Annotated in this window: 44 protein-coding genes, 3 pseudogenes and 1 riboswitch (1 of these 48 only partly in view); of the genes and pseudogenes, 21 read left to right on the forward strand and 26 right to left on the reverse strand. The window is 40.7% G+C overall.

What is annotated here, in order from left to right; all coding sequences use genetic code 11:
• Positions 1-179: pseudogene (locus tag HHO47_RS05910) on the forward strand (IS66 family transposase) (its annotated part extends 529 nt beyond the left edge of the window); the annotation flags it as partial.
• Between the two features lie 746 nt (positions 180-925).
• Here HHO47_RS05910 and speD read toward each other — a convergent pair.
• The 9 genes from speD to HHO47_RS05955 all read right to left on the reverse strand — a co-directional run bounded on the left by speD (position 926) and on the right by HHO47_RS05955 (position 9,784).
• A complete protein-coding gene (gene speD, locus HHO47_RS05915) occupies positions 926-1,738 on the reverse strand; it encodes an adenosylmethionine decarboxylase (RefSeq protein ID WP_169019453.1) in 813 nt (270 codons plus the stop codon).
• 87 nt (positions 1,739-1,825) lie between these two features.
• Complete coding sequence (locus HHO47_RS05920; protein ID WP_064668210.1) at positions 1,826-2,239, reverse strand: OsmC family protein; 414 nt, start codon at positions 2,237-2,239, stop codon at positions 1,826-1,828.
• Positions 2,240-2,320: 81 nt separating this feature from the next.
• A complete protein-coding gene (locus HHO47_RS05925) occupies positions 2,321-2,668 on the reverse strand; it encodes a DUF3802 family protein (RefSeq protein ID WP_169019454.1) in 348 nt (115 codons plus the stop codon).
• 140 nt (positions 2,669-2,808) lie between these two features.
• Positions 2,809-4,278 carry a succinylglutamate-semialdehyde dehydrogenase gene (gene astD, locus HHO47_RS05930; RefSeq protein WP_169019455.1) on the reverse strand — a complete coding sequence of 490 codons (1,470 nt, stop codon included), beginning with the start codon at positions 4,276-4,278 and terminating at the stop codon, positions 2,809-2,811.
• A 15-nt stretch (positions 4,279-4,293) separates the two neighbouring features.
• Positions 4,294-5,310 carry an arginine N-succinyltransferase gene (gene astA, locus HHO47_RS05935; protein WP_169019456.1) on the reverse strand — a complete coding sequence of 339 codons (1,017 nt, stop codon included), beginning with the start codon at positions 5,308-5,310 and terminating at the stop codon, positions 4,294-4,296.
• 88 nt (positions 5,311-5,398) lie between these two features.
• Positions 5,399-6,604, reverse strand: a complete 1,206-nt coding sequence (locus HHO47_RS05940; protein WP_169019457.1) for an aspartate aminotransferase family protein — start codon at positions 6,602-6,604, stop codon at positions 5,399-5,401.
• A 694-nt stretch (positions 6,605-7,298) separates the two neighbouring features.
• Positions 7,299-8,459 (reverse strand): HDOD domain-containing protein, encoded by a 1,161-nt coding sequence (locus HHO47_RS05945; RefSeq protein WP_169019458.1) that lies wholly within the window; start codon positions 8,457-8,459, stop codon positions 7,299-7,301.
• A 56-nt stretch (positions 8,460-8,515) separates the two neighbouring features.
• Complete coding sequence (locus tag HHO47_RS05950) at positions 8,516-9,097, reverse strand: anthranilate synthase component II (RefSeq protein WP_169019459.1); 582 nt, start codon at positions 9,095-9,097, stop codon at positions 8,516-8,518.
• A gap of 288 nt (positions 9,098-9,385) precedes the next feature.
• Positions 9,386-9,784: an acyl-CoA thioesterase gene (locus HHO47_RS05955; protein ID WP_169019460.1), complete on the reverse strand. Its 399-nt coding sequence runs from the start codon at positions 9,782-9,784 to the stop codon at positions 9,386-9,388.
• Positions 9,785-9,815: 31 nt separating this feature from the next.
• Between HHO47_RS05955 and HHO47_RS05960 the strand changes: the two genes are divergently transcribed.
• The 4 genes from HHO47_RS05960 to HHO47_RS05975 all read left to right on the forward strand — a co-directional run bounded on the left by HHO47_RS05960 (position 9,816) and on the right by HHO47_RS05975 (position 12,707).
• Positions 9,816-10,520 (forward strand): 2OG-Fe(II) oxygenase, encoded by a 705-nt coding sequence (locus HHO47_RS05960; protein ID WP_169019461.1) that lies wholly within the window; start codon positions 9,816-9,818, stop codon positions 10,518-10,520.
• Between the two features lie 164 nt (positions 10,521-10,684).
• Positions 10,685-11,194, forward strand: coding sequence for a uracil phosphoribosyltransferase (locus tag HHO47_RS05965; protein WP_248290933.1), 510 nt, complete (start codon positions 10,685-10,687; stop codon positions 11,192-11,194).
• Positions 11,161-12,141: an efflux RND transporter periplasmic adaptor subunit gene (locus HHO47_RS05970; RefSeq protein ID WP_211183625.1), complete on the forward strand. Its 981-nt coding sequence runs from the start codon at positions 11,161-11,163 to the stop codon at positions 12,139-12,141. The genes HHO47_RS05965 and HHO47_RS05970 overlap by 34 nt, the downstream gene beginning before the upstream one ends.
• Positions 12,138-12,707 carry an efflux RND transporter permease subunit gene (locus HHO47_RS05975; RefSeq protein ID WP_248290934.1) on the forward strand — a complete coding sequence of 190 codons (570 nt, stop codon included), beginning with the start codon at positions 12,138-12,140 and terminating at the stop codon, positions 12,705-12,707. Before HHO47_RS05970 ends, HHO47_RS05975 begins: the two co-directional genes overlap by 4 nt.
• Positions 12,708-12,795: 88 nt before the next feature.
• Here the strand turns inward: HHO47_RS05975 and HHO47_RS05980 are convergent.
• The 5 genes and pseudogenes from HHO47_RS05980 to HHO47_RS06000 form a co-directional block, all read right to left on the reverse strand.
• A pseudogene (locus HHO47_RS05980) lies at positions 12,796-12,945 on the reverse strand (cysteine desulfurase-like protein); the annotation flags it as partial.
• Positions 12,946-13,229: 284 nt separating this feature from the next.
• On the reverse strand, positions 13,230-15,827 hold the full coding sequence (gene acnB / locus HHO47_RS05985; RefSeq protein WP_169019462.1) for a bifunctional aconitate hydratase 2/2-methylisocitrate dehydratase: 2,598 nt from the start codon (positions 15,825-15,827) through the stop codon (positions 13,230-13,232).
• A 276-nt stretch (positions 15,828-16,103) separates the two neighbouring features.
• A complete protein-coding gene (locus HHO47_RS05990; protein WP_169019463.1) occupies positions 16,104-17,162 on the reverse strand; it encodes an OmpA family protein in 1,059 nt (352 codons plus the stop codon).
• A gap of 465 nt (positions 17,163-17,627) precedes the next feature.
• Complete coding sequence (locus HHO47_RS05995; RefSeq protein WP_169019464.1) at positions 17,628-19,043, reverse strand: protein adenylyltransferase SelO; 1,416 nt, start codon at positions 19,041-19,043, stop codon at positions 17,628-17,630.
• A gap of 8 nt (positions 19,044-19,051) precedes the next feature.
• Complete coding sequence (locus HHO47_RS06000) at positions 19,052-19,753, reverse strand: DNA-3-methyladenine glycosylase I (RefSeq protein WP_169019465.1); 702 nt, start codon at positions 19,751-19,753, stop codon at positions 19,052-19,054.
• Positions 19,754-19,943: 190 nt separating this feature from the next.
• A riboswitch (Lysine riboswitch) is annotated at positions 19,944-20,138 on the forward strand.
• Between the two features lie 132 nt (positions 20,139-20,270).
• Here HHO47_RS06000 and dapA point away from each other — a divergent pair.
• From dapA to HHO47_RS06025, 5 genes are all read left to right on the forward strand, one after another.
• Positions 20,271-21,155, forward strand: a complete 885-nt coding sequence (gene dapA / locus HHO47_RS06005; protein WP_169019466.1) for a 4-hydroxy-tetrahydrodipicolinate synthase — start codon at positions 20,271-20,273, stop codon at positions 21,153-21,155.
• Positions 21,156-21,170: 15 nt separating this feature from the next.
• Positions 21,171-21,911 (forward strand): 2,3,4,5-tetrahydropyridine-2,6-dicarboxylate N-succinyltransferase, encoded by a 741-nt coding sequence (locus HHO47_RS06010; RefSeq protein ID WP_169019467.1) that lies wholly within the window; start codon positions 21,171-21,173, stop codon positions 21,909-21,911.
• Positions 21,911-23,116 carry a PLP-dependent decarboxylase gene (locus HHO47_RS06015; protein WP_169019468.1) on the forward strand — a complete coding sequence of 402 codons (1,206 nt, stop codon included), beginning with the start codon at positions 21,911-21,913 and terminating at the stop codon, positions 23,114-23,116. The genes HHO47_RS06010 and HHO47_RS06015 overlap by 1 nt, the downstream gene beginning before the upstream one ends.
• Before the next feature lie 5 nt (positions 23,117-23,121).
• Positions 23,122-24,243, forward strand: coding sequence for a succinylglutamate desuccinylase/aspartoacylase family protein (locus HHO47_RS06020; protein ID WP_169019469.1), 1,122 nt, complete (start codon positions 23,122-23,124; stop codon positions 24,241-24,243).
• 272 nt (positions 24,244-24,515) lie between these two features.
• Positions 24,516-25,556 (forward strand): phospholipase A, encoded by a 1,041-nt coding sequence (locus HHO47_RS06025; protein ID WP_169019470.1) that lies wholly within the window; start codon positions 24,516-24,518, stop codon positions 25,554-25,556.
• Positions 25,557-25,608: 52 nt separating this feature from the next.
• Here HHO47_RS06025 and HHO47_RS06030 read toward each other — a convergent pair whose 3' ends face one another.
• Positions 25,609-26,502 (reverse strand): bifunctional GNAT family N-acetyltransferase/hotdog fold thioesterase, encoded by an 894-nt coding sequence (locus HHO47_RS06030; RefSeq protein WP_169019471.1) that lies wholly within the window; start codon positions 26,500-26,502, stop codon positions 25,609-25,611.
• A gap of 217 nt (positions 26,503-26,719) precedes the next feature.
• Here HHO47_RS06030 and HHO47_RS06035 point away from each other — a divergent pair, with 217 nt between their 5' ends.
• On the forward strand, positions 26,720-27,409 hold the full coding sequence (locus tag HHO47_RS06035; RefSeq protein ID WP_169019472.1) for a spermidine synthase: 690 nt from the start codon (positions 26,720-26,722) through the stop codon (positions 27,407-27,409).
• Positions 27,410-27,421: 12 nt separating this feature from the next.
• Here the strand turns inward: HHO47_RS06035 and dtd are convergent, their stop codons facing one another.
• From dtd to HHO47_RS06050, 3 genes are read right to left on the reverse strand one after another with little or no spacing between them, the layout of a single operon-like run.
• Positions 27,422-27,859, reverse strand: a complete 438-nt coding sequence (gene dtd / locus HHO47_RS06040; RefSeq protein WP_169019473.1) for a D-aminoacyl-tRNA deacylase — start codon at positions 27,857-27,859, stop codon at positions 27,422-27,424.
• Complete coding sequence (locus tag HHO47_RS06045) at positions 27,847-28,800, reverse strand: alpha/beta fold hydrolase (protein WP_169019474.1); 954 nt, start codon at positions 28,798-28,800, stop codon at positions 27,847-27,849. Before HHO47_RS06045 ends, dtd begins: the two co-directional genes overlap by 13 nt.
• Positions 28,801-28,832: 32 nt before the next feature.
• Entirely contained in the window at positions 28,833-29,726 is an 894-nt protein-coding gene (locus HHO47_RS06050; RefSeq protein ID WP_169019475.1) for a virulence factor BrkB family protein, read from the reverse strand.
• Positions 29,727-29,814: 88 nt separating this feature from the next.
• On the opposite strand from HHO47_RS06050, the gene HHO47_RS06055 reads away from it, so the two are divergent.
• Positions 29,815-30,471, forward strand: a complete 657-nt coding sequence (locus tag HHO47_RS06055) for a DUF2959 domain-containing protein (RefSeq protein WP_169019476.1) — start codon at positions 29,815-29,817, stop codon at positions 30,469-30,471.
• A gap of 289 nt (positions 30,472-30,760) precedes the next feature.
• Here HHO47_RS06055 and typA read toward each other — a convergent pair whose 3' ends face one another.
• Positions 30,761-32,584 (reverse strand): translational GTPase TypA, encoded by a 1,824-nt coding sequence (gene typA, locus HHO47_RS06060; RefSeq protein WP_169019477.1) that lies wholly within the window; start codon positions 32,582-32,584, stop codon positions 30,761-30,763.
• Between the two features lie 519 nt (positions 32,585-33,103).
• On the opposite strand from typA, the gene glnA reads away from it, so the two are divergent.
• The 5 genes and pseudogenes from glnA (at position 33,104) to HHO47_RS06085 (ending at position 38,209) form a co-directional block, all read left to right on the forward strand.
• Entirely contained in the window at positions 33,104-34,510 is a 1,407-nt protein-coding gene (gene glnA, locus HHO47_RS06065) for a glutamate--ammonia ligase (protein ID WP_169019478.1), read from the forward strand.
• Between the two features lie 131 nt (positions 34,511-34,641).
• Complete coding sequence (locus tag HHO47_RS06070) at positions 34,642-35,154, forward strand: DUF4124 domain-containing protein (protein ID WP_169019479.1); 513 nt, start codon at positions 34,642-34,644, stop codon at positions 35,152-35,154.
• Positions 35,155-35,244: 90 nt separating this feature from the next.
• Positions 35,245-36,315: a nitrogen regulation protein NR(II) gene (gene glnL / locus HHO47_RS06075; RefSeq protein WP_169019480.1), complete on the forward strand. Its 1,071-nt coding sequence runs from the start codon at positions 35,245-35,247 to the stop codon at positions 36,313-36,315.
• Positions 36,316-36,333: 18 nt separating this feature from the next.
• Entirely contained in the window at positions 36,334-37,719 is a 1,386-nt protein-coding gene (gene ntrC / locus HHO47_RS06080) for a nitrogen regulation protein NR(I) (RefSeq protein WP_169019481.1), read from the forward strand.
• Positions 37,720-37,784: 65 nt separating this feature from the next.
• Positions 37,785-38,209, forward strand: a pseudogene (locus HHO47_RS06085) (cyclic nucleotide-binding domain-containing protein).
• On the opposite strand, the gene HHO47_RS06090 reads toward HHO47_RS06085, so the two are convergent.
• Positions 38,145-38,654: a hypothetical protein gene (locus HHO47_RS06090; protein ID WP_211183626.1), complete on the reverse strand. Its 510-nt coding sequence runs from the start codon at positions 38,652-38,654 to the stop codon at positions 38,145-38,147. The pseudogene HHO47_RS06085 and the gene HHO47_RS06090 sit on opposite strands and share 65 nt — an antisense overlap.
• A 56-nt stretch (positions 38,655-38,710) precedes the next feature.
• The gene (locus HHO47_RS06095; protein WP_169019482.1) at positions 38,711-38,998 is read right to left on the reverse strand and encodes a hypothetical protein; all 288 of its coding nucleotides are present in this window, start codon (positions 38,996-38,998) and stop codon (positions 38,711-38,713) included.
• Positions 38,999-39,255: 257 nt separating this feature from the next.
• On the opposite strand from HHO47_RS06095, the gene HHO47_RS06100 reads away from it, so the two are divergent.
• The 4 genes from HHO47_RS06100 to HHO47_RS06115 all read left to right on the forward strand — a co-directional run bounded on the left by HHO47_RS06100 (position 39,256) and on the right by HHO47_RS06115 (position 43,470).
• A complete protein-coding gene (locus HHO47_RS06100; RefSeq protein ID WP_169019483.1) occupies positions 39,256-39,630 on the forward strand; it encodes an RNA-binding S4 domain-containing protein in 375 nt (124 codons plus the stop codon).
• Between the two features lie 76 nt (positions 39,631-39,706).
• Positions 39,707-40,135, forward strand: coding sequence for a hypothetical protein (locus HHO47_RS06105; protein WP_169019484.1), 429 nt, complete (start codon positions 39,707-39,709; stop codon positions 40,133-40,135).
• Positions 40,136-40,344: 209 nt separating this feature from the next.
• Positions 40,345-43,092, forward strand: a complete 2,748-nt coding sequence (gene acnA, locus HHO47_RS06110) for an aconitate hydratase AcnA (protein WP_169019485.1) — start codon at positions 40,345-40,347, stop codon at positions 43,090-43,092.
• Between the two features lie 129 nt (positions 43,093-43,221).
• On the forward strand, positions 43,222-43,470 hold the full coding sequence (locus tag HHO47_RS06115) for a hypothetical protein (protein WP_169019486.1): 249 nt from the start codon (positions 43,222-43,224) through the stop codon (positions 43,468-43,470).
• On the opposite strand, the gene HHO47_RS06120 is transcribed toward HHO47_RS06115, so the two are convergent.
• From HHO47_RS06120 to HHO47_RS06140, 5 genes are all read right to left on the reverse strand, one after another.
• Positions 43,471-43,995, reverse strand: coding sequence for a DUF4124 domain-containing protein (locus tag HHO47_RS06120; protein WP_169019487.1), 525 nt, complete (start codon positions 43,993-43,995; stop codon positions 43,471-43,473).
• Positions 43,996-44,029: 34 nt separating this feature from the next.
• Positions 44,030-44,767, reverse strand: coding sequence for a substrate-binding periplasmic protein (locus HHO47_RS06125; protein WP_169019488.1), 738 nt, complete (start codon positions 44,765-44,767; stop codon positions 44,030-44,032).
• A gap of 104 nt (positions 44,768-44,871) precedes the next feature.
• Positions 44,872-45,612 (reverse strand): phosphoadenylyl-sulfate reductase, encoded by a 741-nt coding sequence (locus HHO47_RS06130; protein ID WP_169019489.1) that lies wholly within the window; start codon positions 45,610-45,612, stop codon positions 44,872-44,874.
• Between the two features lie 42 nt (positions 45,613-45,654).
• Positions 45,655-47,352, reverse strand: a complete 1,698-nt coding sequence (gene cysI, locus HHO47_RS06135) for an assimilatory sulfite reductase (NADPH) hemoprotein subunit (RefSeq protein ID WP_169019490.1) — start codon at positions 47,350-47,352, stop codon at positions 45,655-45,657.
• Between the two features lie 54 nt (positions 47,353-47,406).
• Positions 47,407-49,215 carry an assimilatory sulfite reductase (NADPH) flavoprotein subunit gene (locus HHO47_RS06140; protein WP_169019491.1) on the reverse strand — a complete coding sequence of 603 codons (1,809 nt, stop codon included), beginning with the start codon at positions 49,213-49,215 and terminating at the stop codon, positions 47,407-47,409.
• Positions 49,216-49,654: the final 439 nt, after the last annotated feature.

Genomic DNA, 49,654 nt, shown 5'->3' on the forward strand with positions numbered 1-49,654 from the left:
AAACACACAATAGGCCGATACTCGACAAACTCAAACAGTGGCTTGAAAAGCATCAACCAAATCTCGTTGGCAACAGCAAACTCATTGATGCGATTAATTACATGGCAAACCAATGGCCGAAACTCATCGAGTACATCAATGATGGACGATTAAGTATCGACAACAATCGCGCAGAGAGAGTTTATTACCGTGGCATTTTAAATGCCTAGGTGGTGATCACCGGACGGATACAACTGAAAATAGCTAATAAGCCCAAAAAGTAACTTTAGTGATCATACAAGTTATTAAAGTACAAATAAATTTACACTTGGTTATGCTTCTTTATTGAATGCTTTTGAATTACAGTCTAATACCACGTCATAAGTCATACTTTTCCACAAGCTAAAGCTGGTTGATTTAACCTTGCCGTATTCTTTAGTTTCTAAATTGACTATGACTTAACCTGTTGAGTGCGCAGGAGCGAGCTTAGATACTTAACTCTGCTGCAGTTTTTTGATCTTCAGCACTTCTTTACTATTTATTGCTGATGTTTAAGCCCGCTTTAACTCGTTAAAGACAAGCGCTCTATGATTCAATTAATATCCGTACTGACTTTTTTAAAACTTTCGTAATACGAGCTAGCACGGCTAGCGCATTTTAATCCCATATACAACAGCGCTGACAGCTAAGAATATGATATAAAAAGTTTATGGACAACTTTACCCTGCTGGCGAGGGTCGTCAATGGATTCGAAATATTTAAATAACTGAATGTCAGGCATGGGTATACTCCTTAAAAAAGGAATATGAGGTCATACTTTTAAGTTAAGGTAAAGTTCGTGATCTTGCCCTGCAATACGCCCTAATCTACATAACCTGAACTCTGGTTGATTAACGCATTAAAAATGGCGCTCACTGAGCGCCATTTTTAATTTAATTCGCTGCTATTATTCTGTATCTGGTAAGTTACGACCGTAGAAGATTTCTTGCATCTCACGGGTTAACTTAGAACGAATGGCTTCTTCTTCGTCATCAGATAAGTCATCAGTAGACACGCCAAATAAATACGTATTTAAATCTGTTTCTTTTAGCATCATCTTAGTGTGGAACAAGTTTTCTTGATACACGTTCACGTCCATCATTTGGTACGCTTCTTTGGTATCTTCGGTCATGTAGTTTTGAATTGAGTTGATCGCGTGATCGATATAGTGTTTCACACCATCTACGTCACGGGTAAAACCACGTACACGGTAGTCAATTGTTACTACATCTGACTCTAAGCTATGAATTAGGAAGTTTAACGCTTTTAATGGCGAAATAATGCCACAGGTTGATACTTCTATATCAGCACGGAAAGTACAAATACCATCATCAGGATGTGCTTCCGGATAGGTATGAACGCAGATGTGGCTTTTATCTAAATGGGCAACCACTGTTTCAGGTAATGGTCCTGGCGCTTCATCAATTTCATAAGTTTGCTGCTGCTCAATTGGCTCTTCTGCGATCAGGATTGTTACACTAGCACCTTGAGGATCGTAATCTTGGCGCGAAACATTTAAAATATTCGCACCGATAATGTCTACTACTTCACCTAAAATATCGGTTAGTCGATCAGCACTGTACTGTTCGTCGATATATTCAATATATTCTTTACGTTGTTGCTCAGTCTTTGCATAGCAAATATCGTAAATACTAAAGCTTAAACTTTTGGTTAAGTTATTAAAGCCATGAAGTTTAATTTTATCGAAGGGTTTGTTCATGATAAACCAACCTATAAACAAGTGAATCTGCCACAGCAGAATGAAAAGTTCGCGGATTTTATACGAATTTCATCGCAGGAAAAAGCGTTATTTTCCCTGTTCTTGTATAACTTCATGTGTGTGGGTAATTTCTACTGTTTTATCAAGCATTAATGCTACTGAACAATACTTCTCTGCAGATAGTTGAACGGCACGCGCAAGGTGCTTTTCTGAAACGTTATCGCCAGTCACAACAAAGTGTAAGTTAATCTTAGTAAATACTCGTGGGGCAGATTCAGCACGTTCAGCGCTTAATTGGACTTGAACATCAGAAAAGTTTTGTTTAGCTTTTTTTAAAATACTCACTACATCAACCGATGAGCAGCAGCCAACAGACATTAATACCATTTCCATTGGGCTTGGTGCGGCGCTATCACTACCTGCATCAAACACAACATTGTGACCAGAATTAGAACGTCCTAAAAAAGTATCGCCTTCAACCCATTTCACATTCGCTTGCATTTTATGACTCTCAAAGAAGTTATTTCCTTGATTGTAAAGAAGTCACACGCAGTTGCAAAGTAAAAACGATAATTGGAATGATTAGGCACTTTCGACAACAGCGCTATCAAAGAGGTTTTTTACCAAGGCCGAGAACTCATCAATAAAGGCATGTTGCTCTATGGTGACTTGATTACTGGTGACGCTGCTGAGCACTTCTTGTAAATCGTATACAATGCCATCTACTTCACGTACTATTTGACTACGTTGTTCGGTGGTAAGTTCGGTATGCTGCTGACATAACAACATGACATTTTCAGCAATATCATCTTCTATTAGCTCCATAATAGTAGGAGCGCCTGGTTTTATTTCGCCGGACTTCTCAAATAATGCTAAATTTTGAGTAAGATACATGATCAGGTCATCATATCCTTGCCTATCTAAAACCATAATTATCCACACCTAATTAAAACGACTGTATTGATTTAAGCAGAAAGCGCTTTTAATTGCTACCTTTGAGTATTAACCAATACAAAAAAAGCAGCATAGGCCGCTTTTTTAGTTATTTATTACTATTTTACCAAAATCGATTAATCGATTTTTAAGCCAGGGCTTAATGTTGCTGGCATTGCTACTTTTTCAAGTTCAACAGAGGCAACTGGGTATGCGCAATAATCAGCTGCATAGTAAGCACTTGCACGATGATTACCTGATGCACCAATGCCACCAAACGGTGCGGCACTTGATGCGCCGGTGATTGGGCGATTCCAGTTAACAATACCAGCACGGATACGACGTAAAAAATGGTCGTAATCTGCCGCATTATCACTGAGTAAACCCGCAGACAAGCCAAAGCTGGTATCGTTGGCTTTATCAATTGCTTGATCAAAGTCAGTAAAGCGAAATACTTTTAACAGTGGCCCAAAATGCTCTTCATCTGGGAAGTTAGCAACATCAGTACATTCAATAATGCCTGGAGTAACAAAACCCGTATTGGCAGTGTGAGTAAGCTCAACTAACATCTTTGCACCAAGTTCAACTAACTGCTGTTGTGCTGTAACCATACCTGCGGCTGCCACTGATGAGATCATCGAGCCCATAAACGGTTGCTCTGCATCATCGTAGTTGCCCACCTTGATAGCTTGAGTCGCACTAATTAAACCGGCTAAAATTGCATCGCCTTGTTCACCTACTGGTAAAAACAGCTTGCGTGCACAGGTACAACGTTGACCACTTGAGATAAATGCTGATTGAATAACATCGTGAATAACGGCTTTCGTATCAGCAACATCAGTAATAATAAGTGGATTGTTACCACCCATTTCTAATGCTAAGATTTTACCTGGTTGGCCGGCAAACTGCTCATGCAGAATATGGCCAGTGCGTGATGAACCGGTAAAGAATAAGCCATCAATCCCTTTATGAGCAGCAAGAGCCTTACCTGTGGCTACTTCACCTTGCACTAGGTTAATAACCCCAGCTGGTAAACCTGCTTTTTCCCATAATTTAAGCGTTAGCTCAGCAACAGCTGGAGTCAGCTCCGATGGTTTAAACACCACAGTATTGCCCGCTAAAAGTGCTGGCACAATATGGCCATTAGGTAAATGACCAGGGAAGTTATAAGGGCCAAATACCGCCACTACACCATGTGGTTTATGGCGGATCATGGCACGACCTTGCGGCATTGGGTTTTCTACGTCGCCAGTGCGCTCTAAAAATGCTTTTTCAGAAATCGCTATTTTACCGACCATAGCACCAGCTTCAGTGCGAGTTTCCCATAACGGCTTACCCGTTTCTTGGGCTATTACAACCGCAAGCTCTTCGCTGTGCTCTTTTAGCGTTGCTGCAAATGCTTTTACAATGGCTAAACGTTCTGCGAATGATTTATCGGCCCAGCTATAAAATGCTGTACGTGCTGAGTTAACAGCGGTGTCTACTTGCTCACTGGTGGCTGAGTTTGCTTGCCAAATAATTTCGTTATTGGCTGGGTTTACTGAATTAAATGTATCGCCTAAGCCTTGCGACCATTGACCATTAATAAATTGTGCAGGATGAGTCATATACTTTCTCCTAAATTATATACGTGTTGCGGTAACTATATCGCCAGCTTGTAAGTGCAGTGCATCGGCTATTGCCTGTGGCAAAGTCAACTCTGAGCTTGTTTCATCAAGGTTTAGTTGTGCGACGGTTGCTCTAAAGTCATTGAGTTTGTCATTCGCTAGCATGATTGCTGTCTCGTCGCTGTTTTCACCTATTGTTACGGTAAAGTTTTTGGCATTACGAATAGTTGCAATATTATCTACTTTCGCTTCAACGGTTGGACCTGCGTCAAAAATATCAACGTAGCCATTAAAAGTGAAGCCTTCTCTTTTTAACAACTCAATCGCTGGGCGCGTATTATTGTGCACCTTGCCGATCACGGCTTGCGCTTCTTCACTTAACAAGTTGACATAAATTGGGTACTTTGGCATAAGCTCAGCGATAAATACCTTTTGGCCAATCCCAGTTAAATAGTCAGCAGTTGGGAAGTCCATTGAGAAAAAGTGTTCTTCAAGCCATTGCCAAAATGGGCTACTGCCCTGTTCATTCGAAACACCGCGCATTTCTGCGATCACAGTTTCAGCAAAACGCTCTTGATGCTGCTTGATAAACATAAAACGTGCTTTTGAAAGCAGCTTGCCATTGCTATTCTTGCGGTAACCATCTTTTAAAAACAGCGTACAAAGCTCTGTTGCCCCAGTGTAATCATTACACAAGGTTAAAATATCAACTGCTTTATATACATTCAATGTACGAGATGAATGAATAGCTTTACTTAAATGGTAATGATAAAACGCATCATCTAAACCTACCGCAGCCTCTATAGCTGAAGTACCAACTACCTCACCAGTTTCGCTATCTTCAAGAACAAACAAGTAACCTTCATCACCTGGATGAGATGCACTTTTTGCGAATGAGCTTATAGAATGGCCTATCTTTTTTTGTAATAACGCTTCGTTATTAGGTAAAGACGTAAAACCATGCCCTGATTCGTGGGCAATTTTCAATAAAGCAGGGTAATCACATTGCTGGATTGGGCGAAGGATCATCATGAGTCCGCTTGCTCCCTTATAAATAACGGTAAAATTAGAATACTAGGGCAAGCTTGCTACTTGCCCTTATTATGATTAGAGGTGTTGATTAACCGTTCACAACGTTGGCTACGGCTTTTTCAAAGCGTGCCATCCCTTCACGGATATCTGCTTCAGGGATCACTAGAGATGGCGTAAAGCGCACCACATCGGCACCCGCTACTAACGACATCACTCCCTCAGCAGTTCCTGCTACTAAAAACTCTTTAGCTCGGCCTTTAAACTGCTCATTAACCACAGCACCAATTAATAAACCTTGGCCACGAATTTCCGAGAAAACGTTGTACTTATCGTTAATTGCAGTTAGTAATTCATTAAACAATGCTGACTTTGCTTTTACACCTGCGAGTACTTCTGGTGTATTCACAGTATCAAAGGCTGCTTCACCAACGGCGCATGCTAACGGGTTGCCACCATAAGTAGAACCATGAGTACCCACTTTAAGGTGCTTAGCAACCTCTGTCGTGGTGATCATTGCACCAATTGGGAAACCGCCGCCAAGTGCTTTTGCAGTAGTTAAAATATCAGGTACTACATTTAACCCTTGGTATGCGTAAAGATCGCCAGTACGGCCAATACCAGTTTGTACTTCATCAAAAATAAGCAATGCATTATGTTTAGTACACAACTGGCGTACACCTTGGGCAAACTCGTCTGTAGCAGAGATAATACCGCCTTCACCTTGCAATGGCTCCATCATTACTGCACAGGTGTTATCTGAGATCAGTGCTTCAAAGGCCGCTAGATCGTTAAAATCACAATGTACGATATCTCCCGGCTTAGGACCAAAACCATCAGAATAAGCAGCTTGACCGCCCACAGTTACAGTAAAGAATGTACGACCATGGAAACCTTTATTGAAAGCGATGATCTGCGATTTTTGCTCACCAAAGTTTTCAAGCGCTAAACGACGTGCAAGTTTAAGGGCTGCTTCATTTGCTTCTGCGCCTGAGTTAGCAAAATATACTTTTTCAGCAAATGTCGCATCTACCAATTTCTTTGCTAAACGAAGTGCTGGTTCATTTGTCATTACATTTGATAAGTGCCAGATTTTTTCGCCTTGCTCTTTTAATGCTTTAACCAATGCTGGATGACAGTGACCTAGACAGTTAACAGCGATACCACCAGCAAAATCGATATATTCACGACCTTGCTGATCCCATACACGTGAGCCTTCACCACGAACAGGAATAACACTTGAAGGTGCGTAGTTAGGAACCATTACTTGATCAAATAATTCGCGATTGACTGTCATTTTATATCCTCTTAATTGTGATCCTACAGAAAGTTTAAAAAATAGCCTTGATGATGCACTGTTGTACCATCTTCTTTGGCGTCAATCAGCATAGCTCACATCACCAAAAAATACTCTCTGGTTCAATTTTCAGATTATCATTATTTCAGAGTTTTTCGTTATTGTCTCTTATAAAACTTTCATGTAGCCCTTGTTATTAAAGGCTTTGAGATATAATTTCAGAGATAGTGAATAACTATCTGAATAACGAATTATAGGGTTATTTATTCGATATGGCTGCCCCACCCCTTCAAGCAGAGCTTTGCAAGATAAAATATGAGTGAGAGTAGCCATTAATGATGAATGAATAGTCGTAAAAAAATTAACAAAAAATTTATGAAATAAGGGCGTATTGACCTTTCAGGATTAAAATTTGTTCAAATTAGGGGCGATTTAATCGCGGCGCGAGATTTGTAACCTAGTGGGCTAAGTAAAAATCGAGCAAAGCTTCCGCGTCCTGCTCACGCCCCTTACCTACATCCATGTAGGCAACAAAGAGTTAATCGCCCCTAGGAAGAACCCAAAGGGCAGCGCGTGTTTGGCATTAATGCTGCGTTATCGCCTATTTATGGGGGACAACCACACTACATAGGCTCTGCCTTGCCTAAATACCAAACACACTGCTGCAAATTTAACCTCGAAAGATAAACACGCCCTAGTCAATTTTTATATGGAAATGCTGCAAATTGGTTTTTTCAAGCTGTTCTAGTTCCTGTTTTGATAACCCAACGTAATCAAACCAGAGTGATTTTTCATCACTTTCCACCAGCTGATGTTCGCTCAAACTAACACACTGGCTATAACAACGCGCCTTTTGCATTAACATCGCTAATGGCAATAGAGACCCTTTTTTAGGCGCACCATTAATCAGCTGCAATAACACAGCATTAAAAGGTAAATATCGAAACGCCATTTTATCAATCACCGCCGCCGTGACTTTTAACGCATGCTGATTAAGTAACGTACTTAAAAATAACGGATCAGGTTTTAGCTCTAACAGTGCGGTGTGAAGATCTTTATGTTGATCTTCTCGGGCAAGGGTTACTTTGCGCTGCCATATTCGTTCGAATGTTCGTAAATAGAGTCGAATCAAAGCTATCTTACCAACATCAAGCAACATGCCTAAAGTAAATGCATGCACTTCATTAATCCCATTGAACTTTGCCAACTCTTGTGCCGCAATCGCACAAGCCATGGAGTTATCGCGCAGGCGACGTTTTAATAATGGGAATGGTTCGGTGCTATGTGGCATCCAATGTCGTACCGCAAAAGTAGGCACTACAAACTGCAAGTTATCTAAACCAATATAACGCAGAGCTAAAGAAGGATTATCAACTTTTACCGAAGTATGTTTATTACGCTGCGCACGATAATAAGGCAAATTCACAAAGGTAACTAGATCACGTCCTAGCCAAGTTAAATCTTTAACTAATGGCTCAAGGCGTCCTACCGATGCTGATTTTACCGCAAGTATGTCTAAAATCGCGGGGACATTATCTTCAATACCAATAGTTTCATATAGTACTGTATCAATATCGGCTAACTGCTTGTTCATGGCAGTATCAATTACTTGGTGTAGCTGCTGACTGGCTTGAGCGCGGTATTTATGATGAGCAGTGCTAGATAACTTGCGTATTTTTTCTGCTGCGACTTCAACCTCAAGTAAAGTGCGCTGCTTTATTGCCTCACCATGATTTATATCTAAAGTATGAATATAGCCAATTTGACGTTGCGCAAAGCTATGCCCAAGCAACAAATCATGGGCTCGTTGTTCTAATGCCTGAGCTGTCCTTTGTTGGCGTATTTCATCTGTCATTAATGGTTATCTTTTATAAAAAATGAAAGGAAGCAATTACGTTTATTAGTATAAGCCTAGAACCGAGTTAAAAAGTTAGCAAGTAATTCAAGCCCTCGCTGGGTTAAAATTGCCTCTGGGTGAAATTGTACTCCCTCTAACGCTAAGCTATTATGAACTAAGCCCATTATTTCATCTAACTGGCCACTTTCAGTTTCGGTCCAAGCGGTGATCTGCAACTCATCAGGAATGCTATCTTGTTCAACAACCAACGAATGATAACGGCACACAGTTAGTGGATTTGGCAAGCCGACAAATGCACCTTGATTGGTATGATAAATTGGCGAGGTTTTACCATGCATCACTTGCTTTGCTCTAACAATATTCGCACCTAGCGCTTGTGCTATTGCTTGATGACCTAAACAAATACCTAAAATTGGAAACTGACCTTTTAATTGCTCAACAAGTTCTAAAGATATACCCGCCTCATTTGGCGAACATGGCCCAGGTGATATTACGATATGTTGAGGGTTTAACTGGGCAATTTGACTAACCGAGATCTCATCATTACGCTTTACTAGCACCTGTTGATCTAAACGTTGAAAATACTGTACCAAATTGTAGGTAAACGAGTCGTAATTATCGATCATTAAAAGCATGTAATAAAGCACTCAAAATAGTAATTGTTTGCAGACAACTGCCCGCATTCATATTCTAACTTAAGCTTGCACGAGTGTCAGTGTTTTGTATTCAGGCAAAAAAAATTACTTTAATAACAGCTTGATGTTGATTTATTTTAAATCAGCCCAAGTTATATTGCTAAGCTAAACACTGATAATGAAAAGGTCACGGCAAGGGCAAAGCAATACCATGTCATTGATAAAAAAATCCGTGTTCTGGAGTTACAAGATGCCCCCATTGATGACGAAGTAATGCATCCAATTAAATTAAGAAGCTGTAATAAAATGCTCATTTAAGGCTGCTTTTTCAGCACTAGATAAAGCTTGCTTAGTTTTAGCGGCAAAGTCGTAACGTACCAGCACTGTTTTACCGATTGCGCAGCATTTATCTTGTTGCCACGCCTCTTGGCGAAGCACAAATGAGCTACTGCCAATATACTCTACCGATGTTTTAATACTTACTTCATGCGAGTAAAACAACTCACCTACAAACGACACCTCAATTTTAGCAATAATAAGCTTCCAATCGTGAGGATTTAAATCGGGGGTAAAAAATTTAAAAATAGGCGCACGTGCGGCTTCAAACCAAACAGGGAGTACGGTATTGTTGATGTGTCCGAGTGCATCCGTTTCGCTAAAGCGCGGCATCACTTTTTCAGTAAACATAATAATCCAATAATAATTAAACAGGTAACTCATGACGGACTTTATCTGCGTGTATGACAACGCGCTCAGTAATGACTTTTGCGATAATTTTATCACTACCTTTTCGCAAAGCCCGCATATAAAACAAGGGGTGACATCAGGGGGCATAGATCTTAATAAAAAAGATAGCCGCGATTTACACTTAAACAATCACCCTGAATACGCTGAGCAATTAAAACATATTCAACAAACTACTGCACAATATGTTTTTAACTACATTGAAGAACATATTTTTATGATGATTGGGGCGTTTGGTTTGAAAGTGTATCACCCAAAAACAGGGCAGCTGGTAGATTTGACTCACGCTAACTATGACGAAGTAGGTAAACCGCAATTACCTTTATTGGTACAGCAAATTTTTCGACTCGGTAATATTCAAGCGCAAAAATATGGAGTAAATAAAGGCGGCTACCCGTATTGGCACAGTGAAGTGTACCCACAGTTACAGCATAACGAAGCGCTGCATCGGGTATTGTTATTTATGTTTTATTTAAACGATGTTGAAGAAGGCGGTGAAACCGAGTTTTATTATCAAAATCGTAAGATAACCCCGAAAAAAGGCACTATGGTCGTAGCCCCTGGCTACTTCACCCACACACATCGTGGTAATAAACCCATCTCAAATGATAAGTATATTTTAACCTCATGGGTCATGTTTAACCGCGCAGAGCAAATATATGGACAACCACAGTCCTAAAATAAATCATAATTTGTAGGCAACTTTTTATAAAGTTATGTTTGGTTTTAATATAAAAAATTAAAACCAAACCACAAATTAGTAATAAATATATCTACCGCTCTAACTACCTCGTATTTATTCTTAAGGCTTTTAGCTTGGCAGGCTAAACACAGGAGAGTGACATGAACAACAGTCAAGTGATGGAAATTTTTACTGAAAACAGCCACCCAGTGCCAAATAATGTAACAGAATTACCCCAAACGAATCGACTCAAATATCTACATGCGAAAATGCGCGATAAAGTCGCTAGCAAAAGTCAGTTTATATTTTATGCTGATCAGGTTTTCCGCTTATTAATTGAAAAAAGTTTAGAATTAGTTCCATTTAAAGACATGAATGTTACTACCCCTGTTGGTGAAACATATAAAGGTAAGCAGTTTGCAGAGCAACTATGTGCTGTTTCAATCGTACGCGCTGGTGAAAGCATGGAAAATGAGCTACGACATATTGACCTAAAAATTCCAATTGGAAAAATTCTTATCCAACGCGACACTTTGACTAAATTGCCAACACTTTATTACTCCAAACTGCCAGATAATATATCTCAATGCCGTGTTCTAGTATTTGAACCAATGCTAGCGACAGGTGGATCTGCGATTTGTGCTATTCAGGTGCTTATCAAGCCCATATAGATATTAGCGGCATAATCAAGGCTTCTAAAACTTTAACCTTGATCAATGAGTCTCCAGGTAGGATTACAAAACTACATTTACAATCAGGCGGAATTACTCACAATGGTGATACTTTACTCGAAATAGAACATGAAGAAGAGAAAGCACAACTTCAAATTGCTAAATCACGCTTTGAACTACAAAATACGACTGTTGATAGATATAAGAGCCTCCATAGTTCAAGTAAGATAAGTACTCAACAATTAGATGAATCGATTGCTTTACTTGCGCAATACAAAGCAGAAATAAATTTACTCACCGCGAAAATAGCTAAAAAAATTATAACGGCACCATTTACTGCTCGTATCGGTATTCATGATTTACAAATCGGCCTGTTTTTACCTATCAATACAAGCCTTACCCAGCTAGTTGGAATCGAAGAATATATGTGGGTCGATTTTTTACTCCCACAAACCTATTCTGAGCTGGCAATAAATACGACTGTAGAGCTCACTTTACTTAATGACAAGAGCACAAAAATAACTGCAAAAGTAGTTTCTGTTGCTCCTGCAATGGCGAAGCACTCAAGACAATTAAAATATCGTGCAAAAGTAGCCATAGCAAATAATAAACTAAACTCAAATCAGCTTGTTCAAGTTAAAGTCCCTATCGGTAGTAAAAAAGCTGTAGTCGCAATCCCTTACTTATCAGTTATAAAGGATCAATTAGGTAACTATGTCTACTTATTAAATAAAGACAGTCAAGGAAAAACATACGCCAAACGCAGTAAAGTTGAGCTTGGCGAGCGCATTGGCGACCTTGTGATGATCACTGGCGGATTAAAGTCAGGTACATTAATCGCGAGTCAAGGCGCCTTTAAATTACGAGATGGATTAAGAGCTCACTTACTTAATTCTGATGATACTGTAGCAATGGAAGCAACACTTCCGACTAAGGTTTCATTATGAAAAACAATCACTTTATGGATAAATTCATAATACAACCCGTTCTTGCAATTGTTTTATCAGTCATGATTTGTATCGCAGGAATATGGTCTGTACTTCAAGTAACTGTTTTGCAGTTTCCAAAAATTGAAAGCTCATCATTAGTTATTTCAACTAACTATACAGGTGCATCTGCGCAAACAGTGAAAGGGTTCATAACCGAGCCAATCGAGAGAATTTCAGCCACAGTACCGGGTGTCGATTATGTAGAATCGGTAACCATTGCTGGAAATAGCACAGTAACCGCGTACTTAAACCTTAATGAAGATAGTACTCGTGCTTTATCACAACTTACAGCCCGTCTCAGCCAAGTAAAATATATGCTACCAGAGCAAAGTGAAGACCCCGTTGTAACAGTTAAACGCACTGACCGCCCTCACGCCCTATTCTATTTAAATATTGAGCATCAAGGAGCATCATTAACACAGTTAACCGACTTTTTATCGAGGCAAGTAACGCCGATCATTACTGATATTGAAGGTGTACAAGAAAATACACTGAAACTGAAAGGCGCATTTATGTTTCAATAAATTCGATTTACAGTGACTGTAGTAATTCGTACATATTAAGGAATAGTCTTTAGCCCCTCGGTTAATTGGGGCTAATGCTACTTTCCCCTTAAAGTAGTTCATCAAACAAATCGAATAACTGATCGAGTTCTTCGGTGGTGTTGTAGTGCATGCAACCAATACGTACAACGCCGCCAGTATCCAATACACCTAATTGCTTGCATAAACCTTGTTCGTAGAAGTTACCATCCCACACACATGTTGCTTACCTAAAAATAAGAGGATTAACTCATAAATAATGAAGGGATTTTAATGCAAATAGAGAGGGCTTTTGCGCCTTTACTTGATTAAAGTAAGGTCAATGAGGGGTTTTAAGTTATAAAACATCAATAACAAAAACTCTAAAGTTCAACTTAGTCGTAGGCTGGTAAGGTAGGTTGTAGCACCCCCATTCTTAATGTTCAAATAAATACGAATGATATTTCAGCATCCCTAATAAAAAAGCCTGCTAAGCAGGCTGTTATATACCCAAACGAGTTAAAATTAAACCGCTTGTTGGATTATCACGTTGTCTGCTTTTTTAGTGTAAGCAGGCATGCGATGGAAGTTCAAGTAGCGGTATGTATCTGATGCCGTTGCATTGATCTTAGCAGCATATTCTTGATACTCAGCAGAGGTTGGTAATCTACCTAAAATTGCAGCGATTGCAGCAAGTTCAGATGAAGCTAAAAATACATTTGCGCCATTACCTAAACGGTTGGGGAAGTTACGTGTAGAGGTAGACACAACTGTTGCTTGATCTGCAACACGTGCTTGGTTACCCATACATAGTGAACAACCTGGAGTTTCGATACGTGCGCCAACACGACCAAAAATACCGTAATAACCTTCTTCTGTAAGTTGGTCTTTATCCATTTTAGTAGGTGGAGCAACCCAAAGCTGAGTCGGTAATTGACCTTTAAAGCCATCAAGCAACTTACCTGCAGCACGGAAGTGACCAATGTTAGTCATACAAGAACCGATGAATACTTCATCAATTTTCTCGCCTGCAACATCAGAAAGAAGACGCGCATCATCTGGATCATTTGGTGCACAAAGAACTGGTTCTTTAATTTCGGCTAAATCGATATCAACTATATGAGCGTACTCAGCGTCTTTATCAGCTTCCATAAGTTCTGGGTTAGCTAACCACTCTTGCATTGCTGTAACACGACGTTCAATCGTACGTACATCGCCGTAACCTTCAGAGATCATCCACTTCAGCATAACAATGTTTGATTCTAGGTATTCAAAAATAGATTCTTTAGATAACTTAACTGTACAACCTGCCGCCGAACGCTCTGCAGATGCATCAGATAATTCAAATGCTTGCTCAACAGTTAGGTGCTCAACGCCTTCAATTTCTAGTACACGACCAGAGAATTCGTTAATTTTTCCTTTTTTCTCAACGGTTAATAAGCCTTGCTTAATACCGTAGTAAGGGATTGCATGTACTAGGTCACGTAATGTGATACCAGGCTGCATTTCGCCTTTAAAACGGACTAAAATTGATTCAGGCATATCAAGTGGCATGACACCAGTTGCTGCTGCGAATGCGACTGCACCCGACCCCGCTGGGAATGAAATACCTAATGGGAAACGTGTATGTGAATCACCACCAGTACCGACGGTATCTGGTAATAACATACGGTTTAACCATGAGTGGATAATACCGTCACCTGGACGAAGTGAAACACCGCCGCGGTTCATGATGAAATCAGGAAGCGTATGGTGAGTGTTTACATCAATAGGTTTGGGATAAGCCGATGTATGACAGAAAGACTGCATTGTTAAATCTGCAGAGAAACCTAAACAGGCTAAATCTTTAAGTTCATCACGTGTCATAGGACCTGTGGTATCTTGGGAGCCAACAGTGGTCATTTTAGGCTCACAGTATTGACCTGGGCGAATACCGGCAACGTTACATGCTTTACCCACCATTTTTTGCGCTAGTGTGAAGCCTTTATCAGAAGCTTCTGTTGCTGTTGGTACTTTAAATACGTCAGTCGCATCTAAACCTAGTGATGTACGTGCTTTATCTGTAAGGCCACGACCAATGATCAGTGGGATACGACCACCAGCACGAACTTCATCAAGAATTACGTCTGATTTAAGTGTAAACGTAGAGATCACGTCATCAGTACCGTGACGCTTAACAACACCTTCATAAGGGTAGATGTCGATTTGCTCACCCATGTTAAGCTCATCAACATTTAACTCGATTGGTAATGCGCCTGAATCTTCCATTGTGTTGAAGAAGATTGGCGCAATTTTATTGCCTAAACATACACCGCCAACACGCTTGTTTGGTACGAATGGGATATCATCGCCCATAAACCAAAGCACTGAATTAGTAGCAGACTTACGAGAAGAACCCGTACCAACAACATCACCTACATAGGCAAGTGGTAAGCCTTTTGTTTTTAATTCTTCAAGCTGAGTAATTGGGCCCACTTCACCAGGTTTATCTGGTGTAATACCGTCACGTTCAATTTTTAGCATTGCCAAAGCATGCAGAGGAATATCTGGGCGTGACCAAGCGTCTGGCGCTGGTGATAAATCATCAGTATTTGTTTCACCCGTTACTTTGAATACCGTAACTGAGATTTTTTCAGCAACAGCTGGTTTATTGGTAAACCATTCTGCAGCAGCCCAAGATTCAATAACTTGTTTAGCGTATTGATTACCCGCTTGTGCTTTTTCTTCAACATCATAAAATGCATCAAACATTAATAACGTATTTGCAAGACCTTTAACAATGATTGGGGCCAGCGCTTCTTCGTCAAGTAGTTCAATCATAGGAGCGATGTTGTAACCACCGAGCATAGTGCCTAATAGTTCAGCTGCTTTTTCTTTTGAAATTAGTGGTGAAGTTGCCTCACCTTTAGCAACTGCGGCTAAAAAACCAGCTTTGATGTAAGCTGCGTCATCTACACCTGGCGGCACGCGATTTACTAATAAGTCTAAAATAAACTCTTCTTCACCTGTAGGTGGTGTTTTAACTAGCTCGATAAGATCAGCCGTTTGCTGAGCATCCAATGCCGCTGGTACAATACCTAACGCGGCACGTTCTTCTACGTGTTTACGATAATCTTCTAGCACAATATTGCCCTCTTGGTGACGTGAAAGTATTCAGTAGTACGCGCTTTCACAAAACTTACCAAATACTTATAGAAATTTTTACAATTAATTATAGAGCTTTTAAATATAGATTAAAATCCATGCAACCAAGCAAAACTTTATACTCATTATAAATATAGTGAATAGCATTTCAGAAAAACACCATTCAAATGAATGTTAATTAACTGCGAATCATTACTATTTGTTAGGCATAAAAAAACCCAGCATATTGCTGGGCTTTTAATAAATCAAATGCTATTAACGCTTAACTTTCACGCGCTCAATTGACTTAATGTGTGCTTCTACACGACGGTTTTCCGCGTGTGCTGCAGGTGTATTGTCTGTATTTTTAAGACGCTCTTCACCCAGACCAACAGTAGTGATACGATCTTCAGCAATACCATCAGCAATTAGCTTAGCAGCAACTGCATCAGCACGCTTTTTCGATAACCACTTGTTGTACTCTGCTTTGCCAACAGCTGAAGAATGACCTTCAAGTAATACTGTTGTGTCTGTGTGCTCTTTTAAGAAGCTAGCAACGCTTTCAATACCGCTGTCATATTTACCAGCAACTTTTGAAGTATTATTAGGGAATGTTACTAACAAACTCTTAGTTACTTCACGGTCTTCATATAAAGTACAACCTGTTCCATCAACAGCATCTGTCATTGGTGTATTTGCACATTGGTCATCAGCATCAGGGATGTTATCACCATCGCTATCAACAGGAGCAACTGCTACAGGTACTACTGTAGCTGGGGCTGCTTTAACTGGCTCAGCAGCAGAACTTTGCTTGCCAAATAAATAACTCAGACCAAGTTTAGCACCTACATCTGTGTAACCACGGTCAAGACCTTGATATAGTGATGTTTCAGCATTAAATGCAAAATTATCAGTGAGATAATGTTGATAACCTGCACCCACATTAGCAAAAGTTAGGTTTTCTGTAATATCGATTTGTTTAAGACCGAAAATACCATAGAAAGGGCCGCCGTTGATGTGATACAAACCATCAATACCTAAACGATCACCGTCCATGCTTGTTGCGTTCATGGCTGGATTTGCATTTGAAATATCAAAATCCATATCAGCATATTCTATACGTGCACTCCAGTAATCGTTAAAACGATAACCAATTTCTGCACCCCAACCAGTTGAATCATCAACGTTAGTACCTGCGCTACCACGGACATTTTCCCATGAAGCATCGTAATAATCGCCAAAAGCACCGATAAAGAAGCCTTCTTTTTCAGCAGCGAAACTTGAAGCGCTAGTTGCAGCTAGTGCTAAGGCAATAGTAAGTGATTTTAATTTCATTGTTTCCTTCCCATTTTCACAATTAAAATTGTAGCTAAGAGACCCTAGCTCAATAAGTTTGACTTAGAATACCGTATCTTTAGTTAATCATTACTTAACGAAAATGTTTAAATGCATATTTTGCAATTTAAATATTTATTAAAATAAAGCGCTCTACATTATAGTTCAGATAAAAAACTTTACCTAACTTACTCATATATCGATTGTCAGCATCATAATTGCTATCTATGCAACTTCAACCACAACGCTTCTAATATCTTTGGCTGTACTAATTTAAATGCTGAAACTAATGAGTGCATTATATTGGTTAATTTTAAATCAACAAGTAGTTAGACCAGTTATTTCTTATAAATATTAAAAAATAACCTCTTATACTGAATTCGGCTAATACAAAAACCATCTCATTTCATTAGTGTTTGCTTGTTTTATGTACAATTCAAATAGCAGCAAAAATTTATTGATCCATTATGTACCACAAAATGTTTGGTAATTAGTATCCCCATCGACAGGCGGCGAGTACCAAAATGCAGGGCTTGCCAGCAATTGGTAGGGTGACTTCAAGGCCGTTAAATATTCATCTAACATACTACTTTCACCAGTACTTTCATACTCCTGTATTATGCTCTCAACGATGTGATTACGCGGGATCATGCGTGGGTTTGCCTCGCGCATTAGCTGATAGCTTTGCGTGTTTGTTCGGGCTAACCAGTTGATAGACCAATCAGTCAAGTCACTTGGAATAGCAACCTGACCAAGCAGTGATTCTGTTAAAGAATCAAAAGTATTGGTGTAATCGAGCTGATGGGTTTTCAGTAACGTTAATAACTCAGATACTAATTCAGCATCACCGTCTTGATGACCATCAAAGCCTAACTTTTTTGCCCACATCTGCGTAAAGGCTTGATGAAACTGCTCAGCAAAACCATTTATTAATGGACTTAGTAGCTCAACAGCCTGCTCTTCATCATCGCTAATTAAAGGAATCAAACTTTCAGCTAAACGGGCACAATTCCAATTAGCAATATTAGGTTGATTGCCAAAAGTATAGCGGCCTTGGCGATCAATAGAACTAAATACTGTATCAAAATCAAACTGATTCATCATTGCACATGGGCCATAATCGATAGTCTCACCACTGACGAGTGTATTATCGGTATTCATTACTCCATGAATAAAACCAACGCGCATCCAGCTAACAATAAGGGTAACTTGCTTTTCAATCACTGCACTTAAAAATGCTAAATAACGCACAGAGTCGGTAGACTTGATCTCAGGGTAATGACGCTCAATAGCTAAATCAACTAAGGCTTTTAAACCAGTAACATCACCTTGCGCAGCTAAATACTGAAACGAACCGACGCGTATATGGCTACTAGCAACGCGAGTAACAATGGCTCCTTGTTGTGGTGGTTGACGGTAAACAGTTTCCCCACTGGCAACTACTGCTAAACAACGTGTAGTAGAGATGCCAAGCCCGTGCATTGCCTCACTCATTATATATTCGCGTACCGCAGGACCGATTGCACAACGGCCATCACCCCCGCGTGAAAATGGCGTAGCACCAGAACCTTTGAGCTGAATGTCCCAAAGCTGTTGCTGCTGATCAGTTACCGCCCCTAATAAATGTGCTCGCCCATCACCTAAACGCGGTGAAAAATGCCCAAATTGATGCCCTGAGTAACCTAATGCCACAGCAGCAACATCGCTGTTATTAAGATTGCCAGAAAAAATTACCGCACGTTCTGATGTGGCAACCTCAAGATCAAGCTGCTTGGCTAACGTATCATTCCACAGCAGTAAGTTTGGAGCAATAACAGCACTTGGCTGATCAGCCACAGCAAAATCATCAGCAATCTGGGTGTAACGAGCAACTAGTTTCATAGTATTCCTTAGGCTTGGGTTGTTTGTATACCAACGCGATTGTCACCCACGCTGTATGCAACTAACAAACTGAGCTCTTGTAGGCTTAACCCGCTTTGTTGCTGCAATTCATTAAAAAAATGTTGAGCGCTGGCAAGTGACTTTTTAGTTTGTAAGCCGCCATCAATTATTTTATGAGCGCGGAGATAACTTTCCACATCTCGCGATAATAAAAAAGTGTCTTTGCCAAGTGCACGTAATGCATAAGGGCCTGTGTTGCCACCTAAACGCGCCCCGTGCTTCTTTAAATACCCCCACAAACCAATAATATCATCGCTCGGCCAATCTGCAATAAACTGACTAAAGCTGCCATGATCAGCTGCCACTTCATGGATCATATACGCATTTTCTGGGATCGTTTGCACTTTTTTAAAGTTCCGGACAATCCGCTCATCAGTGGCTTTTAGCTCAAGCATATCAGGCGGCATCATTAATAATTTAGCCACACTAAAATCCCAAAATACTTCCCGGAAACCTGACCATTTACTGTTGATCACTGACCAATAAAAACCACTTTGAAAAATTTTTCGGGTAAACTCTTCAAGCCATGCATCATCAGCTAAAGCTATTAATTGCTTTGCATTTTGAGGTGCAACAAGTAATTGCTGCAACATTGCAGCGCTACCTTTTCGCTGTGCCGCTCGTTGATATATATCTTGAAATTTTTCCATTGCTCACTACCACTGCTTGTTATTACACTTACTGTAACGCTATTTACGTTGTAAAAAAATGTCAGGAGCACATTGCAGCTAAAAATAAACTTAAAAACATCCTGCCTTGACACCTAGACGGCTAAAATGCTTTAATCACTGCCATTACCCCTATGTGAAGTGTGAGTTTTATTTTTTAAAACTGACATTTTGGGCTAGAAGAGGTGCGTTATTCAGGTAACGTATGTGAGGAGCACAACACTCCAGAGATCATACGTGAGGGGAATTAACGCCGAGAAATAACACTTTTTGTGAAGGGTTATTTCGGGCGACTGGGTTGAATCCCAGCGACTGTCACCAATAACAGTTTGGCTGTTAAAGTATTTGGTGGAGAGCTTCTGGTCTTAGTATAATAAGGCCGTAGCGCCCTATTGTATTAAGCCCATTCGCTCTTCGAATTATTGGTTCGAACGATGTTAATGCGGCTTCAATCCTAAAAGCTTATTAACTCCTCGAATAAATTATAAGTTCGTGAGAGATGATCAACAACTTCAATTTAAATAACTACCCTTTGTGGACGGCACTCGTCACGCCATTTACTGACGCTGGTGAAATCGACTATGCCACTCTTGATCAGTTAGTTGCACAGCAACAACTAGCCAACAATGGTATTTTATTACTTGGTAGCACAGGTGAAGGCTTAGCCCTTACCCTAAAAGAACAACAAGCGATTGTTGAACATGTGTGCCAATTAGCACCAATAGTACCACTGATGGTTGCAGTCGGCGGTATAAACCTAAAGCAACAAATTGCCTGGATTGAATACTGTAATCAGTTGCCCATTCATAGCTATTTACTGAGCACCCCCCTATACGCCAAACCCGGCGTGGTAGGCCAAACGCATTGGTTTGAAAGCTTGCTTAATACCAGTAAACATCCTTGCATGCTTTATAACGTACCAGGGCGCAGTGCTGTTGATATTCCACCAACTGTAATTTGCAACCTGAAAGACCATAAAAACTTGTGGGCACTCAAAGAAGCCAGTGGCGACATTACTAAATTTGAAGGTTTTAGAGAAGTCGCACCTAATTTAGCTATTTTTAGCGGTGACGATGCACTGATGCCTTACTTTGCTCAGGCTGGCGCAAAAGGTTTAGTCTCTGTGGCTGCTAATGCATGGCCTGTACAAACCCATGAATTTGTAAAACGAAGTCTCAGCGGTCAACACGCCAATTTATTTGCCGACTGGTCACAAGCTATTCAAAGCTTGTTTGCTGTCGCAAACCCTATCCCCGTCAAAGTATTGATGCATTTACAAGGGCGAATTAACAGCCCGTACTTACGTCCACCTTTGACACATCTTGAGTTAACGCAAACTGATTGTATTAACAACGCAAACAACACCATTTTATCTTGGCATTAAACACAGGTTTTTATAATGAGCTGGTTAGAACTATTAAATAATTTAGAATCGGGCGCGGTTCGCGCAGCAACACAAGACGAAAACGGCCAATGGCACGCTAATATAGAGGTAAAGCAAGGCATTTTAGAAGCGTTTAAAAACGGCACTAATATGGAGTTTGCTGGTGGCTTTGTTGATAAACATAACCTAGCGCCGCAAGGCTTTGCAGCCGATGCAGGCGTTCGCATGGTGCCAGGTGGTTCAAGTGTGCGCCGTGGTGCCCACGTTGCCAAAGGCACTATTATTATGCCACCTGCGTACGTAAATATTGGTGCGTTCATTGACGAGGGCACTATGGTCGATAGCCATGCATTAGTAGGCTCGTGTGCGCAAGTGGGTAAAAACGTACATTTAAGCGCAGCGGTACAATTAGGCGGGGTACTTGAACCAATTGGCGCAAGCCCAGTGGTAGTAGAAGACGATGCTTTTATCGGTGCAGGCTGTGTAATTGTTGAAGGCATGGTGGTTAAAAAAGGCGCGGTACTTGCCCCTGGTGTTCGCTTATCTGCAACCATCCCTGTTTATGATTGCGTTAATGAGCGCCAGCTTGATAAAGGCGAAGCTATTCCTGAATACGCGATTGTGATCCCGGGTTCTCGCCCTGCGTCAAATAATTGGGCGCGTGCTCAAGGTTTAAATATGTCGTGTGCCTTAATTGTTAAATACCGTGACGAGCAAAGTGACGCCTCATTACTTCTGGAAGAGGTTTTACGTTAATGACCTTTTTGAGCACGCCAGTTAAAAACGCCATTACTGAGTTATCAACTAAATTTGATACACCCTTTTTTGTTTACGATCTTGATACCCTAAACACACATTTAGCGCGTTTAGTGGCACAAACCGAGGTAAAACTCTGGTATGCCGTAAAAGCAAACCCATTATCTAGCGTGATCCAACGCCTAGATAACGCGGGTTTCAACTTTGATGTCGCCAGTAAAGGCGAGCTTGAACAAGTGCTTGCCCAAGGAGTTAACAGCGAGCGCGTGCTCAACACGGGGCCTGCTAAAAGCCCCAAACAAATTAAACACTTTATTGAGCGCGGAGTACGTATTTTTGTTGCCGAAAGTCTTAATCAAGTACGCTGGCTTAACGAACAAGCAAATCTACAAAACTGCCAGTTACAAGTATTGCTACGCGTGCAACTGCGTTGGCCTGATGGTGAAAAAAACCCTCTAGGCGGCGATAGCCTTACTCCATTTGGTTTGGGCTGCGATGAATGGCAAGCACTAAATACTAGCAACTACCCTGCACTTAGTTTTGATGGCCTACATATTTTTCAGTGGGGCAATATGCTCAGCAGCGACAAACTGGCACAGCTTTGGTCACAAATGGTTGCACCACTGCAACAACTTGCTAGCGATTTAGCTATTCACTTAAAAGTACTCGATTTAGGCGGCGGTTTAGGTATTCCTTACGCCCTTGATGCACCGACTTTAAGCTGGGATGCATTAATAGCAGCCCTTGCAAAAATTAAACGCGATGCAGGCGTTAAAGAGCTCTGGATGGAACTTGGTCGTTACGCGGTTGGCGAATGCGGCCATTACGCCACGCCTGTGGTTGAGCGCAAATTAAACTACAGCCAACAACAGGTGATTATGAGCGGCGGTATTAATCACTTATTGCGCCCTGCGGTTACTAATCAAGACTTTCCTGCACGTTTATTACGTGATTCAAACGCAGCAAACCAAGCAATGAGCCTATATGGGCCCTTATGTACAGCGCTGGATTGCTTAGGGGAGCACCAATTGCCGAATGATTTAAATGAACACGACTGGCTGGTGTTTAGTCAATGTGGCGCGTACGGCTTTACCGAAAGTATGCCGTACTTTTTATGCCATGAATTAGCCCGTGAATATGTTATACAAAACGGTGTATTAACCTGTGTACGTCAAGCTGAAGATGCCAGCTACTACCTAAGGTAATTGAGATGAATACTACAACTGTAATCAGCCAAGAAAACATCGTGGTTGGTGAAGTCGCAAACGGCCTGCCGCTCACAATTCCTGTGTATCGCTTAAAAGGCGATGGCACAGGGCCCAGTGTGTATGTGCAAGCTAATATGCACGGTGCTGAAGTACAAGGCAACGCAGTGATCTACCAACTGCTCGAACAATTAAAGCAACTAAAGCTTAAAGGCGATATCACCTTAGTACCTTACGCTAACCCAATTGGCTGTAATCAAAAGTCAGGGGAGTTTACCCTTGGTCGTTTTGATCCAATTACTGGCACTAATTGGAATCGCATGTATCACTGTAATAGTAAGCTCGCGAGTCAATTTGCCGAGCAATACCGTGATGCCGATGAGCAAGCCTTAAAAAGCGCTTTTAAAACTACGCTGATTGAAGAAGTAGATCAACAGCTCAACGGCCCTGCATATCGTTTAACTACCGGTAAACGTATTGCACTTAACTTACAAAAGCTCGCGCATCAGGCTGATATAGTGCTGGATTTGCACACTGGGCCGATCTCAAGCCAGCATTTATATTGTCCAGATTACGCCAAGACCAGCGCCAGCTATTTCAACATTCCCCATGTATTGTTCATTCCGAATGACTTTGATGGTGCGATGGATGAAGCCAGCTTCTGTCCATGGTGGCAACTAACCGAGGCATTAGCTCAACAAGGGCGTGAATTTAAGGTCCAGGTTGAGGCGTTCACGGTCGAGCTTGGTAGCCAAGAGAAAATAGATTTAAGCGCAGCCCTTGATGACGCACACAGTATTTTAAGCTACCTAAATCACAAGCAAGTGTTTATCGAGGCAGCGTATCAGCCAAAAATAATGAAGCGCTACGGCTGTAATTTAAATAATTATCTTGCTTACTATGCACCTATGGGCGGCATGGTTGAATATATTGCGCCACTTGGCGGCCATATTAAAGCCGGCGAGCCCATTGCAAAAGTACTGCGCATGGAGCGCTACCTTAGCGAGCAACCTTTACAAACGCTAAGTCTTGAGTGTGATGCCATCGCTATTTTGCATTTTGCCTCTGCAAGCGTAAATCAAGGAACCGAGCTATATAAATTCTTTACTAACGTATTTGAGCTTTAATTTTTATGTAAAGCTCAACCCTTCTCATTGCGTGAGAGCACGACGATCCAACTGGAAAAGTGCATTGAATAAGCGGCTTCGGCCGCTTTTTCTTTGTATTTATGATCGAAAAGCGCCACAATCACGTAAGTTCAGTAACAATTCACTGATGTTCAGTTACAATAACTGTTAGATAGAATGTATGGAATAAGTATTTTCGCTGATTTTTTGGCAGCGAAAATAGTCTATTCTCATTTACTAAAAACACAGTTAATTTTATCAAAGGAATAATAATGACTTGGCACTATGGGATCTTATTTACTGCACTATTATCAAGCACTGCATTTGCACAATCAGCACAAGCTAAAAAAACCAATGAACAAGACGATGCTCTTGAGCTAGTAAAGCAATGCATTTTAAATGAAGCTATTGCTGGTGATGGTAACCAAACGCTAGACCAACTTCGTAAAAAGTGTTCAGCACTTGATGAAAGCAGACAAGTAACCGCGCTTGATAAACGCCAAGCTCGCGAACAAGTAAGTCAGAAAAACCGCAATGTCATAACTCCTCACAAACGTAATTACATATTGCCTTTGTCATATGTATCACACCCAAATGTACGCCCGTTTGATGGCTTAAATGAATTAACCCAAGACAATGACGGCGAACCACTTGATAACCTTGAAGCAAAGTATCAACTATCAATAAAAGTTCCTTTATATAACGACTTTGATGATGAAGATCAGGCTGTATATTTTGGCTTTACATTGCAATCATTTTGGCAGCTTTATAACAAAGAAATCTCATCTCCATTTCGCGAAACAAATTACGAACCGGAGATCTTTTGGGTTAACTTCCTCGATCCTGAACATGTGCTTTGGGGTGATGAAATGGCAATTTCAATTGGCGCCGTACACCAATCAAATGGTCGAAGCCAACCCAACTCGCGATCATGGAACCGCATTTATGTTGATTTCATCTGGGAAAATGAAGGATTTGTTTTTAGCTTTAAACCTTGGTTCCGCATTTCAGAAGAAAGAAAAGAAGACCCTATGGTAGCAAAAGGTGATGACAATCCTGATATCCATAAATATATGGGGTACTTTGAATTTTCAGGTGCACATCGCTGGAACGAACACGAATTTAGTTTTATGACCCGTAATAATTTAAACTCAGATAATCGTGGCGCTATTCAATTAGATTGGTCATTCCCGTTATGGGGCAGACTAAGAGGCTATGCTCAATATTTTAATGGTTATGGCGAAAGCTTAATAGATTATAACGCTGATATAGAACGTATTGGTGTGGGTATATTGTTAACTGATTTACTTTAAAAATTAAGGCCAAGTAGTTGCTTGGCCTTTTCGTTGTTTATTTTGAGTCTAACTACTTAATAATTTTAAATGTGCCTTCAAACTCAGCGACCAGTGACTCACCATCGTAGATTGCAACGGGCACTACATAGCTCGCTTTGCCTTCTGACTCTAACTCAGCTAATTTACCTTTACAGCCACTTAAATCCACACTGCCACGCGGGTCGTTATTAAGCGGTTTTAAATATTTAATATTTGCATCGGCTAACACAATATTACCTTCAAGTCCGGCTTCTTTGAGTGCTAAATACGTTGCGCCCCAGCCAGTGAGCGTGGCTAAACTATAAATAGAACCGGCAAACATAGTGTTATGCAAGTTTAAATTCGCATTGAGATCCGCGCTGGTGGTAAATTGCCAATCAGTGTAGCTTTCCACTTTAATGCCCATAGCATCGCTGATCGGAATAGATTCGCGCCAAGTATTTTGCAATACTTGCGTCCAGTTAGGGTGGCGGAACCAGCCTGGCTCAGACGGTTTTTGTTTCACCATTTTCCAGTGTTGTACATCATCGTAGGCTAAGTGCGCCTTTTCTTTTAATTCATAACCATGGCGTTTATAAAATTCTAATGCTCGCTCACGAGCAAATAGCACCAATTCATCGGCATCTTGGGTCCAGGCTATTTTCTCGAGTTCATGCAATAAACGGCTACCAATGTGTTGATTACGGTTACCTTGTGCAACGGCCATATAACGGACTTGCGCTTGTTGTTGATTATTAAAGTGCAGTCGTGCAACACCTAACACGGCTCCTTCTTTATTCTTAATAAAGCGATGCTCAGCATCTTGCTCTAAATCATCCTGCTCAGAACCACGCGGTTCATTCCAAGGCGCACGCAATACTTGCCAACGTAATTGATAATACGCTTGCCAATCTTCGCTACTTTGTGGTGTTGTCACCTGAAACATAATCACTCCTGTTGCTACCAAGGCCGCAAACGCTTGTTAATTCAAGATGCGTTTATCTAACTAAAAATGCGGTCAGTTATTATTTGCAAACCACCATACTCCATCTGGTAAAAACTTGGAATACGACTTTGGTGAGCAACGCAAAATAACTGCTTTACCTGTAAAACTTGATAGACATATTGGCGCTTTAGGTTGACTCGTCTATGCTGATGTAACTATGGAACATTTTTTTGAAGACAACGGGGCAGTAAAGCACAGCTTTATAGAAGATTGTCACCGTATCGGGCAACTACTCTATTGGCACAAATATGGCGCCGATTGCATTCAAGTACGCCAACATAAGCAGTTACGTTGGCTACTGATCAACGAAACACTACAGTCTGTAGTCGAGAAAAGCAGCCCAAGTCATTTGCTGTTTCCACATTTACAATATTTAGCGCAATTATGGCAACCACTCCCAGCACCAAACGCGGTACTTGAGCTGGGTTTGGGTGGCGGCGCTATCCGCAATTATTTACAACACACCTACCCTGATAGTCAGCTGTTATCTGTAGAGAAAAACCCGAATATCATTCATTGTTACAAGCGCTTTTTTGGTGGGGCTCACGCATCTAATTTACGTTGTTTTGATGCTGAAGTTATACTTAATCAAGAACAAACATATGACTGGATAATTTTAGATTTATTCAGTCAATTAGACGCACCGCTATTTTTATACAAACACCGCTTTTACGAAAAACTGCGCTGTACTTTATCTAAAAATGGCTATTTGTTTATTAATTTTTTAGCCGGTCATAAATCGCAACTAAAGCAATTAGAACATTTGCTGATCACTACATTTGGGAAAATACCTAGCATCGAAAAAATTCCAGGTTATGCCAATAACATTGTGGTGATCAAAAAATAACTGTCAGTATTACTACACCGTTAAATTAAATGTCACTGGTCCATCATTACATAAACTTACCTGCATATCCGCAGCAAATTGCCCTGTTGCTACGCTTAGTCCCATAACTCTAGCTTGGCTAACAAAGTATTCGTATAACTCATTAGCCTGTGCAGGTGTCGCTGCTGATGAAAAACTCGGCCGCATGCCTTTTTTGGTATCTGCCGCCAGAGTAAATTGCGATACCACCAATAACTCACCTTGAATATCTTGCAGGCTTAAATTCATTTTGTCGTTTTCATCGCTAAATACGCGGTAATTGCTAACTTTATGTAGCAGCTTATCAGTACTTTGTAGGTCATCATGCTTTTCAACCCCAAGCAACAATAAAAGTCCTTGCTCAATTTGCCCAATTACCTGACCATCCACTTCAACTTTTGCGTGTTTTACCCGCTGAATTAATCCTTGCATTTATTCCTCGATAATTTGATACACATAAGATCGGCTGCGCGCCGTACTGCCGCTAAATATACATTATTATCAACACCATGCCCAACGCCATCTAATATAAGTAACTGCGCATTGAGTTGCTCGGCTAAATGCTGTACGGCATTAAAACGACACACTAAATCATGCCGGCCATGAATAAACCACGTAGGAATATTTCTAATTTTTTTATAGTGTTCAGCAATGAAGTTATCAGTAATAAAACATTGAGCCGTAAAATAATGCACCATCAAACGCGCCATATTTAATCCTAACTGTGGTGAACCTAATCCCCACTGATGCTGCAACTTGCCATAACTTAATACGTTTTCCCATTGGCACCATAATTGAGCAAAGTGGTTCGCATTAATTTGATTATCATCATTTAATTGCTGCTGATAGAACGTAAGAATACTGGCGACATCTGGCAAGCCTTGAGAAAACAATTGATATAATTCAGGATAAAAATGGGCAGCGGCACCTTGACTACCATATAACCACTGAATATCAGCCGATGTAGCCAAAAACGTGCCCCGTAAAATTAACCCATTTACATGTTGCGTGTGTACAACTGCATACAGCAAACATAAAGTTGCCCCCCACGAACCTCCGCTTAACACCCACTTTTCTAGCCCTAGGTAAGTGCGTAAATAATCAAGATCAGCAACCAGTTCTGTGGTTGTATTAGCACTAGTTAAATGAGGGGTTGATTGCCCGCAGCCACGTTGGCTATATAAAATAATACGATAACGAGTAGGATCAAAGAAACGGCAATTATCTGCATGCAAGCCTACGCCAGGGCCACCATGGCAAATAACTACCGGCAAGCCTGCAGGATCGCCGTACTCTTGTACATGAATTTGATGCCCACTCCCCACACTCAGATGAAAATCATGGTATGGGGTAATATTGGGATATAACTGCATAATGCCGATTCTCCTATCAGCGATGCAGTGAGTTACTTATTAGCATCGCCCTCGTCAAGGATAATATCGGGTATATCTTCGATATTTTTAGGGCTAATGCACACTGTAAACTCTGCACCGAGTAACACAACCACCCACGACAAATACACCCACACAAACAAAATAGGAATCGTTGCCACCGCGCCGTAAATCACTTCATACGATGGAAAATGACTAATATAAAGCGCAAACCCTTTTTTAGTTAACTCAAATAGTAAGGCTGCAAATAAAGCACCAGGTACTGCGGCTTTAAAAGGTACGCGAGTATTAGGTACTAAAGTATAGAGCATAATAAAGCCAGCCATGGAAATTAAATAAGGCAGCAATTTTAATAAAAAGCCACTAAAGCCTGGGATCCCCTGATCGGCAAATGATACTAACGACACAATATATGAAGTAACACCAATACTTGCCCCCAATAACAATGGCCCTAAACTCAACACCATCCAATATACTGCGAAAGAAATCATCATCGGTCGCTTGGTTTTAATCCGCCAAATTCGATTTAACGTTGCATCAACATTACGGATCAGTAGCAATGCTATAGCTGCGAGAAAACCAATGCCTACCGCAGTCATTTGATTTGCATTACCTGCAAAAGACGTTATATGCTCTTTAATTACATCTGATGAGGTAGGCACAAAGTTAGTAAATAAAAAATTTTCAATCGCAATTCGGGTATTTTCAAAACCAGGAAATGCCGAGAAAATAGCCACACCAACTGCAATTAAAGGAACCAATGAAAGTAAGGTTACATAGGCTAAATAACCAGCATTTACAGTTATTTGGTCATCAATGCAGCGATTAATATACTGCATCCACCAAGCTGGCTGCTGACGTATAAGTACTTTCAATTGCTGTTTATAATGTGCGACCTTTTCGTTCATAAAATTAACTTTCTGCTAAAATAGTTTTGATTATCATAGCAATCCACCACATAATTTACAGCACTAACGGATTTAAAAAGGGATCTCAATGAATAAATTGACTTTACTCAGCGCACCAATGTTGGCCTTATCACTGGCTTTGTCTGGCTGCCAATCTGCATATTACTCGGCTATGGAGTCGGTTGGTGTGCATAAACGTGATATTTTAGTGGACCGCGTAGAAGCAACTAAGGAGTCTCAAGAAGAGTCTCAAGAAGAATTCCAATCAGCACTTGAACGTTTAACAGCATTGATTAACTTTGATGGTGGAGATGTACAAGCAGCCTATGACCAACTCAATGATGACTACGAGTCTAGCCTTGCGGCTGCTAATGACGTTACAAATAACATCAACAAAGTTGAAGATGTAGCACAAGCATTGTTTGAAGAATGGAGCGAAGAATTAGAACAATATTCTAACGCTTCACTTAAACGTGAAAGCAATAAAAAGCTCACCGTAACCAAACGTGACTTTGATAAACTATTACGTTCAATGCGTAATGCTGAAAGTAAGATGGAGCCTGTGTTGTCGTCACTGCATGACAATGTTTTATATTTAAAGCATAACTTAAATGCACAAGCGGTCACGGCAATTCAAGGTGAATTTACTAACCTTAAACGCGATATAAAAGTGTTAATGGATGATATGAACAAGTCGATTGCTGATTCTAATAAATTTATTGAGCAAATGAATACCGCGGGCTAATTATTAAAAACCCGTTTACTAAGCCTACTAAATTGTAGGCTTTTTATTGTTACTTTTTGTTACCTTTAAGCTATTCGTTAATCCGCTGTTGTTGTTATACTTTTACAGAATAATAATTAGAACAGTAAAATGAAGTTTAAAGCTGTTTAGCAGTATCGAACCCACTGTTCTGATCTGGCAGCTGGCCGCTTATAGCTCTTCTCCTCGCTAACTAATAACCACTAAAAAGCCGCTGTATTTTGCAATACAGCGGCTTTTAAAATCACTTTATTTTTAAATAATAAGGTGATTATGCTTTAGGTGCACGACCCGCACGTTTACGCTCATTTTCAGTTAAATGACGCTTACGAATACGAATGTTCTCAGGTGTAACTTCTACTAGTTCATCATCAGCGATAAACTCAAGCGCTTGCTCAAGTGAATAGTTAAGTGCTGGTGTGAGTGTTTGTGCTTCATCTGTACCAGATGCACGAACGTTAGTAAGTTGCTTACCTTTAAGCGCGTTAACTGTAAGGTCGTTATCACGGCTATGAATACCGATAACCATACCTTCATAAACTTCAACACCGTGACCAATGAATAAACGGCCGCGCTCTTGTAAGTTAAATAATGCGTTAGTTAGTGCCTTACCAGTTGCGTTTGCAATCATAACGCCGTTCTTACGAACACCTAGCTCGCCACCTTTGTGCGGACCATAGTGATCGAACGTGTGGTAAAGTAAACCAGAACCAGATGTTAACGTCATGAACTCAGTTTGGAAACCGATTAAACCACGGCTAGGGATCATGAAGTCCAAACGCATACGACCTTTACCATCTGGGGCCATATCAGTAAGCTCACCTTTACGAAGGCCAATTTGCTCCATGATAGAACCCTGGTGCTCTTCTTGACAGTCAATTGTTAGTGTTTCATACGGTTCTTCTAACACACCATCAACTGTACGTAAGATTACTTCTGGACGAGATACTGCTAACTCGTAACCTTCACGACGCATGTTTTCAATTAAGATACCTAGGTGTAATTCACCACGACCCGATACACGGAAGCTATCTGGGTTATCTGTATCTGCAACACGAAGTGCTACGTTGTGTACTAATTCTTTGTCTAAACGCTCACGGATATTACGTGATGTTACAAACTTACCTTCTTTACCACAAAAAGGTGAGTTATTTACAGAGAACGTCATTGTTACAGTTGGCTCATCAACACTTAGTGGTGGTAATGCTTCAACGTTGCCAGGGAAACAAACTGTATCAGAGATCTTAAGCTCACCAATACCTGTTACTGTTACGATATTACCTGCGTAAGCCTTATCAGTTTCGATACGCTCAAGGCCTAAGTAACTTTGTACCGCACCGATTTTACCGTTACGTTTAGAGCCGTCAGCGCCAATGATAGTAACTTGTTGGTTAGGAGAAACAGAGCCACGCTTAATACGACCTATACCAATTACACCAACATATGAGTTGTAATCAAGTTGAGAGATCTGCATTTGGAAGTCACCTTCAGGATCTGCATCCGGTGGTGATACTTCATCAACGATCATCTTGAACATAGGTTCCATGTTGTCTGATGGCTCGTCTAAATCTAATGTTGCCCAGCCGTTGATTGCTGACGCATAGATTACTTTAAAGTCTAACTGTTCATCAGTTGCGCCTAGGTTGTCGAATAAATCAAAGATTTGATCCATAACCCAATCAGGACGTGCACCTGGCTTATCAATTTTATTGATAACAACGATTGGCTTTAAGCCTTGCGCGAATGCTTTTTGCGTAACAAAACGCGTTTGTGGCATTGGACCTTCTTGAGCATCAACAAGTAGTAATACTGAGTCAGCCATCGAAAGTACGCGTTCAACTTCACCGCCAAAGTCGGCGTGTCCAGGGGTATCTACGATATTGATATGGTAGTCATTCCATGAAATGGCTGTGTTTTTAGCCAAAATGGTAATACCACGTTCTTTCTCAATGTCGTTTGAGTCCATCACGCGCTCTTCGTTACCGCCGCGTGTTTCTAATGTACCTGATTGCTCAAGTAGTTTGTCAACCAGTGTTGTTTTACCGTGGTCAACGTGCGCGATAATCGCTATATTTCTTAACTGTTCGATGCTCATATATTTACTCAGAGAAGTTTATTCTCATTGATCCTGCAAGATCTACGCACTCATCTGCGTTTTCACCAGATGTCCCAGCATAGGATTTAAAAGGGCGCATATTATCCCTTATTAATGACATGGATGAAAGTTTATCCAATATATATTTCAAAACTTTCTTCATACTTCTAATAAGTATCTGTTTTATATATGACATTTTCATTAATTTAATTTTTCAATTTGCCACTATTTTGCTCATTCCTAGCTATAATTGTTATAATTTGGCAGTATTTGCAAAGTAAGTTAACACAATAACAGTGTTCGTTATATGTACAGCTTGTTCGTAAATAGTATTTATTTAATGCATGCACCAAAATGATCATATCACGCTCCACATTGGTGCAAAAACACCAAGAGACAACAATCAACAGTATATTTAAATGATTAAAAACAAAGAATTATAAATATGGCATGGAAGCCGCTTACTAGAAAGCAAAAGCAATTATGCAGCAAAAATAAAACCCAACAGTTGGAGGACACATGTCACAATCGGTTTTAGATTTTATTAAAGAAAATGACGTTAAGTTCGTTGATTTACGCTTTACTGATACCAAAGGTAAAGAGCAACATGTTTCTATTCCTCATCATCAAGTAGATGAAGACTTCTTTGAAGACGGCAAAATGTTTGATGGTTCTTCAATTGCTGGTTGGAAAGGCATTAACGAATCAGACATGGTATTACTACCGGTTGCTGAATCAGCTAAATTAGACCCTTTTACAGAAGAAGCAACTTTAATCTTGCGTTGTGACGTAGTTGAGCCTAGCACATTACAAGGTTATGAGCGCGATCCGCGTTCTGTTGCTAAGCGCGCTGAAGAATATATGCGCTCTACTGGTATCGCTGACACAGTTTTATTTGGCCCTGAGCCAGAGTTCTTTGTATTTGATGATGTTAAATACAAAACTGACATGTCAGGCTCTATGTATAAAATTGATTCTAAGCAAGCGGCTTGGAACTCTGACAAAGAATATGAAGGTGGCAACACCGGTCACCGTCCTGGCGTAAAAGGTGGTTATTTCCCAGTTGCTCCAGTTGATGATTTCCAAGATTGGCGTTCAGCTACCTGTTTAGTTCTTGAAGAGCTTGGTCAAGTTGTTGAAGCACATCACCACGAAGTATCAACTGCTGGTCAAAATGAAATCGCAACTCGCTTCAATACTATGGTATTAAAAGCGGATGAAATCCAAGAAATGAAATATGTTATTCACAACATGGCTCATTTATACGGAAAGACAGCAACCTTTATGCCTAAGCCTGTTGTTGGCGATAATGGTTCAGGCATGCACTGTCACCAATCTTTAGCTAAAGACGGTGTAAACTTATTCGCAGGTGATAAGTACGGCGGCCTTTCTGAAGACGCGCTTTACTACATTGGCGGTATTATCAAACATGCTAAAGCGATCAACGCTTTTGCTAATGCGTCAACTAACTCGTACAAGCGTTTAGTTCCAGGATTTGAAGCACCGGTAATGCTTGCATATTCTGCACGTAACCGCTCAGCATCAATCCGTATTCCAGTGGTTCCGTCTGCAAAAGGTCGTCGTATTGAAGTACGCTTCCCAGATCCAACTGCTAACCCATACCTTGCTTTCTCTGCAATGCTTATGGCGGGTCTTGACGGAATTAAAAACAAAATTCACCCTGGCGATGCTATGGATAAGGATTTATACGACTTACCAGCAGAAGAAGCCGCAGAAATCCCAACAGTTGCAACTTCACTACAAGAAGCGCTGGCGTCTTTAGATGCTGACCGTGAGTTCTTAAATCAAGGTGGTGTATTCACTGACGATTTAATTGATGCTTACATTGCATTAAAGAACAAAGAAGTTGAAAAGCTAAACATGACGACTCACCCAGTTGAGTTCGAAATGTACTACAGCTGTTAATTAAGCTGTAAAAAATTATCTTATAGAAAATATATGTGTGTTCTCAAAGCCCGTTCTGCGGGCTTTTTTTATGGCTAATTTCTCCATTCTCCACTAGAGTTTAATTACTGTAAAAAGTGCAAGGTGACAAGGTGAAAAAGAGGCTTTTATTACTAGTAACTCTGATTTTAATCAGCTTTTATGGCTATTCTGGCGATAAGAAAATTTATTCTTGGAAAGATAAAAATGGTGTATCCGTATTTTCAGATACTCCTAAACCAGGTGCACAGGAAATCAAGCTCACCAATCAAAGTTTGTCTATGCCGACTGTTGATATAAGTATTTTAGATGAACAGCAACCAGCGGCTGTCAAAAGCTATAAAGCGGTTATTTCTTCCCCTGCTGATCAAGGCACTGTGCGTGAAAATACCGGTTCAGTGTATGTAACAAGCCGTATTACACCACGCTTTGAGAGTGGTTTTAAAATTCAACTACTGGTTGATGGTACGCCATACGCAGCTCCTAGCAATATTAGTACTTTTGCTCTGCGCGAGGTAAATCGTGGCGAACACACATTGCAACTGAAGCTATTTGACCCACAAGGCTCTGTTGTCTCGGTTAGTCCAGTAAGCACATTTTATATGCATAGAGCATCGTCTTTATAAAAATTATGTATCTCTATCAAAGACTATAATTTACTTAAAATATTTATGCTAAGCTGCTAACAATCATCAACGCACTAAAATGGTGCAATCATGCTCGATAATAAAAATTTTAACCCTGAGTTACTAACTAGCATTTGGCAAAACCTGTCAACGGCAGTGATCTTACTTGATCAACAATTCACCCTTATTTACGCTAATAATAGTGCCAGTGAACTGTTAGGATTAGGCTCTAAACGTATCCTCAATCAACCGTTTGACAGTCTTTTTAATTACCATTCAATTGACCTTAAACGCATTGCACAATACTCTTTGGTAGATGGTGTAGATTGCCACCAGCACAGAGCTGACGTGGTTTTTATTGATTCTCGTCATGCCAAACTGGCTATTAGTTCGCGTCGCGTAAAGTTACAGCATGAGTATTTTATCTTATTCGAGTGTCGCCAAACTGATGATGAAATTCGCCACGATCAAGCCTCTAATCAAATGCATCAATATCAAGCAGCACGTAATCTAATTAGAGGGCTTGCTCATGAAATCAAAAATCCTTTAGGCGGAATTCGCGGAGCGGCGCAATTATTGCAGTATGAGGTTGATCAGCAAGAACGGGATGAATGTGCAGAATTAATTATTGAACAAGCCGATCGCTTACGAGAGCTGGTAGATAGATTACTAGGCCCGAATCAATTACCGCAAAAGTCATATGGTAATATTCACCAAACCTTAGAGTCTGTAATTAAACTAAGTACATTAGATAATTGCACCAATATTAGTTTGCAAAAAGATTACGATCCAAGTATTCCGGATGTATATATTGACCAAGGTAAAATTCAGCAAGTAGTACTTAACATCGTTCGAAATGCACAACAAGCGTTAGTCGGTGGTGGCGTGATAAAAATTAAAACTCGCATCAATCATCAACAACGTCGCCCCGGAAAAGCCCCTAAAAAGGCACTACTGATCCAAATTTCAGATGACGGGCCCGGTATCGATCCTAGCATCAAAGAAACCTTGTTTTACCCGATGATCACCAATAAAGAAGATGGTTCTGGCTTAGGTCTCTCAATTGCACAAACCTTAATCGATCAACACAACGGTTATATCGAATGCGATAGCTGGCCAGGTCACACAGAATTTAATATATATCTGCCTTTTGCGGATTAATCAGTTTTTGGAGTTTGCATGAAAACAGTTTGGCTGGTTGATGATGATGCATCTATTCGCTTTGTACTTGAAAAAGCACTAACTCGCGCAGGATTTAATGCTGAAAGTTTTTCTAATGCACAAGACGTGCTGTCAGCATTAAAGTTTAGCCAACCTACTGTACTGGTATCTGATGTACGTATGCCTGGTATGGATGGTATGGCATTATTAGAATTGATCGCTGAGCAAACCCCTGGCTTGCCGGTGATCATCATGACTGCGCATTCAGATTTAGATTCAGCGGTGAATGCGTTTCAAAAAGGCGCATTTGAATACCTAGCAAAGCCATTCGATTTGAATGAAGCAGTTGCTTTAGTTGAAAGTGCCTGTCGCGCAAATTCAGCGAAAAAAACCAAACGTAAAGTTGCCCCGCCTAAAAGCGCTCATATCATTGGTGAAGCACCTGCAATGCAAGAAGTGTTTCGTGCTATTGGTAAATTATCCGCTTCAAGCATGAGTGTATTAATTAATGGTGAATCAGGCACAGGTAAAGAGCTCGTCGCAAGTGCCCTACATAATCACAGCCCGCGTAAAGAAAATCAATTTATCGCCCTTAACATGGCTGCCATTCCTAAAGAACTAGTTGAGTCTGAATTGTTCGGACATGAAAAAGGCGCTTTCACTGGTGCTGATAGTGTACGCAAAGGTCGCTTTGAGCAAGCCAATGGCGGTACGCTATTTTTAGATGAAATAGGCGATATGCCATTAGATGTACAAACTCGTTTATTACGCGTATTAGCGGATGGTGAATTTTATCGTGTTGGTGGCCATCAAAGTATTAAAGTTGATGTGCGGATCATTGCCGCGACTCATCAAAACCTTGAAGACTTAGTAAAACAAGGCAAATTCAGAGACGATTTATTTCATCGCTTAAATGTTGTGCGCCTGCGCCTACCTGCACTGCGGGAACGTACCGAAGACATTGAACGCTTAGCACAGCATTTTTTACATAAAAGCGCCAAAGACTTACAAGTCGAAAGCAAAATTCTCAGCTCAAAAGCCACCGACTTATTACGCTTGTTCAACTGGCCTGGCAATGTTCGTCAACTAGAGAACACCTGCCGCTGGCTTACCGTTATGGCTCCCGGCGAGCTTGTGAGTGAGCAAGACTTACCTCCAGAGATCTTAGCAATTGATGAGACTCAACAGGAGGGCGATTGGCTTGATGCCTTTCAAAAATGGCTTAACCGAGAGCTGAAGCAAGGCAAAGAAAACATCTGGCCTAATGTACAAGCGCAATTAGAAACCCGCCTAATTAAAACCGCATTGGCAAACTGTGCAGGGCATAAACAAGAAGCCGCTGTAAAAATAGGCTGGGGACGCAATACATTGACCCGTAAATTAAAAGAGCGCAATATCAACTAACTTCCCATGCTCAAACGAAGAAAAATAAGTTAAAATTAATCGGGCATATTCCATTAATAAAGCAGATGGAGATACTTAATAGGCTGAGTTTTTTTAGAGAGTTCAGCCTCAATGAGCGCCAAGTATTACTGGAGTCATTCAGTCACTTATACTTAATCAATAAAGACGCTTTGTGTTTAAACAGCTTGATAACGACAAACAACTGTATATTGTTCTCAGCGGCGCTATTGTGGTGTTTAAGCACAGCCATTTAATGGAACTGGGCACAATAGAGCCCGGTGAGCTTATTGGCGAAGGTGCCTTTATCAATAACCGAGAGCGTAGCACCAGTACTCGCGCTAAAACCGACACCTGAGTACTTGCCATTGCCCCAGAGGCACTTACTCGCTTGCCTAATGTCATCTGCTAGAAAATTAAAGACCGTATTATTGAAGGAATGAGCGAACATATTGCCAAACTAACTGAGCACGGGCACCATTTAGTAAAGTAAATTCAACCAAGTTATCAACAAATCTGACTTTGAGGCCATTGTAGCGATCTTCAGTGCAAGCTGTAGTATGCATCTGTTTCGGCATCTCAAAACCTTGCTCTATTTGCTCACCACGTAAGTAAAAGCCAATATTGCCATCGCTATAGTAATGATTTGCCACCGACACATAATTAAGCTGCGGCTGATAACCCATCGCTTGCATAATATTTGCAAGTTGCTCTGTTTCAGAAGTCAGTATTTTATCTTCTGAGGTTAATAATGTTGCAGCGCTAAACTCTTTGGGTACTGGCAGTTCAGTAAATTGAAAAGGCAAGGTCTGCTGTTGTAGTTGCTCTGCCAGTTTTTGTTTTTGCAAAGCAGTTAACCCCTTCGTATAGACATACACTGTAGGGTGCTGACAAGCTGTTAAAAATAACAACATGCCAATTAAAATTCCATTTTTCATAGTCACCTCGACTAGATTACAAGTGTAGTCTAGTCGAATTTATCTTGTATAGCAAACTAATTTACTTGGCTATCAAGCCACGCATCAACACTTTTACGCGTATACAAAACGTCTTTAAATAAACGATGCCGCTGAAACTCAAGTAGCTTTTCTTTGCTATTTTCACCACAACTCAATTGACTGTGATTGTCGTTAAAACGCGAAATCAAAGAAAAATCACGCTCTGATCTATCAGGCGCTTTTTTTACAATTTTGCTAAGTTCAGACCTTACATCATCAGCGGTCATAAACCCTGAACCTTCCAAGCCCATTAACTCTTTTTTCATGGCTGATCTAACACCCATTTTAAATCTCCAGTACTGTGGCATTTGTAATAAGATGACCAACTAAGTATCGAATGCGACACGAATAGCAAATTACAGGCCAGCTGCTGACGCGGATACTACGCTTGAATTACTACCGTTTTTTTAAAGACAGTAGAAAAGTCAAAAAAGTTTCAGGTTAATTCTATTTAATACCCTGTATACTTTTGGCAGCTTGATGCAAAAGTCGCGCACAGCCTTTATAATACAGGCTGCGCCCTACCTTAATGAGATCAAACATGAACGACGAATATATTGAAATTGAATTAGAAGAAGAGCCAATTGAGCTATGTAAACTCTTAAAAGTTCTTGATTTAGTCGAAGGTGGTGGCCAAGCCAAAAACCTCATCACTGAAGGCTATGTTGGCATTAACCATGAAATTTGTACAATCAAGCGGAAAAAATTATACAGTGGCGACATTCTTGAATTTGATGGTGAGCTATTTAAGCTAACCCTAAGTGAAGATGCAACGCCTGCGCAACGTGCTGTGGAAAATACTCATTCTGAAAGTGTACAAAGTCCAACACCAGCGGCACCTAAAAACAAACGTAAACGTACTAAAAAGCCTAAAGTAGATGAAAAAACGGGGCGTCGTCCAATTTCATTTGGTTAATCACCAGCATAACTTGTAAAACACTTTCGGGTCGTCTTTAATTACTTTCTAAATAACGACAAATAGAATGAATTTTATGACGACTTCAACAGCCCCTAGTTGGATTAAAAGTATTGCTTGGGCCGCATTAGTTTGGAACTTACTTGGGGTAATTGCATTCATTATGCAAATGCTTATGACTCCAGACATGATAAGTAAACTCCCCGTAGAACAACAAGCTGCATATTCAAACACGCCAATTTGGTCAACTATTGCATTCGCTACTGCGGTTTTTGGTGGTGTATTGGGCTGTATTTTATTATTACTTAAAAAAGCCCTTGCTCAAACGCTATTTACGCTCTCACTTACTGGGATTTTTATCCAGCAATTTTATAATTTCATTGTAATTAATAGTATTGAATTACTCGGTGCCAGCGCTGTGTTTATGCCAATATTCGTAGTCGTTATTGCAATTATCCTGCTACTGCTAAGCCACAAAGGCAAGCAGCAAGGTTGGCTACTGTAAAACAGTAAATAAGGCGCTATTGAGCTGCTATTGTTTTACTGCAAACGCTTGAAATATAAATTTTCAGCATCATATACACTCTATTAACTGTATGAAAATCGCGCAAAATATACTGGTATATACTTTGCTTTTTTATTCTTCTTCAAAGAGAGGTTACATTTACCAATTAAGTACCATTTAAGGATATTCATTTAACTTAGGGGCACATAATGAACAATAGTTTTGACACCCAAAAACAACTCACTATCAATGGTGAGCAGTTTCATATCCATTCACTGCAAGGTTTAGGCGATAAAGCCAAGCGACTGCCGTTCTCGCTCAAGATCCTACTCGAAAATTTACTACGCAATGAAGACGGCGTAAATATTAAAAAACAAGATATTGAGGCGCTGCTAAACTGGGATCCACAAGCCAAGCCCAGTGCTGAGGTAGCATTTACACCCGCTCGCGTAGTTATGCAAGATTTTACTGGCGTACCAGCAATCGTCGATTTGGCTGCCATGCGTGATGCTATGGAAAGACTTGGCGGCGATCCTGCGAAAATAAATCCACTATCTCCCGCTGAACTCGTTATCGACCACTCAGTGCAAGTAGACGGTTATGGTGAAGATGGCTCATTTGATTTAAATGCCAAGCTTGAGTACGAACGCAATAAAGAACGTTATGAGTTTTTACGCTGGGGCCAAACTGCCTTTGATAACTTAAAAGTTGTGCCACCAGCAACGGGGATTGTTCACCAAGTGAATTTAGAATACCTTGCCCGTGTTGTCTTTAATGAACAGCGCAATGGGCAAAAATTTGCTTACCCTGACACCTTAGTCGGTACTGATTCACATACCACTATGATCAACGGCTTAGGCGTGCTTGGCTGGGGTGTAGGCGGCATTGAAGCAGAAGCTGCAATGCTAGGCCAGCCAATTAGCTTACTGATCCCGCAAGTGGTGGGCATGAAGCTCAATGGCCGTTTACCTGAGGGCACCACAGCGACTGATTTAGTACTGACCGTTACTGAAATACTGCGTAAGCATGGCGTTGTCGGTAAATTTGTAGAGTTTTATGGCGATGGTCTTGCCGATCTACCATTAGCAGATCGTGCAACCATAGCAAATATGGCTCCTGAATATGGCGCGACCTGCGGTATTTTCCCTATCGATGATGAAACGATTAACTACCTTCGTTTAACCAACCGCGATGCAACCCAGCTCAAACTGATAGCAGACTACGCGAAACACCAAGGTCTATGGCGTAACGATGGTGATGAAGCAAATTACACCGACAAGCTCGAATTAAATCTAAATGATGTAGTGCCAAGCCTTGCCGGTCCGAAACGCCCACAAGACAGAATAGCACTGGATCAAGCTGGCGAAATTATTGCCAATCATTTAAAAACTTTTCAAGATGAACGCATAGCAACTCGTGATAAAAGCGATGAACAACAAGCTCGTATTGAAAGTGAAGGCCCTACTACCAATCCTGATGAGCCAACCGATGAAGCGCAATTTATGGGCGCAGCAAAGGTTAACTTTAAAGGCCAAAAGTTTGAGTTAAAAGATGGCGCTTGTGTAATTGCTGCCATTACTAGCTGTACCAACACTTCTAACCCAAGTGTGATTTTAGCCGCAGGTTTAGTTGCGCAAAAGGCTCGCCAGTTAGGAATTAACGTAAAACCTTGGGTAAAAACATCACTCGCACCTGGCTCACAAGTGGTCACTGACTACTTAGAAAAAGCAGGTCTAATGGATGATTTAGATGCCCTTGGTTTTAACTTAGTTGGTTATGGTTGTACCACCTGCATTGGTAATTCAGGTCCACTCGCCGATGAAATCTCTGACGCGATTCAAAAACATAAACTGGTGGTAAGTTCTATATTATCAGGTAACCGAAACTTTGAAGGACGTATTCACCAAGATGTGAAAATGAACTTTTTAGCTTCACCACCGTTGGTTGTTGCTTACGCAATTGCTGGGCGCACTGATATCGATGTATACAACGAGCCTCTAGCGCAAGATGCTAATGGTAATGATATTTACCTGAAAAACATCTGGCCTTCAGTAAGTGAAGTAAATGAACTCGTGAAAAAAACCGTCACCAAAGAAATGTTTGCCTCAAGCTACGGCAATGTTTACAAAGGTGATGATCGCTGGCAACAGATCAAAATTCCTGATGGTAAACTTTATGACTGGAATGATGCCTCAACGTATATTAAAAAAGCGCCGTTTTTTGATGGTATGACGACAGAACCACCAGGCATCCCTACTATTTCGGGCGCTCGCTGTTTAGCAAAACTTGGCGATTCCGTCACCACGGACCATATCTCCCCTGCAGGTGCAATAAAAGCAAGCGCGCCTGCTGGCGAATACTTACAAGAAAATGGCGTAGATAAATCGCAGTTTAACTCATACGGTTCTCGCCGTGGTAATCATGAAGTAATGATGCGTGGTACATTTGCCAATGTACGCTTAAAAAACTTGCTTGCGCCAGGCACAGAAGGCGGTGTAACGCGCACTCAACCTGATGATGAGCTTGCCAGTATTTACGATGCAGCAATGGCGTATCAACAGCAAGGCGTGCCATTAGTTGTGCTAGCGGGGGCAGAATATGGTACTGGTTCATCGCGTGATTGGGCTGCAAAAGGTTCGTTATTATTAGGTATTAAAGCGGTTATTGCGCAAAGTTACGAACGTATTCATCGCTCAAACCTAATTGGCATGGGCGTGCTACCACTGCAATTTAAAGCAGGTGAGAGCCATGAATCACTGGGGTTAACAGGTCAAGAGCAGTTCGATATCGAAGGTCTCTACGATAAAACCAAAGATGTTAGTGTCGTTGCCACTAATAGCGAAGGCAAAAAACTAAGCTTTAGTGCCGATGTCCGTATTGATACTCCCAAAGAGTGGGATTACTACAAACATGGCGGTATTTTACAATATGTACTGCGTAATATGTTAACTAGTTAATCAATCCATAATTTTAGGGCTTTGCAAAGTCAATTTGCTTAGCCCTTAACTTTTTGATGTAAAACAAGTCAACTTGCTCATTATTAACTACACTTAATACAGCTAATTACCAACTAACTGGTGTATTGTATGACTGAACAAAAACTCATAAGAATACTTAAGATATTTATAATCCTCGGTATATCGCTGATTTTAGCAGGGCATTACTTATTAGTATCGGATTTGTTAGCCGAACAAAATAGTATTCATGGCATTATGATCGGTGCGACTTTTATTGCAGTTGGCATTTTATTTTCATTACCGACTAAAATTTATCTCACCATTGTACTGATGAATATAGAAGCGGAGCACAACAAACGCGCACAATCACATACTTAATTACTGTGTAGCATCTAGCGCCTTAGAGCGCTGCTCTAATGTGCTCTTTACTTGCTCTGCATCTTCAAACAGTTTTTTTATCAACACAGGATCATAAACTGACGTTGGCGTAAACCCGATACTAGGAGCTTTAGCACTGCCTTTTAAAATAGCGGTATCCTCGGCTGCAACAACTGTTATATCGTTAGGGTCGAGAACCATTTCCCTGCTTTTTCCGTCAGGGTCAGGGGTATCTGAATAATGCCATTGACCCTGTTCATCTTGCCACCTGTAAATTATCATAGCCTGCGGCGAAGTATCTGAGGCAATAGATCCTACAATGTTTTGACTGGTCTCACTAAACAATTTGGCAGCTCTGGCAAAGGTGTTACTTGATAATGCAACCACTTGCTCTGTTAGCTGATTTGATTTACTACTAATACCATCACTGGTTAACCACGCTTGGCCGTCGGGTCGCTGCAAGTAAAATAATGCCGCAACACTGATCAGCAATACCATAATAGCAAGGTAAGCAAAATACTTCATTTTCAATCCTTTGAGTTACACTATTCTGTTATTATCATTGATAGCGAGCTATAATTTTAACTAAGCCGCCATCATCTTTTAAACTTTGTAAAAAATCATTAAATTCTTTCGCGTACTTTTTACCCCTCGCATTATAAGAAAATTGCAATTGCAGCTGCGCTTCACCGACATTCACATCACTTATGGATAAAGCAGCAAGCTCAGGGTACTTTTGTATATACCAGCTTACGACAGAGCGTGACATTACAGTAAAACGTTTACTGGCATCAACGTCTTTGTACAAACTTTGCAATATTTCTAAGTCAGAATAAAAATTTTCGCGGTGCAGAACCTTATTAGTTACTGATTGCTCATATTTTGGATAAACATAGCCAAATCGTCCGAGTAACACACCGCCCTTTAAACTAGCTAAATCTTTAAAATCAATTAACTCAGTCCCACGAGTCACAACGAGTACATCTTCAATCATTACTATCCCTTGGCTCCAATAATAAGATCCATCACCTAAAAACCAAGCCTCAGACTCCATCCGTACATCAACATCACCGCGTTGCAGCATTTTTGCTGAACGCATTTCTGGCACAAAAATGTAGTCTACTTGCACCCCTGAATACTTTGAAAATGCTGTAATAATATCATGTAAAATGCCTTTTTTTTCTGAGCTGACAAAGTGAAAGGGGGGGTAGTCCTTATCAGGTAAAGCAACCCGAAGATTTTCGGCAAAAAGATTACTGGAAAATATTAAAAACAAAATTATGTAATACAGTTTCATAAAATAGCTACATATCTATAACGCCTGACTGTAACTGTATTGTAGTCAAAAAAATAAAGCGCAGCTAGGCTGCGCTTTAAGAATATTCAGATTGGTATTTAGGGTTAGATACCATCACCATCAATGTGTAGGCCACATTCACGGTTTAGGCCAAAAAAACGAGTTTCTTCTTCAGTCATACCAGGCTCTAATTTACGCGTGGTATGCACATCACCCATCGACACATACCCTTCTTCCCATAACGGATGATATGGTAAATCGTGCTTAGTTAAATACTGATAAACATCACGGTTTGACCATTCGATAATTGGATAAACCTTTACCGTGTCACGACTAATTTCAATAACTTGCTTATCGGCACGGGTTGATGATTGGTCACGGCGCAAGCCACTAAACCAAGTACCTGCATTTATCTCTTTTAATGCGCGAGTCATGGGCTCAACTTTATTAAGCTGGTTATATTGTTTAATACCCGCTTCGCCTAGCTCCCATAACTTACCAAACTTGGCTTCTTGCCAAGCAGGGCTTAATTGCGACTTATACACTTTTAAATTGAGTGATAACCGCTCGGTCATTTGCTCAATAAACTGATAAGTCTCTGGAAATAAATAACCGGTATCAGTTAGCACCACTGGAATATCCGCTTTTTGTGACGTTACTAAATGCAACATTACCGCGGCTTGAATACCAAAGCTTGATGATAAAAACTGCGTGTCAGGTAAATTTTCCAGCGCCCAAATAACTCGCTGTTCAGCATTCATATCTTTTAAGATGCCGTTAGCATCAGTAAGCAGTGTTACTTGGCTTTCTTTATCAAGCTGTAAAATGTTTTTAAATTCACTCATAGTAAATTCCAAACCTTAGCAAGTACGAACACTTGCTTTAAATTATGCGTGGAAATCGGTTACTGAGACTTTAACTTCAGCAACAATGCCTTTGCGGATCACAAAATCACCAAAGCATTCACCGTCGTTACGCTCACTTGCCCATTGACCTATTAATTTATCAAATGCCTCTAAATACACGTCTTCACCAACATTCTCTAAATACAACTTAGGAATACGAGTACCTTCAAGGTTGCCACCTAAGTAGACGTTATATTTACCAGGTCCTTTACCCACCAACCCTGCTTCAGCTAACATTGCACGACCACAGCCATTCGGGCAACCTACAACACGCATAATAATACTGTCATCAGGAATACCGTGCTTAGCAAGCAGCGCTTCGGTTTTTTCAATTAAGCTTGGTAAATAACGCTCGGCTTCCGCCATCGCTAAAGGGCAAGTAGGCAGTGAAACACAGGCCATTGAGTTTTTTCGCTGCTCTGAATCTTTGTTATCAATCAACCCGTGGTTTCGGGCTATTTCTTCAATTACTGCTTTTTGATCGGCCGGTACACCGGCAATAATTAAGTTTTGGTTTGCCGTCATACGGAAATCACCGTGGTGAATTTCAGCAATTTTACGACAACCTGTCTTTAGTGGTTTACCCGGAAAATCTAAAATACGGCCACTTTGGATAAATAAGGTTAAGTGATGCTTGCCATCAATACCTTCAACCCAACCAATGCGATCGCCACGATGAGTAAACTCATAAGGGCGGCTTGGTGCAAATTTAACTCCTGCACGCTGCTCTACTTCCGCTTTGAATACATCAGTACCTACACGATCTAAGGTATATTTAGTTTTTGCATTTTTACGGTTTGAGCGATTACCCCAGTCGCGCTGTACAGACACCACATGTTCAGCAATTGTTAACGTATCTTCGAGAGAGATAAAACCAAAGTCATCGGCTTTGCGTGGATACGTTGCAGTATCGCCGTGAGTCATAGCAAGACCACCACCTACTAGCACGTTAAAACCAACTAATTTACCGTTATCAGCAATCGCGACAAAGTTTAAGTCGTTTGCATGTACATCCACTTCGTTGTTCGGTGGAATAGTTACTGTGGTTTTAAACTTACGTGGTAAGTAAGTTGAACCTAAGATTGGCTCTTCTGTGGTTTCGCTTTTTTCGCCGTTTAGCCAAATTTCAGCATACGCTTTAGTTTTTGGTAACAAGTGCTCAGAAATTTTCGCAGCCCAATCGTACGCTTCTTGATGTAACTCAGATTCAACCGGGTTTGTGGTGCACAATACGTTACGGTTAACGTCTCCTGCTGTCGCAATTGAGTCGATACCCACGCTATCAAGCATTTGGTGCATACCTTTAATATTTGGCTTTAATACACCGTGAAACTGAAATGTTTGCCGGGTGGTTAAACGAATACTGCCGTAGCTGGTTTTTTCATCAGCAAATTTATCAATCGCTAACCATTGCTCGGGCTTGATGATACCACCAGGCATACGTGCACGTAACATGACGTTGTGTAATGGCTCAAGCTTTTGCTTACCACGCTCACCACGAATATCACGGTCATCTTGTTGGTACATACCGTGAAAACGAATTAGCTGAAAGTTATCTGCGGTGAAGCCACCGGTGATCTCATCTTTTAAATCTTGTTCAATAGTGCCACGTAAAAAGTTACTTTCTCTTTTCAAACGCTCGTTATCAGAAAGCTTTACGTTGTTATCTTGTTCGCTCATATTTAATCCTAAATTTGTTACAGTGACGGCTGTTGTAAAGTATGCAACGTGTATTTAGTACACGTCTTTCTGATAGCGATTTGCGCTACGTAAATCTTTTAAATACTGCTCAGCGTCTTCATCATTTTTACCGCTATTATCTTTGATGATATCCACTAATGCTTGATGAACATCTTTCGCCATACGATTTGCGTCACCACAAATATAAAAATGCGCGCCAGCTTCTAGCCATGCAAATACGCCTTTACTGTTTTGACGTAACTTATCTTGTACATAGATTTTTTCAGCCTGATCACGACTAAACGCCACATCAACTTTACTTAGTAAGCCTGATTTTAAATAACCCTGAATTTCAACTTGATATAAGAAGTCTTGAGTAAAATGTGGGTTACCAAAGAACAACCAGTTTTTGCCTGACGCGCCGCGTGCATCACGCTCTTGTAGGAAAGCACGGAACGGCGCAATACCTGTACCAGGGCCGACCATGATCACTGGCGTTTCGTCGTTCGCAGGTAAACGAAAGTTATCATTATGCTCGCTGAATACTTTTACTTTACAGCCCTCTTCAGCGCGGCGCGCTAAGTAACCAGAACAGCCACCTAAATGCTCACTACCAAACGCTTCAAATTCAACAAGCCCAATCGTTAAATGCACTTCGTCTTCAACTTCGGTTTGGCTCGATGCAATTGAATATAAACGCGCTTGTAGCTTACGCAGGCAATCAACAAGGGTTTGTGCTTCGACTTTAGCTGGGTTTTGGCGGATCACATCAAATATCTGACGAGGCTCAATGTATTCACGCATTGCTGCTTTATCTTCTACTAACTTTAGTAACTCAGGTACGCCCGTTGCGATTGCGTACTTTTCAACAAAACCTGGGTATGACTGAGTTAGCTCTAATTTTTCGATTAATGCATCACGAATGCTTAATTCGGCGTCACCTAATTTAACGGTAGCTGTAGCATCAATTTGCGTAAGCTCAAGCACTTCATCAACCAATGCTTCATCATTTAAAAAGTACACACCTAGCGAATCACCCGGCGTATAGGTAATACCTGAGCCTTCCAATGAAATTTCAACGTGACGCACGTCTTTGCTTGAATCACGACCAGTAATCTTTTGCACTAAGCTCAGCTCTGCTGCAAATGGGTTTTGCTTAGTATATTGGCTTGCAGCTGTCACTGGTGCGCCAAACGCGACTACTTGACCACCTGTTGCGCCTTGCTGCGCTTTTAAATCAGGTTCAAAATTATCTAATGCGCCCGTGATCCAGGTAGCCGCTTCATCATCGTAATCAACGTCTAAATCTGCACGCTGATATACAGTTTCAGCACCTAATTTATTTAAACGTTGTTCAAAATCTTTTGCTGTTTGGCAGAAGAATTCGTAGCTTGAATCACCTAACCCAATCACCGCAATTTTAACCCCATTAAGCTTAGGGGCTTTTTTAGTCGCTAAAAACTCATGTAAGGTTTCTGCATCTTCCGGCGGCTCACCTTCACCGTAAGTTGAAACAACCACTGTTAGGAACTTTTCTTTTTTCAGAGCCGTTGGTTTGTAATCAGCCATGCTAACAAGTTTAACAGCCAAACCTCGTGATTCAGCCTGCTCTTTTAGTTTCGTTGCTACGCCTTTGGCATTGCCTGTTTGCGAACCATATAAAATGGTCAATGCAGCGGCTTCTCCAGTGCTTGGGGCACCCGTCGTAATACCTGAGAAGGTTGCCGTATTAGCATTTGCCGCAAGATAACCACTTACCCAAGCCTGTTGAATTGGATTCAGCTCAGCGACTAAACCTTGCAACTTCTGTACTTGCTCTTGCGATAGCGGGCTTGCCGCTGCGTTGAGTTGACCTAACAACATGAATTAATTCCCCGTAACCCTTAAAGCTATCTACAAAATACTCATTAATTGCAGTGATCACTTTGCCTAAAATTTGCCTCAACTCTATGGCTACAATCTAGCCTTAGAGGATTCTTTGAGTGTGAAGAATAACGGGGTATGGGCGAATAAAAAAAGAATAGAATCTGCTTTGTTATTCCATTTAGTTATTAATTTATAAATTAACCAGTAAAAACAGATTAAAAGCTAAAAATACTAACTATCAGCTAACACAGCACAATAAACAGCGCTCGAAATTACTATTTAATCATGCCTGTTCCTGGTCTATTCAACCAGGGCGCGAGCACACTTTGTTAACGATGTTAACCGAACAACAATTCCTCTCTAAAAGCATCGTCATAACACGCTCTTACACACTTGCTTCTTATTGAACTATTGCTTTTCGTATGTTGTTTTACCA

It is taken from the genome of Pseudoalteromonas arctica, from assembly GCF_012927645.1.
Lineage (GTDB): Bacteria > Pseudomonadota > Gammaproteobacteria > Enterobacterales > Alteromonadaceae > Pseudoalteromonas > Pseudoalteromonas arctica_A.

Excerpts from the sequence above, each read along its gene's own strand:
- HHO47_RS05945 (WP_169019458.1), bottom strand. The coding sequence starts at position 8,459 with ATGACAGATGAAATACGCCAACAAAGGACAGCTCAGGCATTAGAACAA.
- glnL (WP_169019480.1), top strand. The coding sequence starts at position 35,245 with ATGCTCGATAATAAAAATTTTAACCCTGAGTTACTAACTAGCATTTGG.
- HHO47_RS05995 (WP_169019464.1), bottom strand. The coding sequence starts at position 19,043 with ATGAAACTAGTTGCTCGTTACACCCAGATTGCTGATGATTTTGCTGTG.
- HHO47_RS06035 (WP_169019472.1), top strand. The coding sequence starts at position 26,720 with ATGGAACATTTTTTTGAAGACAACGGGGCAGTAAAGCACAGCTTTATA.
- dtd (WP_169019473.1), bottom strand. The coding sequence starts at position 27,859 with ATGCAAGGATTAATTCAGCGGGTAAAACACGCAAAAGTTGAAGTGGAT.
- HHO47_RS06095 (WP_169019482.1), bottom strand. The coding sequence starts at position 38,998 with ATGGGTGTTAGATCAGCCATGAAAAAAGAGTTAATGGGCTTGGAAGGT.
- HHO47_RS06130 (WP_169019489.1), bottom strand. The coding sequence starts at position 45,612 with ATGAGTGAATTTAAAAACATTTTACAGCTTGATAAAGAAAGCCAAGTA.
- HHO47_RS05920 (WP_064668210.1), bottom strand. The coding sequence starts at position 2,239 with ATGCAAGCGAATGTGAAATGGGTTGAAGGCGATACTTTTTTAGGACGT.
- HHO47_RS06100 (WP_169019483.1), top strand. The coding sequence starts at position 39,256 with ATGAACGACGAATATATTGAAATTGAATTAGAAGAAGAGCCAATTGAG.
- HHO47_RS05940 (WP_169019457.1), bottom strand. The coding sequence starts at position 6,604 with ATGACAGTCAATCGCGAATTATTTGATCAAGTAATGGTTCCTAACTAC.
- HHO47_RS05960 (WP_169019461.1), top strand. The coding sequence starts at position 9,816 with ATGACGGACTTTATCTGCGTGTATGACAACGCGCTCAGTAATGACTTT.
- glnA (WP_169019478.1), top strand. The coding sequence starts at position 33,104 with ATGTCACAATCGGTTTTAGATTTTATTAAAGAAAATGACGTTAAGTTC.
- HHO47_RS06090 (WP_211183626.1), bottom strand. The coding sequence starts at position 38,654 with ATGAAAAATGGAATTTTAATTGGCATGTTGTTATTTTTAACAGCTTGT.
- HHO47_RS06105 (WP_169019484.1), top strand. The coding sequence starts at position 39,707 with ATGACGACTTCAACAGCCCCTAGTTGGATTAAAAGTATTGCTTGGGCC.
- HHO47_RS05955 (WP_169019460.1), bottom strand. The coding sequence starts at position 9,784 with ATGTTTACTGAAAAAGTGATGCCGCGCTTTAGCGAAACGGATGCACTC.
- HHO47_RS06120 (WP_169019487.1), bottom strand. The coding sequence starts at position 43,995 with ATGAAGTATTTTGCTTACCTTGCTATTATGGTATTGCTGATCAGTGTT.
- HHO47_RS06010 (WP_169019467.1), top strand. The coding sequence starts at position 21,171 with ATGAGCTGGTTAGAACTATTAAATAATTTAGAATCGGGCGCGGTTCGC.
- HHO47_RS05990 (WP_169019463.1), bottom strand. The coding sequence starts at position 17,162 with ATGAAATTAAAATCACTTACTATTGCCTTAGCACTAGCTGCAACTAGC.
- HHO47_RS06115 (WP_169019486.1), top strand. The coding sequence starts at position 43,222 with ATGACTGAACAAAAACTCATAAGAATACTTAAGATATTTATAATCCTC.
- HHO47_RS06015 (WP_169019468.1), top strand. The coding sequence starts at position 21,911 with ATGACCTTTTTGAGCACGCCAGTTAAAAACGCCATTACTGAGTTATCA.
- HHO47_RS06125 (WP_169019488.1), bottom strand. The coding sequence starts at position 44,767 with ATGAAACTGTATTACATAATTTTGTTTTTAATATTTTCCAGTAATCTT.
- HHO47_RS05975 (WP_248290934.1), top strand. The coding sequence starts at position 12,138 with ATGAAAAACAATCACTTTATGGATAAATTCATAATACAACCCGTTCTT.
- HHO47_RS05925 (WP_169019454.1), bottom strand. The coding sequence starts at position 2,668 with ATGGTTTTAGATAGGCAAGGATATGATGACCTGATCATGTATCTTACT.
- acnA (WP_169019485.1), top strand. The coding sequence starts at position 40,345 with ATGAACAATAGTTTTGACACCCAAAAACAACTCACTATCAATGGTGAG.
- astD (WP_169019455.1), bottom strand. The coding sequence starts at position 4,278 with ATGACTCATCCTGCACAATTTATTAATGGTCAATGGTCGCAAGGCTTA.
- cysI (WP_169019490.1), bottom strand. The coding sequence starts at position 47,352 with ATGAGCGAACAAGATAACAACGTAAAGCTTTCTGATAACGAGCGTTTG.
- HHO47_RS06140 (WP_169019491.1), bottom strand. The coding sequence starts at position 49,215 with ATGTTGTTAGGTCAACTCAACGCAGCGGCAAGCCCGCTATCGCAAGAG.
- speD (WP_169019453.1), bottom strand. The coding sequence starts at position 1,738 with ATGAACAAACCCTTCGATAAAATTAAACTTCATGGCTTTAATAACTTA.
- HHO47_RS06020 (WP_169019469.1), top strand. The coding sequence starts at position 23,122 with ATGAATACTACAACTGTAATCAGCCAAGAAAACATCGTGGTTGGTGAA.
- ntrC (WP_169019481.1), top strand. The coding sequence starts at position 36,334 with ATGAAAACAGTTTGGCTGGTTGATGATGATGCATCTATTCGCTTTGTA.
- HHO47_RS06000 (WP_169019465.1), bottom strand. The coding sequence starts at position 19,753 with ATGGAAAAATTTCAAGATATATATCAACGAGCGGCACAGCGAAAAGGT.
- astA (WP_169019456.1), bottom strand. The coding sequence starts at position 5,310 with ATGATGATCCTTCGCCCAATCCAGCAATGTGATTACCCTGCTTTATTG.
- HHO47_RS06025 (WP_169019470.1), top strand. The coding sequence starts at position 24,516 with ATGACTTGGCACTATGGGATCTTATTTACTGCACTATTATCAAGCACT.
- HHO47_RS06030 (WP_169019471.1), bottom strand. The coding sequence starts at position 26,502 with ATGTTTCAGGTGACAACACCACAAAGTAGCGAAGATTGGCAAGCGTAT.
- dapA (WP_169019466.1), top strand. The coding sequence starts at position 20,271 with ATGATCAACAACTTCAATTTAAATAACTACCCTTTGTGGACGGCACTC.
- HHO47_RS06045 (WP_169019474.1), bottom strand. The coding sequence starts at position 28,800 with ATGCAGTTATATCCCAATATTACCCCATACCATGATTTTCATCTGAGT.
- HHO47_RS06050 (WP_169019475.1), bottom strand. The coding sequence starts at position 29,726 with ATGAACGAAAAGGTCGCACATTATAAACAGCAATTGAAAGTACTTATA.
- HHO47_RS05950 (WP_169019459.1), bottom strand. The coding sequence starts at position 9,097 with ATGCTTTTAATGATCGATAATTACGACTCGTTTACCTACAATTTGGTA.
- HHO47_RS06055 (WP_169019476.1), top strand. The coding sequence starts at position 29,815 with ATGAATAAATTGACTTTACTCAGCGCACCAATGTTGGCCTTATCACTG.
- HHO47_RS05965 (WP_248290933.1), top strand. The coding sequence starts at position 10,685 with ATGAACAACAGTCAAGTGATGGAAATTTTTACTGAAAACAGCCACCCA.
- typA (WP_169019477.1), bottom strand. The coding sequence starts at position 32,584 with ATGAGCATCGAACAGTTAAGAAATATAGCGATTATCGCGCACGTTGAC.